General features: G+C 57.6%; 58 protein-coding genes, 2 tRNA genes and 1 pseudogene (1 of these 61 only partly in view). 25 read left to right on the top strand and 36 right to left on the bottom strand.

Features of this window, described 5'->3' with window-relative positions:
* The 4 genes in view from clpS to hemF are tightly spaced (at most 37 nt apart) and all read left to right on the top strand, a layout consistent with a single transcriptional unit that may run on beyond the window.
* A protein-coding gene (gene clpS / locus ACR0LH_RS19670; RefSeq protein WP_170388989.1) for an ATP-dependent Clp protease adapter ClpS crosses the window boundary here: on the top strand, positions 1-9 show its 3' end. 333 nt of this gene lie to the left of the window's left edge; 9 of the gene's 342 nt are visible here — the last part of the coding sequence; its start codon lies beyond the left edge, outside the window; its stop codon occupies positions 7-9.
* Between the two features lie 30 nt (positions 10-39).
* Positions 40-1,005: a class I SAM-dependent methyltransferase gene (locus tag ACR0LH_RS19665; RefSeq protein WP_480722196.1), complete on the top strand. Its 966-nt coding sequence runs from the start codon at positions 40-42 to the stop codon at positions 1,003-1,005.
* Positions 1,006-1,042: 37 nt separating this feature from the next.
* Entirely contained in the window at positions 1,043-1,840 is a 798-nt protein-coding gene (locus ACR0LH_RS19660) for an SDR family oxidoreductase (RefSeq protein WP_170615778.1), read from the top strand.
* Between the two features lie 4 nt (positions 1,841-1,844).
* Positions 1,845-2,729, top strand: coding sequence for an oxygen-dependent coproporphyrinogen oxidase (gene hemF / locus ACR0LH_RS19655; RefSeq protein ID WP_480722195.1), 885 nt, complete (start codon positions 1,845-1,847; stop codon positions 2,727-2,729).
* Positions 2,730-2,736: 7 nt separating this feature from the next.
* On the opposite strand, the gene ACR0LH_RS19650 is transcribed toward hemF, so the two are convergent.
* The 4 genes from ACR0LH_RS19650 to modA all read right to left on the bottom strand — a co-directional run bounded on the left by ACR0LH_RS19650 (position 2,737) and on the right by modA (position 5,817).
* A complete protein-coding gene (locus ACR0LH_RS19650; RefSeq protein WP_480722194.1) occupies positions 2,737-3,138 on the bottom strand; it encodes a hypothetical protein in 402 nt (133 codons plus the stop codon).
* Between the two features lie 109 nt (positions 3,139-3,247).
* Positions 3,248-4,345 carry a molybdenum ABC transporter ATP-binding protein gene (gene modC, locus ACR0LH_RS19645; protein WP_480722193.1) on the bottom strand — a complete coding sequence of 366 codons (1,098 nt, stop codon included), beginning with the start codon at positions 4,343-4,345 and terminating at the stop codon, positions 3,248-3,250.
* Positions 4,342-5,034: a molybdate ABC transporter permease subunit gene (gene modB / locus ACR0LH_RS19640; protein WP_170696375.1), complete on the bottom strand. Its 693-nt coding sequence runs from the start codon at positions 5,032-5,034 to the stop codon at positions 4,342-4,344. The genes modC and modB overlap by 4 nt, the downstream gene beginning before the upstream one ends.
* A gap of 3 nt (positions 5,035-5,037) precedes the next feature.
* Positions 5,038-5,817, bottom strand: a complete 780-nt coding sequence (gene modA, locus ACR0LH_RS19635; protein ID WP_480722192.1) for a molybdate ABC transporter substrate-binding protein — start codon at positions 5,815-5,817, stop codon at positions 5,038-5,040.
* Between the two features lie 225 nt (positions 5,818-6,042).
* Between modA and ACR0LH_RS19630 the strand changes: the two genes are divergently transcribed.
* The 3 genes and pseudogenes from ACR0LH_RS19630 to ACR0LH_RS19620 all read left to right on the top strand — a co-directional run.
* Positions 6,043-7,296, top strand: coding sequence for an aminotransferase class V-fold PLP-dependent enzyme (locus tag ACR0LH_RS19630; protein WP_480722190.1), 1,254 nt, complete (start codon positions 6,043-6,045; stop codon positions 7,294-7,296).
* Between the two features lie 73 nt (positions 7,297-7,369).
* Positions 7,370-7,445, top strand: a tRNA-Val gene (locus ACR0LH_RS19625).
* A gap of 62 nt (positions 7,446-7,507) precedes the next feature.
* Positions 7,508-7,696, top strand: a pseudogene (locus ACR0LH_RS19620) (DUF6538 domain-containing protein); the annotation flags it as partial.
* 244 nt (positions 7,697-7,940) lie between these two features.
* Here the strand turns inward: ACR0LH_RS19620 and ACR0LH_RS19615 are convergent.
* Complete coding sequence (locus ACR0LH_RS19615) at positions 7,941-8,261, bottom strand: hypothetical protein (RefSeq protein ID WP_480722206.1); 321 nt, start codon at positions 8,259-8,261, stop codon at positions 7,941-7,943.
* Positions 8,262-9,104: 843 nt separating this feature from the next.
* On the opposite strand from ACR0LH_RS19615, the gene ACR0LH_RS19610 reads away from it, so the two are divergent.
* On the top strand, positions 9,105-10,103 hold the full coding sequence (locus ACR0LH_RS19610) for a LacI family DNA-binding transcriptional regulator (protein ID WP_170414677.1): 999 nt from the start codon (positions 9,105-9,107) through the stop codon (positions 10,101-10,103).
* Here the strand turns inward: ACR0LH_RS19610 and ACR0LH_RS19605 are convergent, their stop codons facing one another.
* A complete protein-coding gene (locus ACR0LH_RS19605) occupies positions 10,104-11,237 on the bottom strand; it encodes a Gfo/Idh/MocA family protein (RefSeq protein WP_480722188.1) in 1,134 nt (377 codons plus the stop codon).
* Positions 11,238-11,273: 36 nt separating this feature from the next.
* Positions 11,274-12,377 carry a Gfo/Idh/MocA family protein gene (locus ACR0LH_RS19600; protein ID WP_480722187.1) on the bottom strand — a complete coding sequence of 368 codons (1,104 nt, stop codon included), beginning with the start codon at positions 12,375-12,377 and terminating at the stop codon, positions 11,274-11,276.
* A gap of 127 nt (positions 12,378-12,504) precedes the next feature.
* Between ACR0LH_RS19600 and ACR0LH_RS19595 the strand changes: the two genes are divergently transcribed.
* The 3 genes from ACR0LH_RS19595 to ACR0LH_RS19585 are packed head-to-tail and all read left to right on the top strand — an operon-like array spanning position 12,505 to position 15,155.
* Positions 12,505-13,473, top strand: a complete 969-nt coding sequence (locus ACR0LH_RS19595) for a PfkB family carbohydrate kinase (protein WP_480722186.1) — start codon at positions 12,505-12,507, stop codon at positions 13,471-13,473.
* Between the two features lie 9 nt (positions 13,474-13,482).
* Positions 13,483-14,319: a 5-deoxy-glucuronate isomerase gene (locus ACR0LH_RS19590; protein ID WP_480722184.1), complete on the top strand. Its 837-nt coding sequence runs from the start codon at positions 13,483-13,485 to the stop codon at positions 14,317-14,319.
* Positions 14,316-15,155, top strand: coding sequence for a class II fructose-bisphosphate aldolase (locus tag ACR0LH_RS19585; RefSeq protein WP_170555590.1), 840 nt, complete (start codon positions 14,316-14,318; stop codon positions 15,153-15,155). The genes ACR0LH_RS19590 and ACR0LH_RS19585 overlap by 4 nt, the downstream gene beginning before the upstream one ends.
* A 9-nt stretch (positions 15,156-15,164) precedes the next feature.
* Here the strand turns inward: ACR0LH_RS19585 and iolB are convergent, their stop codons facing one another.
* The 8 genes from iolB to iolG all read right to left on the bottom strand — a co-directional run bounded on the left by iolB (position 15,165) and on the right by iolG (position 24,156).
* Positions 15,165-15,971 carry a 5-deoxy-glucuronate isomerase gene (gene iolB / locus ACR0LH_RS19580; RefSeq protein ID WP_480722183.1) on the bottom strand — a complete coding sequence of 269 codons (807 nt, stop codon included), beginning with the start codon at positions 15,969-15,971 and terminating at the stop codon, positions 15,165-15,167.
* Positions 15,972-16,018: 47 nt separating this feature from the next.
* Positions 16,019-17,200, bottom strand: a complete 1,182-nt coding sequence (locus ACR0LH_RS19575; protein WP_480722181.1) for a phytanoyl-CoA dioxygenase family protein — start codon at positions 17,198-17,200, stop codon at positions 16,019-16,021.
* 47 nt (positions 17,201-17,247) lie between these two features.
* A complete protein-coding gene (gene iolE, locus ACR0LH_RS19570) occupies positions 17,248-18,147 on the bottom strand; it encodes a myo-inosose-2 dehydratase (RefSeq protein WP_170804472.1) in 900 nt (299 codons plus the stop codon).
* A complete protein-coding gene (iolD, locus tag ACR0LH_RS19565; RefSeq protein WP_480722180.1) occupies positions 18,144-19,976 on the bottom strand; it encodes a 3D-(3,5/4)-trihydroxycyclohexane-1,2-dione acylhydrolase (decyclizing) in 1,833 nt (610 codons plus the stop codon). The genes iolE and iolD overlap by 4 nt, the downstream gene beginning before the upstream one ends.
* Positions 19,977-20,055: 79 nt before the next feature.
* Positions 20,056-20,874, bottom strand: coding sequence for an ATP-binding cassette domain-containing protein (locus ACR0LH_RS19560; RefSeq protein WP_170388972.1), 819 nt, complete (start codon positions 20,872-20,874; stop codon positions 20,056-20,058).
* Position 20,875: 1 nt separating this feature from the next.
* The gene (locus tag ACR0LH_RS19555; RefSeq protein WP_170414704.1) at positions 20,876-22,000 is read right to left on the bottom strand and encodes an ABC transporter permease; all 1,125 of its coding nucleotides are present in this window, start codon (positions 21,998-22,000) and stop codon (positions 20,876-20,878) included.
* Between the two features lie 80 nt (positions 22,001-22,080).
* A complete protein-coding gene (locus tag ACR0LH_RS19550) occupies positions 22,081-23,022 on the bottom strand; it encodes a sugar ABC transporter substrate-binding protein (protein ID WP_170484926.1) in 942 nt (313 codons plus the stop codon).
* Between the two features lie 120 nt (positions 23,023-23,142).
* A complete protein-coding gene (iolG, locus tag ACR0LH_RS19545; RefSeq protein ID WP_480722178.1) occupies positions 23,143-24,156 on the bottom strand; it encodes an inositol 2-dehydrogenase in 1,014 nt (337 codons plus the stop codon).
* A 105-nt stretch (positions 24,157-24,261) separates the two neighbouring features.
* Between iolG and ACR0LH_RS19540 the strand changes: the two genes are divergently transcribed.
* On the top strand, positions 24,262-24,621 hold the full coding sequence (locus tag ACR0LH_RS19540) for a hypothetical protein (RefSeq protein ID WP_170777577.1): 360 nt from the start codon (positions 24,262-24,264) through the stop codon (positions 24,619-24,621).
* A gap of 110 nt (positions 24,622-24,731) precedes the next feature.
* Here the strand turns inward: ACR0LH_RS19540 and ACR0LH_RS19535 are convergent.
* The 3 genes from ACR0LH_RS19535 to ACR0LH_RS19525 all read right to left on the bottom strand — a co-directional run bounded on the left by ACR0LH_RS19535 (position 24,732) and on the right by ACR0LH_RS19525 (position 25,618).
* Positions 24,732-24,808: transfer RNA gene (locus tag ACR0LH_RS19535), tRNA-Arg, on the bottom strand.
* 21 nt (positions 24,809-24,829) lie between these two features.
* The gene (locus ACR0LH_RS19530; RefSeq protein ID WP_480722176.1) at positions 24,830-25,306 is read right to left on the bottom strand and encodes a GNAT family N-acetyltransferase; all 477 of its coding nucleotides are present in this window, start codon (positions 25,304-25,306) and stop codon (positions 24,830-24,832) included.
* On the bottom strand, positions 25,307-25,618 hold the full coding sequence (locus ACR0LH_RS19525) for an ETC complex I subunit (RefSeq protein ID WP_170484935.1): 312 nt from the start codon (positions 25,616-25,618) through the stop codon (positions 25,307-25,309).
* A gap of 149 nt (positions 25,619-25,767) precedes the next feature.
* Here ACR0LH_RS19525 and uvrB point away from each other — a divergent pair, with 149 nt between their 5' ends.
* Positions 25,768-27,954, top strand: a complete 2,187-nt coding sequence (uvrB, locus tag ACR0LH_RS19520; RefSeq protein ID WP_170696404.1) for an excinuclease ABC subunit UvrB — start codon at positions 25,768-25,770, stop codon at positions 27,952-27,954.
* A 3-nt stretch (positions 27,955-27,957) separates the two neighbouring features.
* Here the strand turns inward: uvrB and ACR0LH_RS19515 are convergent, their stop codons facing one another.
* The 3 genes from ACR0LH_RS19515 to ACR0LH_RS19505 form a co-directional block, all read right to left on the bottom strand.
* Positions 27,958-28,755, bottom strand: coding sequence for a DUF3800 domain-containing protein (locus ACR0LH_RS19515; protein ID WP_480722174.1), 798 nt, complete (start codon positions 28,753-28,755; stop codon positions 27,958-27,960).
* A gap of 242 nt (positions 28,756-28,997) precedes the next feature.
* Positions 28,998-29,351: an MmcQ/YjbR family DNA-binding protein gene (locus ACR0LH_RS19510; protein ID WP_480722172.1), complete on the bottom strand. Its 354-nt coding sequence runs from the start codon at positions 29,349-29,351 to the stop codon at positions 28,998-29,000.
* A gap of 54 nt (positions 29,352-29,405) precedes the next feature.
* Positions 29,406-29,708: an excalibur calcium-binding domain-containing protein gene (locus tag ACR0LH_RS19505; RefSeq protein WP_480722171.1), complete on the bottom strand. Its 303-nt coding sequence runs from the start codon at positions 29,706-29,708 to the stop codon at positions 29,406-29,408.
* A gap of 238 nt (positions 29,709-29,946) precedes the next feature.
* Here ACR0LH_RS19505 and ACR0LH_RS19500 point away from each other — a divergent pair, with 238 nt between their 5' ends.
* A complete protein-coding gene (locus ACR0LH_RS19500; protein ID WP_480722169.1) occupies positions 29,947-30,450 on the top strand; it encodes a HugZ family pyridoxamine 5'-phosphate oxidase in 504 nt (167 codons plus the stop codon).
* Here ACR0LH_RS19500 and ACR0LH_RS19495 read toward each other — a convergent pair.
* A complete protein-coding gene (locus tag ACR0LH_RS19495) occupies positions 30,435-30,842 on the bottom strand; it encodes a universal stress protein (protein WP_170388960.1) in 408 nt (135 codons plus the stop codon). The two genes, ACR0LH_RS19500 and ACR0LH_RS19495, sit on opposite strands and share 16 nt — an antisense overlap.
* Positions 30,843-30,907: 65 nt before the next feature.
* Positions 30,908-31,234: an antibiotic biosynthesis monooxygenase family protein gene (locus ACR0LH_RS19490; protein ID WP_480722168.1), complete on the bottom strand. Its 327-nt coding sequence runs from the start codon at positions 31,232-31,234 to the stop codon at positions 30,908-30,910.
* A 142-nt stretch (positions 31,235-31,376) separates the two neighbouring features.
* Between ACR0LH_RS19490 and ACR0LH_RS19485 the strand changes: the two genes are divergently transcribed.
* Entirely contained in the window at positions 31,377-32,039 is a 663-nt protein-coding gene (locus tag ACR0LH_RS19485) for a hypothetical protein (protein WP_480722167.1), read from the top strand.
* A gap of 41 nt (positions 32,040-32,080) precedes the next feature.
* Here the strand turns inward: ACR0LH_RS19485 and ACR0LH_RS19480 are convergent, their stop codons facing one another.
* The 5 genes from ACR0LH_RS19480 to phhA form a co-directional block, all read right to left on the bottom strand.
* Complete coding sequence (locus ACR0LH_RS19480) at positions 32,081-34,369, bottom strand: glycosyl hydrolase family 28-related protein (RefSeq protein WP_480722166.1); 2,289 nt, start codon at positions 34,367-34,369, stop codon at positions 32,081-32,083.
* A 140-nt stretch (positions 34,370-34,509) separates the two neighbouring features.
* Complete coding sequence (locus tag ACR0LH_RS19475) at positions 34,510-34,911, bottom strand: DUF4864 domain-containing protein (RefSeq protein ID WP_170484949.1); 402 nt, start codon at positions 34,909-34,911, stop codon at positions 34,510-34,512.
* Positions 34,912-34,959: 48 nt separating this feature from the next.
* Complete coding sequence (locus tag ACR0LH_RS19470) at positions 34,960-36,534, bottom strand: lysine--tRNA ligase (protein WP_480722165.1); 1,575 nt, start codon at positions 36,532-36,534, stop codon at positions 34,960-34,962.
* Between the two features lie 134 nt (positions 36,535-36,668).
* Positions 36,669-37,022: a 4a-hydroxytetrahydrobiopterin dehydratase gene (locus ACR0LH_RS19465; protein WP_480722163.1), complete on the bottom strand. Its 354-nt coding sequence runs from the start codon at positions 37,020-37,022 to the stop codon at positions 36,669-36,671.
* A 7-nt stretch (positions 37,023-37,029) separates the two neighbouring features.
* Positions 37,030-37,830: a phenylalanine 4-monooxygenase gene (gene phhA / locus ACR0LH_RS19460; protein WP_170777556.1), complete on the bottom strand. Its 801-nt coding sequence runs from the start codon at positions 37,828-37,830 to the stop codon at positions 37,030-37,032.
* Between the two features lie 108 nt (positions 37,831-37,938).
* Here phhA and ACR0LH_RS19455 point away from each other — a divergent pair, with 108 nt between their 5' ends.
* Positions 37,939-38,406, top strand: a complete 468-nt coding sequence (locus tag ACR0LH_RS19455; RefSeq protein ID WP_170388953.1) for an Lrp/AsnC family transcriptional regulator — start codon at positions 37,939-37,941, stop codon at positions 38,404-38,406.
* Positions 38,407-38,487: 81 nt separating this feature from the next.
* A complete protein-coding gene (locus ACR0LH_RS19450; RefSeq protein WP_170388952.1) occupies positions 38,488-38,910 on the top strand; it encodes a tellurite resistance TerB family protein in 423 nt (140 codons plus the stop codon).
* Positions 38,911-38,912: 2 nt separating this feature from the next.
* On the opposite strand, the gene dacB is transcribed toward ACR0LH_RS19450, so the two are convergent.
* The 3 genes from dacB to ACR0LH_RS19435 all read right to left on the bottom strand — a co-directional run bounded on the left by dacB (position 38,913) and on the right by ACR0LH_RS19435 (position 41,632).
* The gene (gene dacB, locus ACR0LH_RS19445) at positions 38,913-40,391 is read right to left on the bottom strand and encodes a D-alanyl-D-alanine carboxypeptidase/D-alanyl-D-alanine endopeptidase (RefSeq protein WP_480722161.1); all 1,479 of its coding nucleotides are present in this window, start codon (positions 40,389-40,391) and stop codon (positions 38,913-38,915) included.
* 67 nt (positions 40,392-40,458) lie between these two features.
* Positions 40,459-41,079 carry a nicotinate-nucleotide adenylyltransferase gene (locus tag ACR0LH_RS19440; protein ID WP_170804485.1) on the bottom strand — a complete coding sequence of 207 codons (621 nt, stop codon included), beginning with the start codon at positions 41,077-41,079 and terminating at the stop codon, positions 40,459-40,461.
* A 70-nt stretch (positions 41,080-41,149) separates the two neighbouring features.
* Entirely contained in the window at positions 41,150-41,632 is a 483-nt protein-coding gene (locus ACR0LH_RS19435) for an HNH endonuclease (RefSeq protein ID WP_480722160.1), read from the bottom strand.
* Positions 41,633-41,936: 304 nt separating this feature from the next.
* Here ACR0LH_RS19435 and ettA point away from each other — a divergent pair, with 304 nt between their 5' ends.
* From ettA to ACR0LH_RS19415, 4 genes are all read left to right on the top strand, one after another.
* On the top strand, positions 41,937-43,604 hold the full coding sequence (gene ettA, locus ACR0LH_RS19430) for an energy-dependent translational throttle protein EttA (RefSeq protein WP_170414758.1): 1,668 nt from the start codon (positions 41,937-41,939) through the stop codon (positions 43,602-43,604).
* Positions 43,605-44,334: 730 nt separating this feature from the next.
* Positions 44,335-44,517 (top strand): KTSC domain-containing protein, encoded by a 183-nt coding sequence (locus ACR0LH_RS19425; protein ID WP_480722158.1) that lies wholly within the window; start codon positions 44,335-44,337, stop codon positions 44,515-44,517.
* Between the two features lie 184 nt (positions 44,518-44,701).
* Positions 44,702-44,908, top strand: coding sequence for a cold-shock protein (locus ACR0LH_RS19420; protein ID WP_480722156.1), 207 nt, complete (start codon positions 44,702-44,704; stop codon positions 44,906-44,908).
* 179 nt (positions 44,909-45,087) lie between these two features.
* On the top strand, positions 45,088-45,648 hold the full coding sequence (locus ACR0LH_RS19415) for a L,D-transpeptidase (RefSeq protein ID WP_170388946.1): 561 nt from the start codon (positions 45,088-45,090) through the stop codon (positions 45,646-45,648).
* Here the strand turns inward: ACR0LH_RS19415 and ACR0LH_RS19410 are convergent, their stop codons facing one another.
* A complete protein-coding gene (locus tag ACR0LH_RS19410) occupies positions 45,649-46,269 on the bottom strand; it encodes an arylesterase (RefSeq protein WP_480722205.1) in 621 nt (206 codons plus the stop codon).
* A 65-nt stretch (positions 46,270-46,334) separates the two neighbouring features.
* On the opposite strand from ACR0LH_RS19410, the gene ACR0LH_RS19405 reads away from it, so the two are divergent.
* Both ACR0LH_RS19405 and ACR0LH_RS19400 read left to right on the top strand, forming a co-directional pair.
* The gene (locus ACR0LH_RS19405) at positions 46,335-47,030 is read left to right on the top strand and encodes an ABC transporter ATP-binding protein (RefSeq protein WP_480722154.1); all 696 of its coding nucleotides are present in this window, start codon (positions 46,335-46,337) and stop codon (positions 47,028-47,030) included.
* Positions 47,027-49,555, top strand: a complete 2,529-nt coding sequence (locus ACR0LH_RS19400; protein WP_480722152.1) for an ABC transporter permease — start codon at positions 47,027-47,029, stop codon at positions 49,553-49,555. Before ACR0LH_RS19405 ends, ACR0LH_RS19400 begins: the two co-directional genes overlap by 4 nt.
* A gap of 2 nt (positions 49,556-49,557) precedes the next feature.
* On the opposite strand, the gene ACR0LH_RS19395 is transcribed toward ACR0LH_RS19400, so the two are convergent.
* On the bottom strand, positions 49,558-50,004 hold the full coding sequence (locus tag ACR0LH_RS19395) for an Rrf2 family transcriptional regulator (RefSeq protein WP_170388942.1): 447 nt from the start codon (positions 50,002-50,004) through the stop codon (positions 49,558-49,560).
* 95 nt (positions 50,005-50,099) lie between these two features.
* On the opposite strand from ACR0LH_RS19395, the gene ACR0LH_RS19390 reads away from it, so the two are divergent.
* A complete protein-coding gene (locus tag ACR0LH_RS19390; RefSeq protein WP_480722151.1) occupies positions 50,100-50,669 on the top strand; it encodes a gamma-glutamylcyclotransferase family protein in 570 nt (189 codons plus the stop codon).
* Between the two features lie 78 nt (positions 50,670-50,747).
* Here the strand turns inward: ACR0LH_RS19390 and gltX are convergent, their stop codons facing one another.
* Positions 50,748-52,073: a glutamate--tRNA ligase gene (gltX, locus tag ACR0LH_RS19385; RefSeq protein ID WP_480722150.1), complete on the bottom strand. Its 1,326-nt coding sequence runs from the start codon at positions 52,071-52,073 to the stop codon at positions 50,748-50,750.
* Positions 52,074-52,212: 139 nt separating this feature from the next.
* Here gltX and ACR0LH_RS19380 point away from each other — a divergent pair, with 139 nt between their 5' ends.
* The gene (locus ACR0LH_RS19380; RefSeq protein WP_480722149.1) at positions 52,213-53,145 is read left to right on the top strand and encodes an MBL fold metallo-hydrolase; all 933 of its coding nucleotides are present in this window, start codon (positions 52,213-52,215) and stop codon (positions 53,143-53,145) included.
* Between the two features lie 2 nt (positions 53,146-53,147).
* Here the strand turns inward: ACR0LH_RS19380 and ACR0LH_RS19375 are convergent, their stop codons facing one another.
* Together ACR0LH_RS19375 and ACR0LH_RS19370 are read right to left on the bottom strand one after the other, a co-directional pair.
* Positions 53,148-54,476 (bottom strand): NAD(P)/FAD-dependent oxidoreductase, encoded by a 1,329-nt coding sequence (locus ACR0LH_RS19375; RefSeq protein ID WP_480722148.1) that lies wholly within the window; start codon positions 54,474-54,476, stop codon positions 53,148-53,150.
* A gap of 154 nt (positions 54,477-54,630) precedes the next feature.
* The gene (locus ACR0LH_RS19370) at positions 54,631-54,858 is read right to left on the bottom strand and encodes a hypothetical protein (RefSeq protein ID WP_480722147.1); all 228 of its coding nucleotides are present in this window, start codon (positions 54,856-54,858) and stop codon (positions 54,631-54,633) included.
* Between the last annotated feature and the right edge of the window lie 92 nt (positions 54,859-54,950).

Raw genomic sequence — 54,950 nt, 5'->3', positions numbered from 1 at the left:
GAAGAGTGACGCCGCTGGCGGCGCTTACCGGATTTGCCCATGTCCCCTCGCCTTGATCTCGCCCTGCAAAGCGGCCTTGTGCTGTCTCAGCCTCTGACCGTGATTGGGCCAAGCCCTGCAACCGATCTTTCATTGCTGCCGCGCGAGACGCAGGTGGTGCAACCTTTCAAACCCTTTCATGACCATTTTGAGGGCCAGGGGTTCCAGACCACCCCCGCCTCCCAAGACCCATGTCAGGACGCGATCGTGATTCTGCCCCGCGCCAAGGCACTGGCACGCAGCATGGTGCAGCAAGCCTGCCTGCGCGCCAAAGGCATGATCGTGGTGGACGGTGCGAAAACAGACGGCGTTGACAGCCTGCTGAAGGAAATTCGCAAACGTGTGGCCGTGGAAGGGCCGATCTCAAAGGCGCATGGCAAGATTTTCTGGTTCCGGTCCGCTCCCGATTCATTTGCGGACTGGGCTGCACCCGCCGCTCAGACAGTCGACGGTTTTCGGACTGCGCCAGGCGTATTTTCTGCAGACGGGATCGACCCGGCCTCGGCGATGCTGGTAAACGCCCTGCCCGAAAAGATCGGCGCGCGCGTGGCCGATCTGGGTGCCGGATGGGGGTTTCTGTCCGCCCGGCTGCTGCAAAAGGCAGGTCTGCGCAGCCTTCATCTGGTCGAGGCCGACCATATCGCCCTGACCTGCGCGCAGACCAATGTCACAGACGACCGGGCTGCGTTCCATTGGGCGGATGCCGTGACATGGAACGCACCCGAGGCACTGGACATGGTCGTCATGAACCCGCCATTCCATACCTCGCGCAGCGCCGAACCAGAGCTGGGGCAGGGTTTCATCCAATCCGCTGCGCGCAATCTGGCGAAGCACGGCGATCTTTGGATGGTCGCAAACCGCCATCTGCCCTATGAGGCGACGCTGAGCGATAGTTTCGCGCGTGTCGAAGAAGTGTCTGGCGACAATCGTTTCAAGGTGTTCCACGCCTCTCGCCCTCGTCGGTGATCCCGGCTAACCTGCGCTGCAACTCAGGAGTTTACGAATGTCCTTTTCCATCGCTGGTAAAACAGCAATCGTCACCGGTAGCGCCAACGGCGTCGGATTGGCCATCGGTCGGCATTTCGCCGACGCCGGGGCCAATGTCATGTTTGCGGACATGGACGAAAAGCGGCTGACCGAAGAACTGGGTGAGCAGGCCGATGACAGCAACATTCGGTTCTTTGCCGGTGATCTGCGCGAAAAGCTGACGATCGCGAACTTGTTGTCGGCCACCATCGACGCTTTCGATCAGGTGGACATCCTTATCAATGGTGCACGGCAGGTGACGCCGTCCGACCCGCTGGACACCGATGACGACTCGGTGCGGAACCTGCTGAACCAGAACCTAATGCCCGCCTTGAGGCTCAGCCAGGTCGTTGCGCAGCGCATGATCAAACAGGCCGGTGACGACGAAGGCCCGGCCGGGTCCATCATCAACCTGTCCTCGATTGCCGCCCGGCGCACACACCCGGACCTGATGGCCTATTCGGTCTCGACTGCTGCTCTGGATCAGATGACCCGGTCGCTGGCCGTCGCACTGGCCCCGAACCGCATCCGCGTAAATTCGATTGCCCTTGGGTCGGTCATGAGTGCCTCGCTGCAATCGACCCTGAAAGAGAACAGGGACTTTCGGGACGACATTGAAAAGCACACTCCGCTTTCCCGCATCGCGGCCCCGACCGAACTGACGGAAACTGCTCAGTTTCTGGCATCCGATGCCGCGGGCTTTATCACCGGACAAATCCTGACAATTGATGGCGGTCGCACACTGCTGGACCCTGTCGCAGCCCCAGCACACTAAGCCCATGTTCGAGACTGAAAAAACCACCGCTTCCAAATGGTTCCGCCAACTGCGTGACGAAATTGTTGCCGCGTTTGAAGCCCTGGAAGATAGCCATGACACTGGTCCGTTCTCGGACGCGCAACCGGGCCGTTTCGAGGTCAAGCAAACCAAGCGACAGTCCGATGATGGCTCGGACGCGGGTGGTGGCCTGATGTCCGTCATGCGCGGAGGTCGTGTCTTCGAGAAAGTCGGCGTCAATGTCTCGACCGTGTACGGGACGCTTGGCGAGCGTGCGCAGCAGGCGATGGCCGCGCGAAAAGGGATCCCCGGCATGACGGAAGATCCCCGGTTCTGGGCTTCGGGTATTTCATTGGTCGCGCATATGCAGAACCCGCATGTTCCCGCCGTTCATATGAACACCCGCATGTTCTGGACCCCGCACGCGTGGTGGTTCGGCGGCGGGTCGGACCTGAACCCCTGTATCGAATATGACGAGGACACCGACCATTTTCACGCCACGCAAAAGGCGCATCTGGACCCGCACGGACCGGGGCACTACCCGCGCCTGAAAGACTGGGCGGACGAGTATTTCTATATCCCGCACCGCAAACGCGCCCGTGGCGTTGGCGGTATATTCATGGATGACTACTGTACTGGCGACTGGTCATCGGATTTCGCGCTCACTCAGGACATCGGAAAAGCGTTCCTCCCCGCTTTCCTGCCGCTGGTCGAAAAACGCCGGATTCAAGATTTTGACGAGACCGATAAGAACACGCAACTTGTGCACCGTGGCCTCTATGCAGAGTATAACCTTGTGTATGACCGTGGCACCAAGTTCGGGCTGGAAACCGGCCACGACCCCGATGCCGTTCTCATGAGCCTGCCGCCGTTGGCCAAATGGGTCTGATCAGCGATCAGAACCCGAAATCCATGAAGTTGTCATAACAATACCCCTGCGCTGATCCGGCGGACATGTTTTCACCCACACGTTTGACGGTGACCGAGTAGCCCGGAGTGGTATCGACCCCTTCGGGCGGGGTCAGCGAGAATTGCACGGTCCTGGACTGCTTTTCATAGGCTCTGGTTATGTAAATCCGCTGGGATGCCTTGGTTCTAAGGCTGCGAATGGCGAAATCGCCGATACCACACCAATAGGCAACCGGCGCTGAACTCCCGATCGCTGAAACTTCGTATATGCCGTTCTTCATCGGTGTGACCGTGGTTCTAAACGCCGGGTACGCTCCGAAGCCGACCGCCTGCGCAAGACCCGGAAGGGCAATCAACAAGGCCAAGCAGGGTATCGTCCAGAACCGCATGATCAATATCCATGATTAAAAAACATCCGCGTCAAACCATAGCGGACAAACGAATTGAGTAAAGACAGCCGCCTTTCCAAGCCAGCTTCCCATCGGGTCGGTGAGTGGCTCAGTCGCCGCCAAGCCGTCCGCCTACGTCCTGAGGCGCAAGCGCGACGGTTTTGACAACCGCATAGCACGGCCGACCAGGTTCCAACTCCAATGCTTCCACCGAACGACGTGTGATACGTGCAAGAACGGCACCGGCAGGCGTTTTCACGGAAACGATCGCTCCCGGTCCTTCGCCTGAACGGATCGTCTCAACGGTTCCTTCCAGAATATTCAAGGCCGAAAGCCCCACGGGACGCGTCCGCGACAGGATGACTTCCTGAGCGGGGATACGGATACGCAAAGTTTCCCCCACCTGGTGCGGGATATGCGGCAAATGCAGGCTTGTGCCGCCCGCATTCAATTCCGTCAGGCCATCGGCGTGATGCCTGGAAACCTTGACCTGAAGCACCGCACCCACGGCCCGGACACCTGCAGGCGCGACTGACGGATCGGATAAGACCTCAGAAGCTGGGCCGTGGCGGACGGACTTGCCATCCTGCAAAGCCACGACCGACGTCGCCAGACGCGCGACTTCGGCAGCCGAATGCGTGACGTACAGAATAGGCACCGACACTTCGTCTCGGAGCGTCTCGAAGTAAGGAAGGATTTCAGACTTGCGCGCATCGTCCAACGCGGCCAGAGGTTCGTCGGCCAGGATCAGACGCGGGCTAGCCAGCAAAGCGCGACCAATCGCGACACGCTGCTTTTCGCCGCCTGACAGACCGGCGGGCCGACGGTCTAGCAGATGCCCGATGCCCAGCATTTCGACCACTCTATCGGGATTTTCCCGGCGCGCGCCCCGAGGGGCGAACCAACGACCATAGGCAAGATTTTGGCGGACGTTGAGATGCGGAAACAGGCGTCCTTCCTGGAAAATATACCCCAGCCGTCGTTTATGTGGTGGCAGCCACAGACCTTTTTCAGTGTCAAACAGTTCCCACCCGTCAACACTCACCCGTCCGGCTTTGGGGCGCAGAAGACCCGCGACTGCATTCACGACAGTCGTCTTTCCCGATCCCGATCGTCCAAACAGAACAGTCACACCGGGCGGCGCATCAAAGCTGAGGTCCAGCCTGATGTCCGGCAAGTCATGCTGTAGGCGGACAGAGAGGCTCATGACCCAGCCACCCTTGCGGCTACCCGGCGCCCGATAAACTCGGACAACAATAACGCACCCATCGCAATCACGATCGAGATGACAACCAGACGGGTCGCTGCGGACTCGCCACCCGGCACTTGCAGGAATGCGTAGACGGCCGAGGGTAAGGTCTGCGTTTGCCCAGGAATGTTAGACACAAATGTAATGGTCGCTCCGAATTCACCCATTGCCTTGGCAAAGGCCAGGATCGCCCCTGCAACCACTCCCGGCAAGATCATCGGCAAGGTAACCGTGGCAAATACCAGCAAACGAGGCGCACCCAGCGTGGCACCTGCCTGTTCCAGCTTGGGATCAACCGCTTCGATCGACAGGCGGATCGCGCGCACCATCAGCGGAAACGCCATAATTCCAGCCGCCAGCGCCGCGCCGGTCCAGCGAAAGGCCACAACGATCCCAAACTCGGCCAGCAGGCGGCCAAGCGGCCCCTGAATTCCAAAGGTCATCAACAGAAGATACCCCGTGACAACCGGGGGCAGGATAAGCGGAAGGTGCACCAGCCCGTTCAGAATTTGACGGCCGGGAAACCGCCAGCGCGCCAGTGCATAGGCCACGAAAACACCGAAAGGAAGGGTCGCCAACGTCGCCCAGAACGACACCCGGAGCGACAGTTTAAGCGCCTCAAGTTCCTCTGGCCCCAACCACCCCATGCGTTATTCACCCGGCAGGGTGAAACCCTGCTCTAGGAAAACTGCCTGCGCAGCGTCCGATTGGAGGTGAGCAAGAAAAGCCTGCGCCTTGGATGACGTCGGCTCGACAACGGCAGCAGGGTATATGATGGGCGGGTGCAAGTCAGGTGAGAATGTCGCGACAGTCTTGACCCGATTTTCAGCCAGTGCGTCCGAATTGTAGACGACGCCCAAAGGCACTGCCCCCGCCGCAACCAACGCAAGCGCAGCCCGCACGTTGTCAGCCTGAGCAACACGATGTTCTACGCGGCTCCATTGCCCTAGATTCTGCAACGCCGCCTTTCCGTAAATTCCCGCAGGCACGGCGTCCACCAATGCCATAGCCAAATGCCCACCTTCCAATGCAGAACTTAGGTCTGTTTCCGGCCCCATCACCCCGATCTCGGCAACGTCCGGACCACCGATCAAAACAAGACCATTCCCGACAAGATTGACCCGCGATCCTGCGTCGATCAAACCCTGATCCTGCAGAACATCCATCCAGTCCGCATTGGCCGATATGAAAACCTGTGCCGGGGCGCCCTGCTGGATCTGGCGCGCAAGAACGGAAGACGCGGCGTACGAGACGGTGACATTCTGCCCTGTCTGACTCTCGAACGACGGTGCAATCTCGTCCAGCGCTGTTTTGAGACTGGCGGCCGCAAACACCAAAACACCCTCGGCCTCGGCCCGCAGCGGAGCCTGCAGCGAGATTGCCATGGCGAGAACCGCAATCAGTAAGCGGCGAGCACGTGACAGGATCATTTTCTTCCCGTCTGAAAAGTTTCAGTCCCTCCGGGGATATCTGAGGCGACGGGGCACACGCAAGCGCCTTTGCGGAACGCGACCACATATGAGACAGATAATGAACGAAAAAAGCGCAACAGGGCCATTTCCGTCAGTTGGATCTTCGCGGATGTCGCAAACGATATTGATCCCACCCGGCGCCAGATAGATGCTGCGCACAGCGAAAAGAACAGGACGTCCACCATGCTGCACACTACACCCGGTCTGATAGACGCCATTCGTTCACGCTTTGCCCATGTCGACGCCTGCCCCTTTCAGGGCCCTCGCATCTTTTTCGAGAACGCGGGCGGGGCACTGACGCTGAACTCGGTCGTTGAAACCTCGGCTAAGTTTGCCGCAATCCCTGACAATCAGGGGCGGGATAACATAGCCAGCCATACGCTTGTGGACATCATCAATGCGGCCAAGGCCGATTTGTCAGTGTTCATGAATGCCTCGACCGGGCAGTTCTTTGTCGGAGAAAGCGGGACCGAGCTGTTGTTCCGAATGATCCGCACCGCCTGTGTCAACGCACCTAAGGGCAGCAAGGTGATCGGCAGCTCGATCGAACACCCCGCAAGCCGCAGTGCCGCACGACGCTGGGCCGAGATTGCCGGATTGGGCTACGTCAATGTGCAGCATGATGACGAAACGGGCTTGGTCACAGCCGACGACTACCGCGCGGCCATGACACCGGATGTCAGCGTTGCAACGATCGTTCACGCCTCGCCCGTCACAGGTATGGGCATGGACGTGGCGGCCATCGCGCAGGCCATACGCGACGTCTCGCCAGACTGTTGCATTATCGTCGATGGCATTCAGCATGCGGCGCATGGGCAGTTGGATATCGACAGCTATCACGTCGATGGCTATGCGATTTCGCCTTACAAAGTGTTTTCACGCCACGGCTACGGGATTGCCTGGATTTCAGACCGCTTGACCGCCCTGCCCCATGATCAGTTGATCGACGCCCCGTCTGAGGGGTGGGAGTTCGGCACCCGCGACACGGGGTCTTACGCAACGATGTCCGATGTTGTGGCCTATTTTGACTGGCTGGGGGAACAGGTATCGGAGGAAACAGATCGACGCGCCCGGATTGAGGCTGCCGGTCGCGCCATTCACGCATACGAAACCCACCTGACCGATGCGATGATCAACGGCACCGGCAATCTGCCCGGCCTACGCGATATGGATCACATCACGATCCTGGCCGGTGCCGACAACCCCGCACGCGAGGGGCTGGTCTCGATCGTTGTGCGCGACACACCGTCTGCCCAAGTCGTGACACGGCTGAATCAGGAAGGCATCCGTACCCACATCAGAAAGGCCGATCACTATAGCGGCAATGTGCTGACGCCGCTGGGCCTGAGCGACTGCATCCGCATCTCGCTCTGCCACTACAACACCGAACAGGAAGTGGCGCAATTGCTGACCGTTTTGAACGAGATCGCGGACTGATCCGAAATCGAGGAAAGAAATTATGCCAGACCCTCTTGCGCCCGCGCGCTGGCTTGGCTACATGCACCGTCACGGGTGATTAGCTCAGTTGGTAGAGCGCTTCGTTTACACCGAAGATGTCGGGAGTTCGAGTCTCTCATCACCCACCATTCCCAATATTATCAATGGTTTACTCAGGGTCTTGTAACGAGAACTTGGAGACTATTTGAGGATGAATGTACGGGAATCGAAACCTCAAAACCGTGTTGGACTACCAAAAGGATTGTTCCTTAGAGGTAAAGGGTACGCTCTCAGGGTGGCTGTACCAATTGAATACCAAGACATCGTTGGCAAACGAGAGATCGTCCGAGGGTTAGGAACTCAGGACCTAGCCGAAGCTTTGAAGCGTCGTTCAAGAGTCCTTGAGGAAATCCTTGAAGCGATCACCGAAGGACAAACGCCGTCTCAAACAATTCGCCCAAACATTCCGAAACAAAAGAATACTGTAAGACATACCGCCGACAGGTGGTTAGCTGAATCGGACGGGATTAATAGCAGCACAAAGGTTAGGTATCGCCAACACCTTAGGACATTTGAGGCATACTCTGGAAACATACAGGTCACAGACATTAACCGCTCTCTGGCACTGAGCTTCATTGAGCACCTTAAGGCCACTCCCTCAGAACGAACTGGGCTACCACTATCGGGCCGCTCTCGCTCTCACCTGTTTCTAACCAGTGACGCGACCCATCGGTTTGATAGGTCAGAGTGCCGGTTGCCAGAAAATGCCCTCCGAGGGTGCCCTTGTTGTTTTGCCGCATCACAGTATCGCCCGGAGACGTGACCGGGATCGTGCCAGCGGCATCTTGAAACAGCGTGGACAGGTCGGAGGGATCGCGCAAAAGAGGTGCTTTAAGGCGAGCGATGGGATTGCCCGGCCTCCGCCGAACGGCCAGGGACGTGATTGATAAGCCAACTCCGATCATTGCGGGCGATCTCCTTGCGCACTTTGCTTTTCAGTTCGGCAAGAAGTACTTGGGCCGGGCGTAAAATTACGGAAACGCTAAGTTCGCTCTGTTTACGCATTCAAGGATCGGGTTGGCTTACTGGGTGGGGATCCGTGTGTTTTCCAAACCTTCACTCGCCTGACGATCTGAAAAACTACCCCAAGATTTAACTGAACATGGGACCAGTAAGTAGGTGCCTTTTCCGGATCAGACTCGAGCAAGCTGGCAACAATCAACGGTGTCCCTCGTTAGGCGTTCCAGATTGACACAATCACGGGCCTAGATCTGTGACGGCGATAGAGTGGCAAGTGGTCCGCATTCCTAGAGACCAGCACATGCGCCAGCAGCCCCGGTCCCGGCCGCCCACTCTCGATAGGACGTGAGGGCGGCGGAGATTGCGCTCACATCTCACACTCCGAACAAACTTGACGGGCGCGCGCATTAAACCACTGGCCCGCCTGTCGAGAAAGTGAACCTGATCTTCGCGGGGGAACCACCTGCGCGCAGAGGATCAGGTTCCTGATAAAATGTCGCGCCCAGCGTCAGAATAAGGAACAGTTGGATGCCCATTCTTGCGTTTGTTTGTTTGGGCCATTCCAAAGTCGTTTGCACGGATACAAAGCACCAAATAAACCATTGGCTTCTAAAGCTTTGCCGAGAGATCGAGACTCTCATCCCCAACCATTCACGCCAATCGCAAATTGTGGACCCAGCGTCAGGGACACTTAGGCCTTGCAACCGATTGCAACTTCGCGGCGATGCTGCGTAGTATTCAGCCATGAAGTCGCATGTCAGTTTTACCCGTTGCCGCAGGTGCCCGTTTTGAGTGTAACCCTAAAAGACGTCGCCGCTCTTGCTGGCGTGTCGCGCTCGGCCGTTTCGCGTACGTTTACCGAAGGGGCTTCTGTTTCGGCCAAGACCCGAAGCAAGGTTGAGAAAGCCGCAGCGGAACTGGGATACAGCCCGAATGCGCTGGCTTCATCGCTAACGACAGGGCGGACCAAGCTGATCGGGCTGATCTCGAACAACTTTCACAATCCTATCTTCCTTGAGGTCTTCGACCAATTTACCCGAGCGTTGCAGGAACGCGGTCTGCGGCCGTTGATTGTGAACCTGACTGATGAAACTGAACCGGCCAATTCAGTGAGAATGCTGCGCCAATACTCGGTGGATGCAGCAATCGTGGCGTCCTCGACCCTCCCACCCAGTTTCGCCAAGGCGTTCCACGACGCGGGCGTTCCTGTCGTGCACACATTCGGACGGTCGGCAACCTCGCCCGAGGTCCATGTCGTGGGAATTGACAACGTTGAATGCGGTCGGATGGCCGCGCGTGAGCTGTTGGCCCGCGGTTATCGTCGCGTCGGCTATCTGGGCGGACCGAAGGATGCAACTTCGGCGATGGATCGCTATCGCGGCTTCATGGAAGAAGTCGAAAAGCACCCCGAGCTGGAGGTTTCTCACTCATTTGCAGGGGCCTATTCCTTTGAAGCAGGACGGGCCGAGATGCTGCGTCTGCTAGAACAGGCACCGGCCGATGGCTATTTCTGCGGTGATGACATTCTGTCAATCGGCGCGCTGTCGGCTTTGTCCGATCATGGGTTGGAGCCGGGTAAGGACGTCGGGATTATCGGCCTGAACGATATGGAGATGTCGCGCTGGCAAAGCGTGAACCTGACGACGATTCACCAACCAATCAAGCAGATCATCACATCATCCGTCGACTTGGTCGAGGAGATGCTGAAAGACCCCGAACGATATCCCGAGGCCCGCATTTTCCCTTGCCGGGTGATCGAGCGGGGCACCTTGCGACCCCGCCCCTGATTAACGGAACATCGGCGGACGTGCATCTGTCCACGCGCCGTCATTTTTGGACGAGGCAACCGCTGCGTGAACCGCAGCAATCGACCGAACACCATCAGCCGGGGTCGGCAACCCATCGCGGGCTTCGCCCCTGATCGCATCCGCCAGATCACAATAGATATTGGCTACGGCCAGCGGGAACCCCTCGGGGTGGGCAATCGCCACGCGGGACAGGCGTTGCGCGTCGTCGTGCAGACCGCCTTCGCCTTTTTCGATAATCTGCGTGCGGCCTCCGACCGGGGTATAGACCAGTTGATTGGGTTGCTCGGACGCCCAGCGCAACCCACCGGTTTCGCCAAAGACCTGAATATCGAACCCGTGCTGACGTCCTATGGCGACGGATGAGGTCCAAAGCCGACCCACCGCGCCACCTTCGGTTCGGAAGTTGACCATCGCATCATCCTCGAGCTCTCGGCTGGAAATGGTCGAGGCCATGTCCGCCGAAAGCACCTTGACCTCATCATCACTGATGAAGCTCGCCATATGCAGCGCGTGGATACCGCAATCTGCGAATTGCCCGGATACTCCTGCCATTGCCGGGTCATACCGCCAGCGCACGCGGGGGTTATCGGCATCGGTTGCGTCACCGTGGTGGCCGTGGCTGAAATTCGTCACAACCAGACGCACCTTGCCGATATCGCCTGCCCGCACCATCGCACGGGCCTGCCGCACCATCGGATAGGCCGAGTAACAGTAGTTCACAGCACAGATTTTGCCCGAAGCATCGGCAACGCGGACGATTTCTTCACCTTCTTCCACGGTCATGGTCATCGGCTTTTCACACAGCACATTGAATCCGGCCTCCAGAAAGGCTTTCGCAATCTCAAAATGGGTCGAATTTGGCGTTGCGATGGTGACCAGATCGATCCGGTCGGCGCGCTCCGCTTCGCCAGCCAGCATTTCTTGCCAGTCGCCATAGGCGCGGTCCTGGGCCACACCTAAACGTTGCGCGTATTCGCGCCCCACATCGGGACGATGGTCCAGCGCCCCCGCAGTGAATTCAAACCTCCCGTCGGCCAGCGCCCCTAGCCGGTGGGCAGGTCCGATCTGACTGCCTTCGCCGCCACCAATCATGCCCCATTTCAATTTTGCCATGATCTTAGTCTCTCTGTTGTCTTGTTGTTTGCGCGGTCAGAAATCGCTGACCGCTTGCCATTGCCGCTGATCCGAGGAGGCACGCACCGCCGCCAGAACGCGGTTCACCTCATGCCCATCCCGGAACGTCGGCCAGATGTTCTGGCCGGAATGGATCGCGTGCAGGAAGTCCTTGGCCTCGATTATAATCTGGTCCTGGTACCCTGTCCCATGCCCCGGCCCCTGACAGAAGGGTTCATAATCCGGGTGCGCCGGGCCGGTCAGGATCTTGGTGAACCCCCGCGACGCCTCGGGTCCTTCGCGGCGGTAGAGCCACAGGGCGTTCTGGTCCTCTTGATCGAACCGTATCGCACCTTTTGTGCCTGAAATCTCATAGGCATAGCCCATCTTCCGCCCCGTTGCGACACGGCTGAAATACAGGTTGCCCATGACGCCGTTCTCAAAACGGCACATCACCTGCGCATGATCGTCATTCGTGACCTCTCCGCCCGGTCGCTGGCTGTGGACGGTCTCTACATCGGCCATCACCTGCGCAATCGGCCCGATCAGAGCCATCGCACCAATGACCATATGAGGGGCCAGATCGCCGATGGTTCCATTGGCCGTGCCAGTTGTGCGCCAAGTCGCCGGAGCCTGCGGGTCTGCATAGAAATCTTCGGTGTGCTCACCGCGGAACCAGGTGACGTCACCAATCTCACCATCTGCGATTAACTTGCGGGCGAATTGGCTGGCCGGAGTGCGGATATAGTTAAATCCAACCATGTTGATCGCACCCGCAGCCTCGGCTGCGGCCACCATTGCCCGGCTATCATCAATCGACGCGCCCAGAGGTTTCTCGCACAGCACCGGCTTGCCCAGCGCAAACGCAGCCTCGGCGATCTCACGGTGCGTGGATTGAGGTGACGCGATCACGATCGCCTCGACCCGCCCGTCGCCAACGAGCGTGCGCCAGTCATGTGTCGCGCGGGCAAATCCATAGGCCGCGCGATACCGTTCGGCGCTGTCTGCGGTCGAAGCACAAATCACTTCAAGCCGCGGTCGCAGCGATGTGTTGAACACGGCACCCACCGCCGCCATCGCTACGGAATGGGCCTTGCCCATATAGCCCCCGCCAACGATTCCAATTCCGATTTCAGACATTTGCAACGGCCCCGAACATTGTATTTGCAACCGGTTGCAAAATCAGTATCGTGTGAATCGATTCAACGCAAGGAACAACAGTCCCTGCAAACCCATTCTCGCCGGAGGAAAAGCTGTGGCCACTTTGATGGACGGTATCAAAGGAAACCGGTTTGCTGTCTTTGGGCGTGCGGGCATGGACATGTTTGCCGACCCAGTTGGCGTGAAAAGCGAAGACGCGGATACGTTCCGCGCTGATCTGGGTGGGTCGTCCGCCAATATTTGCGCGGGATTGGTCAAGCTGGGCAGTCGGGCGTCACTGATCACTTCGGTTTCGGACGATGCGGTGGGGCGGTTCTGCCTGAACCGTCTGGCCCACTATGGCGTGGACACGTCCTATATCCGTGTTCTGGGAGGAGAATACCGCGTTTCGCTGGCCGTTTACGAAAGCCGAATTGAAAACTTCCAGAACGTCATCTACCGCAATGGTGCCGTTGATTTTCAAGTCACAAAAGAAGACATGGACCGGATCGACTATGGAAAGTTCACGGCGGCGATTTCGGCCGGAACGGTATTTGCGTCGGAACCTTCACGCAGCGCCACATTCCGCGCCTTTGAGAATGCCCGAAACGCCGGGCTACCGATCATTTTTGACATCGACTACCGCCCCTATAGCTGGCCCTCAGCCGAAGTAGCCGCCGATGTGTTGTCCCGCGCAGGCGAGGCCAGCGACATGATCGTTGGCAATGACGAAGAGTTCGGATTCATGGCTGGAGGCATGGAACGTGGCTTTGCAAAGGCGAAGGAACTGGCTGAAAAGCCGGGGCGCATTGTCATCTTCAAGAAAGGCGAAGAAGGTGCGGTCACTTTGTTCAACGGGCAGGAAATCGAGACCGGGATTTATCCTGTCAAAGCCGTAAAGCCAAACGGCGCGGGCGACAGTTTCATGGCGGGGCTGCTGGCTTCAATCGCGGCAGGATACGGGTTGGAAGACGCGGTCATGCGCGGTTCGGCCTGCGCCTCGATCGTCGTATCCCAGCCCGGATGCGCCCCGGCGATGCCCACCACACAAGAACTGGATGCGTTCCTTGCGTCTCATCACGGCCCCACGACATAGGAGAGTCCCATGCATATCGCGCCCTATGACAACCAGAACAAGCCCATCGTCGATGCCGACGATCCGACGGTGCCCCTGAACTATTTCAACATCGTCAAGTTGAAGAAAGACGAGGCGTTCGCATACCAGGTGCCCGGCTATGAAACCTGTATCGTACCAGCCGCCGGCAGCGTCGATGTCGAAATCGAGAGCATGCAATTTCCCGCGCTGGGAAACCGGGGTGAGGATGTCTGGGATGGCGAACCCGAGGGGGCATATGTTCCGGTGGGTGCCAAAGCGCAGATGGTCTGTGTATCGGACACCGCCGAGGTCTTCGTCGCCGGTGCCAAATACGACAAGGTGCTGGAACCTTTCGATGTGCGTGAACATGACCTTGTTCAATACGGCAGCGACGACACCAAGACCCATCGCAAGATCAAACACATCCTGGGCCAAAAACAGCATGACAAGGTCGGCCGCCTACTGGTGAGCGAACTGTTTACCGTTGGTCAGGGCGGTTGGTCAGGTTTCCCCAGCCACAAGCATGACACCAATCGCCTGCCCGACGAGACGCGCCATGACGAGACGTACAACTTCCGCTTCAAACCCAACTGGGGCTCGGGCCTGCAAATGCTACAACGCGAGGATAACAAGCCGGGCGACGCATATCACATCGTCGATGGCTCAACGATCTGTATCGACAAAGGGTATCACCCCTGCTGCGTTCTTCCGGGATATGAGATGTATTATTTCACCATTCTCGGCGGCCTGACACAGCGCTCGTTGGTACAGTATTTCCAACCCACCCATGCCTATCAGGTCGAAACCATACCGGGCATCAAAGACATGATTGCCAAGTTCAAATGACTCTTGCCACACTGAAGGATGTGCTGACCCCTGCCCATGAACAAGGGTATGCCGTCGGCGGGTTGGTCACACTGGGCTGGGAGGATATGCGCGCTTACGTAGCTGCCGCCGAAGCTGAAAACGCGCCTGTCATCCTTCAAGCCGGGCCAAGTTGCCGCGCGCACACGCCATTGCCAATTCTGGGCAAGATGTTTCGGTACCTGGCCGAGAACGCCTCGGTCCCGGTCGTGGCCCATCTTGACCACGGCTATACGTTCGAGGAGTGCAAAATTGCTCTGGACAGCGGCTTCACTTCGCTGATGTTCGACGGATCGCGAAAGCCCCTGCAGCAGAATATCGACGAAACTGCCGCCATTGCAGACATGGCCCACGCCGCTGGAATTTCCTGCGAGGGTGAGATCGGCTTCGTGGGCTATTCCGGCGGCGAAGGATCAAACGGCACCGACCCGGAAGAAGCAGCCCTGTTCGCACGTCAAAGCGGCGTCGATGCGATGGCCATCTCGGTCGGCAATGTCCACCTGCAACAGGACAAAGAAGGTAAGCTGAACGAGGCCCGTATCACCGAAATCGATGCTGTTACTGATGTACCGCTGGTGATCCACGGCGGATCGGGCGTGCCAGTGGAACAACGCAGCCGTTTGGCGCGCAACACATCAATCTGCAAGTTCAACATCGGGACCGAGCTGCGCATGGCCTTTGGCCAAGCCCTTCGCGAAGCGGTGAATCGCGATGCAGACCGTTTTGACCGCGTAACCATTCTGAAAGAGACCCATGATCCCGTCGAAGCCGCTGCCCGCATCGTGATCCGGGCTTTCGGCGCGCCTCCGCAAAGGTAGGCGCAGACGTTACCCGTCGCGCTCCACAACCCACTCGACTTCGGGGGCCGGAACAAAGCGCCATTTGCGCAGCGGACCCGCCATGACGTTCAGATAGTACATCTCGAACCCATAAGGGGCACCGCAAGGGTGATGACCGCGCGGGACGGTCACAACGTCACCATCTGATACAGCCATGGTCTCATCCAATTGGCCGTCATCTGTATAAACCCGTTGAATGCCAAACCCGTTCGCGGGATTGAGGCGATGATAGTAGGTTTCTTCCAGGTAGGTGATCCTTGGAAAGTCATCCTCGTCATGGCGATGGCTGGGATAAGACGACCAATGGCCGTTCGGAGTGAAGACTTCGGTCACCAAAAGGCTGTCGGCATAGTCTTCGTTTTCCATCGCGATGTTGTTGATATAGCGGGTGTTCACCCCCTTACCGCGTTCGGTCAAGGTGATGCCATCCGGCCCAATCCGCCGCGCAGGGTGCCCCCCTTTTCCCGGCGCTGAACAAACGGCGAGAACACAATCGGTTTCGGCAATGGCCCGCCACTCGACCCCATTGGGCAGATAGAGGCAATGCGGCGGCGTCTTCTCAAACACATTCATCCGGTCGCCCAGCACACCCCAGTCGCGATCTGCTCCGCTGATCTGCGCTTTGCCTTCGACCATGACCAGAATGACCTCTTGGTCCCCGGTCACCTCGGACGCGACATCGCCCGCCCGCAGGTGATAGAGGCCAAAGCCAACATACCACCAGCCCGCATTGGCCGGAGTAATATCATGCACCTTGCCGCGTGTGCCGAACGGTTTCCTGAGCAAGTCTGCCATGGCGTCGTCTCCTTGATGGGTGGGTCAGAACCCAACCGAATGATGTTTCACGCGGCTTGCCGTGTGAGTAAGGCCGAAAGCGCGTCGGCCAATTGCGACTCTGACCAACCTTCGGCGACCGCGCGGCGTAGAATGTCCGCCTGACTTTCCGGCGCATTGCCCCCGATCGGCGGGTCCGTGTCCAGATTGGTAGGGAATGGATACCCTTCGGCCGTGGCCGCGACTGCAGCATTCAGCTCCAAGGCGTCCAGATCGCCTCGCTGTTTCAATGCGATCAGGGACGGCAAAATTGCTTGCGACATGGCTTGTCGATCCACGGCCTCCATCGCGCGCCCAAAGGCGGACGAGATTTGCAGCAAGTTCGCCATTCGATTGATATCCGAACTTCGGTTTTCGCCGGCAGCGTGGAACAGCGCCGGATTGAAGAACACCGCATCACCCTTGGACAGAGGCAACTGGATATACGCGTCTTCAAAATGATCCCCATGAGCAGGATCGTGGAAAGCCAGATAACCGGGCGCGTAGAGCTGTGAAAAAGGCAACAACTTGGTCGGCCCGCTTTCGATCGGCATGTCACAATGGGCCACCGCGCCCTGCAGGGTCAGCGCGGCGGTCAGGTGATGGGCATGGGCCGGGTAGCGTTCCGCATTTTCTGCGCTTTGAAACCCAAGATGATAGTCGCGATGCGCCTGCTGCGCCTGACCACCGGGTCGCACCTGATTGACTTGCGCAGTGACCTGATAGTTCGGACCCAGCCACGCCTCGCATGCCGCCGCAATCGACGTGTTTCCAAAATACAGTGCGAACCCTTCGGGGTCTCGCAGGCATTGCTTTTGCGCCGCGTTCCAAATCCGATCATTGGCGCCTGAGGCTGCAAAGTGATCGCCCTCTCCCGCTCCGCTTTGGCGCTCTTCGGCAATGATCTGGGTAAACGCGTCCGTGGCCCGGTCGATCACTGATGTATCCGAATAGGCCCCTTTCAACGCAATCACGCCAGCGGATTTGTTCAGAACCCAACCCCATTCCGACAACAGGGCCAACCGGTCCTCGGGCTTCCTCAGCGCAGGTTGCAACGCCTGCATGTCATAGACAGGCACATTGCGTTCAACCGTTGCAGCAAATGGCACCGCATCCGCCGAAAGATTCTGAGAGGTCAACACCTTGAATTCATCCAGATCACAGGATTCCCGGTCAAAATACCCGACATACCCAAGTTCTTGATGCACCATGATTTTCTCCTTTCTCATGGCTTTGGTGTTGTGACGTGTTCGCCCTGTCAGTTCGCGATAGACAACCCCGCCTTTCCGCACACCTCAAGGATGTGGTCGTAGCCCATTTTGGAGTATTCGCAGGGCGGCGCCTTGGCCGGATCCTGTTCGGCTTCGACAACGATCCAACCGCTGTAGTCCAGTGCCTTCAGCGTGTTCGCGACGGCCTGAAAGTCGATGCAGCCATCGCCGGGCACGGTGAAGGCTCCGGCAATTACGGCATCCAGAAAGCTGCGATTGTTCTCGCGCGTGTCCTGCACGACCTGCGGGCGGATATCCTTGAAGTGCACGTGATGCACCCGGTCGCCCCAACGGTTCAGAGTCGCCAGAACGTCGCCGCCCCCGAACAGCAGATGGCCGGTGTCAAAGCACAGCTTCACCTCGGGGCCAGACCCTTCCATCAACCAGTTCACATCATCTTCGCTTTCGATGATCGTGCCCATGTGATGGTGATAAGCCATCGGCATCCCCTGATCCGCCATCCACTTGGCCAGTTCGGTGATCTTGGCGGCATAGGCCAAAACTTCATCTCTGGACAGGTTCGGACGGTCATTGACCGGCGTTGCGATCTGGCCCTGCACGGTGTTGGAACATTCCGCATAGACGATACAAGGACTGTTCAACGCCACGAATTGCGCGACCTGTTCGCGCACGGCCTCACGCTCGGTTGCGAAGTCGTTCACCAGCGACGCCCCGGAACACCAGCCACCGCAAAGCGCGATGTCATTCGCATCAAGATAGGCGCGCAGACCCTCGGTATCGCCGGGCATGCGCTGACCGCGTTCGACACCAGTATAGCCAATCTCGCGGGCTTCCTTCAGCGCCTGTTCCATTGTGTAGGCGGCGGTCAGATCCGGCAGATCATCATTCTGCCACGCGATCGGAGAGATTCCGATTTTCACGCTCATTTGGTGTTTCTTTCCTTGATCGCCAGCTCATAGGCCGCGCGTTTTTCGTTCACTTCGGGGCGGATGCTGACCTCGGGCACCGCCACTTCCCACCACGTGCCGCCATATTCGGTCGAGGGGTAGGGATCAGTATCAATGACAACCACATACGGCCCCTTGATTTCGGCGCGTTTGGCCAGCGCGTCCTCCAACTCGGCAATGGAACCAACCTTGACCGAAGTCGCGCCCATCGCTGCGGCATGGGCCGCGAAGTCGATAGCAGACGGGTTTTCATGAACGGCGTGATCCAGCAGGTTGTTAAACTCGGCCCCGCCGGTGCCCATCTGCAACCGGTTGATACAGCCAAAGCCCCGGTTGTCGGTGATCACCACCGTGAACGACACACCCATCATCGCGGCTGAGGCCATCTCGGAATTGGCCATCATATAGGTGCCGTCGCCAGTAAAGCAGATCACATCACGCTCGGGCTCGGCCATCTTGATGCCCATTGCGCCGGCAATCTCATAGCCCATGCAGCTGAACCCGTATTCCATGTGATAGGCACCGGGGCGCGGGGCTTTCCACAGCTTGTGCAACTCTCCCGGCATCGTACCTGCCGCACACATCACAACTGTATCGTTATGCGAGGCACGCTGAACCGCACCCACAACCTGCATGTCCGTCGGCAGAGCATTCCCATCGCCGGGCGCATCGGTCAGCTTGTCGACCTTGCCATACCAGTCGGCCTTAAGCGTGTCCGAGACCGGATCGGCGCGATAGCCTTGCAGGGCCGTCCCCAGTTCCTCCAACCCGACACGGGCGTCGGATTGCAACGGCATCGCGCCGTGTTTCTCGGCGTCATAGGCGTTGGTGTTCAGGCACACCATCTCGCGCTCCGGGTTCGAGAACAGACCCCATGACCCGGTGGTGAAATCCTGCAACCGTGTACCAACGGCCAGTACCAGATCGGCCTCGGCACACACGTCATTGGCAGGCTCTCCGCCCGTTACACCAACCGGCCCAAGGTTCAACGGATGATCCCAGGCCAACGCGGACTTGCCCGCCTGTGTTTCCGTGATCGGAATATTGTGCGTCTCGGCAAAGCTCTGCAATGCGTCGGTCGCGCCCGAGTAATGCACTCCACCCCCGGCAATGATCACCGGGCGTTTGGCAGCCTTGATCGTAGCCGCCGCTCGAGCCAGTTCGCCCTCGTCCGGGCGAATACGGCGCTGATACCAGACGCGAGGCTCAAAAAAGCTTTCGGGATAGTCATACGCCTCGGCCTGCACGTCCTGACAGAAAGCCAGCGTAACCGGACCGCAATCAGCCGGGTCGGTCATCGTGCGAAAGGCGCGCGGCAACGCGGTCAGCAGGTGCTCAGGCCGGGTGATCCGGTCGAAGTAACGGCTGACCGGGCGGAAACAGTCATTGGCGCTGACAGTTCCGTCGTTGAAATCCTCGGGCTGTTGCAGAACCGGGTCAGGACCACGCGTCGCAAACACGTCACCGGGCAACAGCAACACCGGCAGGCGGTTCACATAAGCCAGCGCTGCCGCCGTCACCATATTCGTGGCCCCCGGCCCGATCGAGGACGTTACCGCCATCGCCTGCGTCCGGCGCTTTTGCTTGGCATATGCAATCGCGCAATGAGCCATAGTCTGCTCATTGTGGCCGCGATAGGTGGGCAGACTGTCCTTCACGGCGTGCAGCGCCTCGCCCAGCCCGGCCACGTTGCCATGGCCGAAAATGGCCCAAACACCGGCGATGAAGGGTTCTCCGGCCTCGTTCATCTGCGCGCCCAGATAGCGCACCAGAGCCTGAGCCGCGGTCAATCTGATTGTCTTGCTCATTCGTGTTTCCTTTCAACACGCGGACCCCACGGGCGATCCGTTGAATTCCTGTACTGACTGGTTTTGTGACGGTGGTTCGTCAGACAGTTCCGCCCAACGACCCCTCAAGTTCGGCCAATTCCTGCCCGCCCGCCATCAGATCCTGCAATTCTTCAGGAGAGATTTCACCACGTTTGGCGGTACCCAGCGTCTGACCCCTGTTCAATACGGTAAAGCGATCCCCAACCGCCAAGGCGTGACGCACATTGTGGCTGATAAAAACGACGCCTACGCCCTGACTGCGCACCTTGTCGATTGTCGCCAGAACATTCGAGGTCTGCCGCACCCCAAGCGCCGAAGTCGGCTCGTCCAAAATCAGGATCTTCGCTCCGAAATGCACCGCCCGGGCAATTGCTACCGTCTGACGTTCACCCCCAGACAATGTGCCAACGGCCTGATCCGGACCACGCAGGTTGATGCCCATCTTGCGCATCTCTTCCATGGTAATCTCATCCGCCATTTTCTTGTCGAAAAAGTTGATGCCCGCGACTTTCTTTGTCGGCTCATTACCCATGAAAAAATTCCGGCTAACGCTCATCAGCGGGATCATGGCCAGATGTTGGTGAACCGTGGCAATCCCTGCGGCGATCGCGTCACGAGGGTCTTCGAAATGCATTGGCTTGTCTTCAAAGAAGATCTCACCAGCGGTCGGCTTGTGCACGCCCGACATCGTCTTGATGAATGTGGACTTGCCCGCGCCATTGTCACCCAGCAGACAATGACACTCACCCGGCTTCAGATCAAAACTGACCCCGGCCAGAGCGATCACCGAGCCAAAGTGTTTCTGGATATTGACCATGCGGATGATCGGCTTGCGATCCTCTGCGTCGCCATGATGGAACTTGGTATCTTCGGTCATCTCAGCGCTCTCCTGTGATGATGCGGCGGATATAGGTGTTCAGGATCACCGCTCCCAACAGGATCACACCCAAGAACACCCGGAAAAGAGAGCTTTCGACCCCAGCAAAGAAAAGCCCCTGCTGTACCACGCCAAAGATCAGCGCACCCAGTGCCGCCCCCAGAACCGAGCCGTATCCGCCAGTCAGCAGCGCGCCTCCGATAACCACGGCGATGATCGCCTCAAATTCCTTCAGCAGACCGCGGTCGGCACCGGCCGAGCCAAACTCCATCACCTGACATGTGGCGAAAACAGTGGCGCAGAAGGCCGTGAACATGAACATCAGAATCTTGACCCGGCTCACCGGCACACCCGAGTTTCGCGCGGCCTCGGCATCGCCACCAGCGGCAAAAATCCAGTTGCCGAACTTCGTTTTGGTCAGCAGCACATGGCCAAATATGATGATGCCTATGGCCCAGATGATCAGCATTGGAATGCCGTCCACCACGGGCTGGCCCGCCCGTGTTCCGCGCTCGAAAGTTTCGATGATACCGTTGTCGCCCAGCCAGACAAAAAGACCCTGTCCGATTTTGCCGCCAAAGACCGAGGCCAGCCAGTCGCCTTCGGCCACGTCGCGAATTCCGCCGATGATGGTTTTCCGCTCGATGGTTTGCGGCAGGTAAATCGTGAACCCACGCAGGATGAACAGAAACGCCAATGTCACGATAAAGCTGGGTAGACCGGTGCGGACGACGATATATCCATTCACCGCCCCGATAGAGACACACAACGCGAAGGTCACAATGATCGCCATCCAGACCGGCCAGCTTAGGGTGACCGAAAAAATCGCGATCATCATACCCGCAAACCCGATCATCGAGCCGACGGAAAGGTCGAACTCTCCTGCGATCATCAACAGGCAGGCGCCCACGGCGATAATCATGAACTGGGCCGAAACGATCGACCAGTTCATCACGCCCTGCGCATTGAACATGCCGCTGTCAAAGGCGAACAGCAGGAAAAAGGTGAATACGGCAACAGTCCCGACCATGCCGCCCAGCTCAGGACGGATCAGAGCCCGTCGCAGCGGCGATATCTCTTTGATCCGTTCGTCGCCGCCGGTTGCGGATTGCGCTGAATCAGCCATGGGTGCCTCCCCTCGCGCTTCAAAGTGCATAGAATTTCAAGGGTGCGGACACACTTTCGGCATCCGCACCAATGTGAAGATCAGCGGTATTCGCCCGCGAATTCTTCGATCTTTTCCAACCCGTCCGCGGTTACAAAACCGGGGCCGGAATTGATGTTATTGCCAGGCAGAACGCCATAGCGATGATAGTTGGCCATAACCACAACCGGCAGGTAAGCCTGCAAGAACGGTTGCTGGTCAATGCCCCATTGGATCACGCCGCTCTTGATGCCTTTGACGATCTCGCCACCCAGATCGAACGTGCCGAAATAGATGTCACCCGCCATGCCATTTTCTTCCAGCGCCAGAATGGTCGGGTCAGCCGACGTCGGGCCCAGCGTCAATACGGCTTCGGTGTCGGGATTGGCCGACAGGTAAGCAAGAACGCGGTTCTTGATCTCGGCCGGGTCCTGACCGGCGTCGATCATCTGCTCGCCAAGCTCGATACCCAGGCCGTCAGCGAAGCCCTGGCACCGCTCCTGACTGGAAGGCTGCACGATGTAGTGGTTCACACACAGGAACGAACCGATGCCATCATCCTTGGCACGCTGGCCTGCGGCAAATCCGGCGTCATACTCAGGCTGGCCCACATACATAAGAGCACCCACTTCGCGCGCTTTCTCGGGCGTGCCGGTGTTCATAATGATCACGTCGATACCGGAATCCACGGCTGCCTTGATCGGACCTTCCAGAATATCCGGATCGGCCAGAGTCGTGATGATCCCGTTCGGTCCCGATGCCGCCGCCTGATCGATGATCCGAGCCATGTCAGCGAGGTCTCCGGTCGGCGGGTTGCGGTATTCGACCTCAACGCCCATCTGTTCGCCTGCCAGGGCGATCCCGTTTTTGATGGTGTTCCACCAGCTGTCGCTGTCAGGGGCGTGACTGACCAAAATGTATTTCTCACCTTCTGCCGCGGCACCGGTAGCACCGGCAAACGCGACGGCGCTGGCCAACAAGACGCCTTTTACGAACATTTTCATTTCCATTCCTCCCAATAGAACAGTCAATCTTCGTGCCGGGTCCGTCCCGGCCATTCGGCTAAACCGAATCTCCTCTGCCCCGATCAGCGTCAGAGCTTCCCTCAGTTTCCGGATATAGAATTATTTTGCAACCGGTTTCAAAACTTCCTCCATTGTAACAGGCCGCCCGGACTGAGCTGATCGAGTTGCGGCTTCGGCCATCGCAAGGGCGGCAACGCCATCCTCAAGCGTCACAGGCATCGCCGCACCGGTCTGCACCGCAGTGGCGAACGCATCCCATTCGGCGCGATATGCAGACATGTAACGCTCGAGAAAGAAGTAGCTGGGTCTTGCCCCAACCACGCCCGTCTCAGTTGACTTCACGACCGAGTTTTCAAGGATGTTATGGGCCTGCAGCAACCCGCCCGAGCCAAGTATTTCAACCCGTTGGTCATACCCATAGACCGCCCGCCGCGAGTTTTTGATCACCGCAATTCGACCATCTGAATAGGTCATCGTGACGACCGCTGTATCTACATCCCCGGCCAATCCGATCTCTGGATCTACAACCGAAGATCCAACAGCAGAAATTGCTACAGGCGCATCACCCATGAGGTAGTTCGCCATGTCGAAATCGTGGATCATCATGTCCCGAAACAGGCCACCCGACACTTTGATATAGCTGACCGGAGGCGGCGCGGGGTCAAAAGATGTGATCGACAGCAGCTCGGCCTTGCCGATTTCTCCAGCGTCAAGCGCGGCCTTCAACGTGGAAAAATTCGGGTCAAAACGGCGATTGAAGCCAATCATGACCGGCCGACCATTTGCCGAAGTCGAACGCTGGCAAGCCAATGCGCGCTCAAGATCAAGATCAACCGGCTTCTCGCACAACACGGCCTTTCCCGCCAATGTTGCTGCTTCGATCAGGTCGGAATGAGTATCGGTCGGCGTGGCGATCAGAACGGCATCTATTGCAGGCGTTCGGATAATCTCATCAGACCCCAGGACTTCGGCCCCGTATTCTGCGGCAAGGTTTTCCGCGGCGTCCAAAGACGCGTCTGCAACCGCGACCAGCTTGCTCTGAGAGTGCCCGGCGATGGTATTCGCATGCACGCGACCGATGCGTCCGGCCCCCAGCAATCCGATCTTGAGCATGCGGTTCTCCCGAATCCAATTTCGCGTGCCACAATGTTTCGCTTTGCAACCGGTTGCAAGAATTATTTCTCAATACCCGAAAAATTGTGACCCGCCACGAATGAAATGGGGCAAGAACGGTGTCGCGCCCAAGGAAAAAACATTTGCGCAAAGGGCAACCCAACCCGAACAAAGCCAAGGCTGATCCGCGCGCTGGACCAGCGTTATTTTCAGGTGGAAAACTACCCCGAGATTTTCTGCATGTTTTGTGCAATAATATCTGGAAGTGTTTTTTTAAAAGGTGTTGTAACGATGATTGAGTATGGAGTCGCTACAGGTAGCGTTACCAAAGCTTTTTTCGGCGTGCCCGCCTACGGTGCGTCCAAAGTTCCTGAGTGGGTAAATTTTTTCGACGACAATCCCGAACTGCTTATTGTTAGCATCATCGGCATTCTCCTTGTCGCACGGTATTTGCTGGCCAGATGAAAACACCAACTAGAAGGCATGCGGGTTCGGGGGGGCTAAACCGCGAATACCAGCGATACGACTGCCAAGTACTTTGTGCTGGTCGGTTTCCAAATAGATCAAATAGATAGTGGCGATCCCGGAAGGACTCGAACCCTCAACCTGCTGATTAGAAGTCAGCTGCTCTATCCAGTTGAGCTACGGGACCGCTGCGCCCTTCTTGCGGTTTTTATGGGCGGGGTTCAAGACCCAAGCGCATGAAGGCGCTGTTTGGATCGTCTTCGTAGCCGAAGATCGGGCCGCAATAGGAATAGCCCAACGACTCATAGAGTTTACGCGCTGCATCATACTCGGGCAGGTTCTCGGCTCCGGTTTCCAAAACCAATGCCGCGATCCCTTCATGCTTTGCTATTTCGGCCAAACGCGTCATCATCGCACGCGCAATTCCGCGCCCACGCGCAGAGGCGATCACATGAACGGATTTTACCTCGGCCGTCCCATCCGGCAGCGCCTTTAGCGCACCACACCCTATTGCCTGCCCATCTTCGTACATTGCCCAGAACCGGATGCCCGGACCGGCCAGCCCTTCGGCATCCATTGTGTGATTGCTTTCGACGGGACCAGCAGTTTCGCTATGCGCGAAATGAGCCTCAACAACCGGGCGCAAAGCGTCCGAAGTCGGGTCGGCCTCTTGGATTTCGATCATTCAGTGGGTCCAGGGCGCACGACGGTCGGTGGCAAAATTCTCACCATAACCACGAGAGCGCAAGTTGGGCTTACGTTTGTGCGGCTCACTGACTTGCGCGTCGATGCCGTTGTCCTTCGCGTAGTCCAACGCCTCTTCCTTGGTGTCGAATTTCAAACGCACTTGCGACTGCGTGTCGTTCGACGAAGTCCAGCCCATCAACGGGTCGACTTCGCGCGTAGATGCAGGGGCGTATTCCAGAATCCACTTGCGGGTCTTGGCCATCCCTGAAGTCATCGCATTCCGTGCAGGCTGGTAAATCCGTGCGCGCATGTCGCCTCTCCGTACTCACTTGGCTGAGGGTGTTTATGCGTCACGCTGGCCCCGCGAACAAGTCCGGAATTGTCGCAACATTCCGTTTTCAATTGCCCCTTGAACAAGAACAAAAACAGATCAAAATCAGGCGCGAAAGGAATCCCCCGATGGCCTACGCTCATTCCGACAAGACGCAACTGACCGCCGAAGATGTCCGCGCCCGCCTCAAGCTGGAAGGCGGCAAGCAGTTCGTCATGCATACTGAGTTCAATCCGGCAGGAGATCAGCCGACAGCGATCAAGGAACTGACCGAGGGCGTTAACGGCGGCGAGCGCGATCAGGTTCTGCTGGGCGCGACTGGCACGGGTAAGACATTCACCATGGCCAAGGTGATCGAGGAAACCCAGCGCCCCGCCATCATCCTTGCGCCGAATAAGACGCTGGCCGCGCAGTTATATGGCGAGTTCAAGGGCTTCTTCCCGGAAAACTCGGTCGAGTATTTCGTCTCTTACTACGACTACTACCAGCCCGAAGCCTATGTGCCGCGTTCGGACACCTACATAGAAAAAGAATCTCAGATCAACGAACAGATCGACCGGATGCGCCATTCGGCCACCCGCGCTCTGCTGGAGCGGGACGACGTAATCATCGTGGCCTCGGTATCCTGCATCTACGGTATCGGCTCGGTCGAGACCTACGGGGCGATGACGCAGGACCTGAAGGTAGGCAGCGACTATGACCAGCGGCAGGTGATGGCCGATCTGGTCGCCCAGCAATACCGCCGCAACGATCAGGCCTTTCAGCGCGGCTCGTTCCGGGTGCGGGGCGATTCATTGGAAATCTGGCCCGCCCACCTTGAAGACCGCGCGTGGAAGCTGTCCTTCTTCGGCGAAGAACTGGAACAGATCACCGAATTCGATCCGCTGACTGGTGAGAAAACCGACACGATGGAGCACATCCGGGTCTACGCAAACTCCCACTACGTCACGCCCAAGCCCACGATGCAGCAGGCGATCATCGGCATCAAAAAGGAGCTGCGCATCCGGCTGGACCAACTGGTTGGCGAAGGCAAGTTGCTGGAAGCGCAGCGCCTGGAGCAACGCACCAATTTCGATCTTGAGATGCTCGAGGCCACCGGCGTCTGCAACGGGATCGAGAATTACTCGCGCTATCTGACCGGTCGCGCGCCCGGTGAACCACCCCCAACCCTGTTCGAGTTCATCCCAGACAACGCCATCGTCTTCGCCGACGAATCCCACGTCTCGGTCCCGCAGATCGGTGGTATGTACCGGGGCGACTACAGGCGCAAATTCACGCTGGCCGAACACGGGTTCCGCCTGCCGTCCTGCATGGACAACCGCCCCCTGAAGTTCGAGGAATGGGACGCCATGCGCCCGCAATCCGTCTTCGTCTCGGCCACGCCCGCCGGGTGGGAGCTGGACCAATCCGGCGGTGTCTTTACCGAACAGGTGATCCGTCCCACGGGCCTCTTGGACCCCGAGGTCGAAATCCGGCCCGTGTCGATGCAGGTGGACGATCTGCTGGACGAGGTGCGCAAGGTCGCCGCGGATGGCTATCGCACGCTGGTCACGACGCTGACCAAACGCATGGCCGAAGACCTGACCGAATACCTGCACGAACAAGGCATCAAAGTGCGCTACATGCACTCGGATATCGACACGATCGAGCGGATCGAAATCCTGCGCGACCTGCGTCTGGGGGCCTTCGACGTGCTGGTCGGCATCAACCTGCTGCGTGAAGGGTTGGACATCCCCGAATGTGGGCTGGTCGCCATTCTGGACGCGGACAAAGAAGGGTTCCTGCGCTCGGAAACCTCGCTGATCCAGACCATCGGCCGCGCCGCGCGGAACGCCGATGGCCGCGTGATCATGTATGCCGACAAGATCACCGGCAGCATGGAGCGCGCCTTGGGCGAGACCAACCGCCGCCGCGCCAAACAGATCGCCTATAACGAAGAACACGGCATCACGCCCGAGACGGTAAAGAAAAACGTCGAGGACGTTCTGGCCGGTCTCTATGAAGGCGACGTCGACATGAACCGCGTCACCGCCACCATCGACAAACCGATGCATGGCGCGAATCTTGAGGCTCACTTGGACGGGTTGCGCGAGCAAATGCGCAAAGCTGCCGAGAACCTTGAATTTGAAGAGGCCGCCAATATCCGCGATGAGATCAAACGTCTAGAAGCCGTCGACCTCGCCGTCGCCGACGACCCCATGGCGCGCCAATGGGCGGTCGAGAAAGCCTCCGAGGACGCGGTCAAATCGCGCGGACGATCAACGGCTGGACGGCCGGGGCAGAGAGGTGGGAATGTGAAGCGGAGAAAAAGGTGATCCTTACCGTCGCATCGGAGCTGCTTTTATCGAACGAAAAAGACTCTCAATATCTGTGTCGAGGTTTAGTTGTTCGAGAGTATGTATTGTCTTGATACCATTCCCCAATATCTTTCCCGATTGATCAGCGCCAAACTTCTTGCTGAGTTCAACAAAATATCTTGGCTCTGGAATATAAAAGTTCTTTGGGGTCTTGTTTGCACATTGGTATACTGCGTAGGAAGCCAAGTCTGCATACCTCAAAAGTGAATCTTCTTCTTTCGATCTCGTAGTTATTGCGAAAGGGTTAACCATCCGAAGGTACTTAGCATCTGAGTGCATCGGACTATCTTTTATCTTGCCGATATAACGTCGCATCGCGTCGTAATCGTGGTTTCTTGTCTCAAAAACTACTGTCGGCGGCTCATTTGCATATCCACGATTAAAAAGATATTTTCCAACCCGTTCTAACAAGTAGACTGCGCATTTGTTGTAAAACTTTTGCGGGTCTTTTTGTATTCGTTCAGAATACGCGCCCAACGTAGCTTTGTTGGAAATTACCGCGAAATACCTTAAGTTAACGTCGACACTTCTGCGCGCCCAATAAACAGTTTGGCTGTGCGACAGGTCAGTTGCATGACTCCATTTCTTCCCTAAGTCAGAGTTCACTGCATCCAACACACGTTTTGCGTTTATCGCAACCGCTCTGGGCATGACTGCGGCAGCGAGTACAAAGTATGGAGAAGACCCTCCTTGCCTACCTTCGCGAATTTTGGCGATTCCAGACTCACCACTCTCATCTATGTAAACTAGGCAACTCAATCAACTTACCCTCAACTAGCAAACACTTGATTTTAAATACGAACTCATTCACTTTATCGAATATTAACAACCGTTTGTCACCAAAAAATTGGTGCAAGAGGCTTTCAACCTAACCCCCACACTCCAATCCTGCAGCTCAGCGCTCGCCCAAACACAAAGGCAATCACAAGTTGTGCTTCCAAACAGCTGCCACAACGAACACCCCACCAAACTCACCCAAGGCCCAAAGCACCAACCGCCCCCTAAACCCCCAACTCCGCCCTCACCTTCTTGGTCAGTTTCGCCACCACCAGATCATACGAGGTCACGATATGATCACGCAGGGAGGTGTCGCTCATCCCGCGCGCCTCGTAGACTTGTAGCCACTTCATCCCGCGGGAGGCCAGATAGGGCGCTGGGCGGATGCCGGGTTGGTCGCTTAGCACCTCAAAGGCCAGATCGGTGGCTTTGAAGGTGAAGGCGTCGCGCCCCTCGTTCCAGCCGCAGATCGCAAAGACCTTGCCGCCCACTTTCCACACATCCGCGTTGCCCCATTGCACAACGTGAGTGGTCGCCTTGAGACTGGCGCAGAATTCGTTGAAGTCGTCGCGGGTCATTGTGAAGTTTTGGCGGTGCGCGCGACGCTAGGCAAGTCAGAATGAACCGCCAACTCAGGGCCGGACGAATTTGGCGGTTCCCACCGCGTGGACGGTCGCGGCCTTGGGCGGCTCATTCGTCGTGGACGCGGCAGTTTGAGAGGCATTGCCACATGCGGCTCCGTCGCCATCGGGGTCGTTGCGTCGATGATATCCCGGCTCTCCTATGAAATACGGCCCCGGAAGAATGACTTCGGATGTCGAGCACCCTCCCAACGCGATGAGATGAAAGATCGCTTCTTCCTGCTCGAACTTGGACGTCCGCAAGTAAACGCTAAGCGCGATTGCTGCGGTCGTTACCGGAAGCAAGAGAACCATGATCAGGATTCGCACAGGCGAAAGCGCCCGCCGTCGCAACGATTCCGCACGCCTGCGGCGCGCTGGCGTGTTCGGATTGGTAAAAAATTGTCGCGGCACAGGGGATTGGGGCAGCATATGTTTATCATACACTATTTTCGTGACGAATCCGAGGGTTAATCACCCGCAATTGCCCCTGACAAAACGCTTTGCTGACGTCTACACTTGGGCTGCAAACTCCCCTACCCTGCGGTGCGACATGACAAGTTCGACCCCTTTCCGAGACGTAGATGACACGGCCCGCAAACTGGCAAAAGACCTGCTCGCCAGCGCCACCTATGGCGCACTGGCCGTTCTGCGCCCGGATACACCCGCTCCGTCTGTGTCTCGCATCGCCTTGGCCCTGGACCCGGCCGGATCGCCGGTCACCTTGATTTCAACGCTGGCGGACCACACACGCGCCCTAAGCGTCAACCCGGTCTGCGCGCTTTTGATCGGAGAGCCGGGCAATTCCGGCGCCCCATTGACCCATCCGCGCCTAACCCTGCACGCAAGCGCCACCTTCATCGCCAGAAGGACCGAAGAACACGAAAAGCTGCGCGTCCACTTTCTGAGCCAGCGGCCCAAAGCGAAACTATACGCAGATTTCACCGACTTTGGGTTTGTCCGGTTTGAGATTTCCGAAGGTCTGCTGAATGGCGGTTTCGGCAAGGCTTGGCGCCTTGCCCAAGGGGATTTACTGCCCGATCAACGCACCACATGAACCGCGCAGGCCGCGTGTCGCACCACGTGGTTCGTCGTCGAGCCCAGAAGCAGATCCTGCATCCCCGGCCGATGCGAGGCCATGATGATCAAATCGGGTTTATGTTCTTCCGCCCAGTCAAGGATCGTTCGCCCCGAATGCCCTTCGACCACAACCCCTGTCGCGTTGGGTAGCTTCGCAGCCAGATTGTCCAATTCTGTCTGAAGCGCCGTGCGCGCTTCGGCCAGGTACTCGGGCGGCATGTAAGAGATTGCATAGCTTGGAATATGCTCGACCACATGCAGCAATGTCACTTGCGCACCCGGCGTGGCCAAAACTTCGGCCAGCTTCAGGGGGCCGGAAATATCTCGTTCGGCATCAAAGGAAATAGGGACCAGAATATTGTGATACATGACGCGCACCTCCGTTCAATTTAGGACAAGATGCGGCAATTCGTGTATCAGAGCTTTGATTTAGGTCACGAACTGCCGAATGTTTCGGCAACATCATACATGACTGGCTCAAAACTTTTGCACAGCTCGTTGATCTTCCGATTCCGGGTGCGCATCTCTGGGGTGCGCAGCATCGCAAGAAAATCCTCGCGGCGCTCCCACTGTGAATAATTGGCAATTCGGGTCTGCGCATCATTCACATGCAGGCCAGCCGCAACGAAGCCCGGCTGTTTAGATATGAATTCCGCATAGGCATCGGTTAAAGCCTCAAGCAGGTCGTGACAGGTGCCCGGCGTCATTTCAAAGGTGGTGATGACGGTTTGGACGCTTGCGTTCTTAGCAATTATCGGCATCTGGAATCTCCCTTGTTCACTTTGAACTTAACATAGGTTTTGAAAACGTCGCGGGTTTCCTTTGAACGCCAATCACGACCTGGGTTCTCAGAAATCAACAAATCCTAACGATCCGTTAACCATGCTGCCGGATGCTGCGCGCATGCGCCGGATTGTCTACCTTCTTCTGCTACTAACTATCGCCTCGCCTGCGTTATCTGGTGCGTGGCTAAGAGAAAAAGACGCAGCCTTCACCGCTGCTTCTGCGACCGTTTTCAAAGAACAGCACCACGGTTTTGACTATAAATCGTCTCTCTATGCAGAATGGGGGGCCAGGGACAACTTGACCGTAGGCTTCGACTTTGAAGAAAACCGAGACCTATACGGCCACGCGACGATATTTGCCCGGATACCTGTATTGGACCTGCGACACAGAGGACGGCTTGCCGCAGAACTTGGCATCGGTACGCATCACCGGCACACAGGGGCTTGGGCCTTGTACAAAGCAACGCTTTCCTACGGCAAAGGCTTCCAGACTGGCTGGGGAAACGGCTGGATCGCGCTGGATGCAACTCTGGAATACCGAACGCACGACGCCTTGATCCGAAAACTGGATTTGACCGCTGGCCTGTCGTCGCAGCGATGGGTGAACCCTTTGCTGCAAGTCGAAACCGCTTATCGTTCCAGTGCCCCCCTGTTTTGGAAAGTTCGGCCTTCCGTCATGGTTCGCAAACCGGACAGCTCAACCACGTGGGTTCTGGGACTGGAACGCGATGATGCCCGCAGGAATACGGGCATCAAAGTGGCTATATGGGGAGAGTTTTAGGGTTCGACGGAGCGTCTCGCCTGAACTAGAAACAGGCCGGTTTAGTATTCCATTCTCATGGTCACCGATACTTGCCCACGGACGCCTTGAGACCACCGCAGTTGGATTTGATCACCGTTGGTCCCCTTCTCAAGATCGACATACGGGGTCGTGTAGACCGTCGAGCCGAATGTGCTTTTCAATTCACCCAGAACCACGACGGCGTCACAGCTTCGCGCGCGCCCGCCAAAAGGCAAACGCCCCTGTGCCCCGATCGTCCAGACCTGCGACGCAGAATTCTGTGAAAAGCGTAGTCTAAGGGGGTTTTCGACTTTTGCCGTTACGCCATGGAAAGTATTGTCCTGAAATTTGACGTTCAGATGCGCTTGCCGGTTCAGGTCGGCAAAGGTCGTGTCCACCCTTTCTGCACGGTCGATACTTCCGTTGGTCGAACGGAACTTGATACCTGTTACCACGACGCCGTTCAGGAAATGCCCTCCTCCGTGCGGGCGGATGACGATTGGGCTGAACCAGGGTGCAACCTCGCTCGAGTAGAAGATATTGTCAGATATGGTCATCGAACTGAAAGAGAACCCTCCGGTATAGACCGGGTTGGAATCCCTCTCATTCGTCCATTGTACAAAACAGTTATCGACGTAATTTTCCGAGATTGTCGAACTATTGTAGGTTCCGATCATCACCAGTCCGGCACTGCGGACACCCTGAGGGATACTGTCCCCCTGAAAGAAGTGATTGCCCAGAACAAGGTTGTTCGTCCCGCCCAAAATGGCGAAATGCAAAAACCGCACCGCTCGGTTGTGGCTCAGCTTGATGTCATTCGCCGTCGCGTTCAACGCAATGGACTCGCGATCCGAAACGATGAAAGATTCCTCGGAGGAAAGGAACTGGCAATTATCAACGAGCATCCCTTGGCAGCCGGTTCCGATCGACGTGATACCCCGATCTTTGGGGCGGCTGACGAAACAATTCGTAATCGCGAAGGTGCTACCCGAAGGCGCAAGCCGGATCGCGCTGCAGCGGCCATTGCACTGGAATTCAATCTCCTCCATTCCGAACTTGCGCAGAGTGCTGAAGCCACTGAAATCCAGTAAGTATTTGAACGCCACAAACGTAAAGGTCTGCGTACCCGCTGCATCATAGATCGGGGCGTTAAGGGTGATCTCTCCCGCACCTTCATTTTTGGAACGAACATATATTTCGCGACCAACCCCGCTGCCTTGAACCAGCGCACCCACCGGGATGTTCGCGACATTGGCCACGTTGGTCAGACGGGTCGGATCCGAGGTGTTGTAAGTCGCCACCGAGGTGAACGTTTCGGTATCCCACGCCGAATTGCTTTTGACATCAAACTGGCCGTTACGGATTACACGTCGTGTTGAAAACCCGGTCTGCTTGTTCGGCACCGCCGCTGCCATATCGATCGGCGCATTGATCGCGATCTTTCGCCCTCCCATGTCCAGCGATTCATGGTCCGAGTTGTTCAAAAGCGCTTGGAAAGCCTTTTTGAAGGCGATTTCTTCATCGCCGAATGCCGCTATGTAGGCAGGCAGGTCAAAGTTTTTGGTCAACAGCAACATCTTGTCGTCGGGCATGGAAACCGTGCCCTCGAATTCAACTTCTGACGACAGTGTCGTGTTCTGCGCCAGAAGATAGGTCCCCTTGGACACAAAAACCCGTCGCCCCGCGGCGGCTTGATCGGCCGCTTGAAATGCAGCGGTATCATCAACTACGCCATCACCAACGGCACCAAAGTCCCGTACATCGACCAGGCTGATCATTTCCCGAAGGAAAACGCTTGTAACATCCGAAATCTCGATGTCGTCGACCCGGATCACCGCTCCGTTTGCACCGTCGATGTCCAGACCGAAATGCCCGTAAAGCGCCTGAACGCCCCAAGGCATGTCAACGCCAGCGCGCTGTCCGGTGCCAACGATAGCCGTGATCTCGTGCACCGTACCGTAGCCAGACAATTGTGTTGCCGCGCCGCGATCCGCCACATCGGACACGCGCACATCTCCGGCACCGCCTGCCCACGCCGCGATACGCACTTCGAGCAGTGGGCCACTGATTGCCTTAACTCTTGCCTTGATCTGCAAATAACATCCAGGCAGCAGCGGGGTCTGGCCCATATACCGCAACTGCTGGGTCGGATTGACCTTCAATATCTCCAGACAGCCGCCAAAATCGGCATCCGCTGGGACAAATGCCCCTGTTCCAGAACCATCGTAGGTCGGCGAACCGGGCGTTCCATCGCCGCTGGACCAAACATTTAGGCCGTTTGCAAAAGCAGGCGGCATGAACACGATACCGTCGGTGATTGCCTTGTTCATAGAAATCCCTTTCCCAGTTGCGCTGCGGTAGGTCGCCGTGCGCATAAACCCAGTGCCCGAGGAACAAGCCCCAAGCGCGAAATTCTGAGTATCGAAAAGGGATTAATCGCCCATCACGTCACCGTAACGGAGGCGTTGCATCACGCGGCCGGGTCGGAATTTCCAAGCAACTGGACGCCGTTGATCTTCCACCCGCTTTCAAGCTGGATCATTTGATAGTCAAGGATATGGGCACGCCCGTCCCCATCCACGATCATCACCTTCTGCCACAAAGCCCCGGCCACTTCGCGCAGCTCCAGAAACCTTACTTCGGATGGCCGCCAGACCATCGGATAGCCATTTCTCACCATCGCCCCGAAATTCTCGGGCGTGCGAAATATGTTCTGGATGTTCGGGCTGGCAAAGGTAAAGGCGGTGACGAAATCATCCGCTTTGAACGCCTGAATCTGGGCGGCGATATTGGCCTCGATCTCGGCATCCTGAGCGGCACCGCTCGTGACCAGTCCGACACTGAAGGCTACGGCAAGAATAATACGGCGCATGGGGCCACCTCCTGATCGAAGGGTAGCCCCATCAGGTATCAGGTCAAATCAGACCAGCTCTCCGGCCAGCGCCTTGTCGATCAACGCGATCGTTTCCGGCACGCCATACAGCGCAATAAACCCACCGAAACGCGGCCCTTGAGACGCACCCAAAAGCACTTCGTACAGAGCGGTGAACCATCCCCGCAGCGGATCGAACCGATCCCGTCCGATGGCATAGACCACGGATTGCAACGCCTCATCCTCGATCGGACCGTCATAGTCCGCAAGCGCGGCTTTGAGCGCTTCCAGCGCCTCGCGCTCTTGATCCGTAGGTGCGCGATGTTGGCGGGTTGGTTTGACGAAATCGTTGAAGTAACGCACAGCAAAGCCTGCTGCCTGATCAAGATCGGGATGTGTTTCGGCCGTAGCCTCAGGCGCATACCGGCGGATAAAGCCCCACAACGCCTCTTTGTCCTCGGCCCCGGAAACCGACGCAAGGTTCAACAGCATTGCAAACGGCACCATCAGCGTTGATTCAGGAACGTCGCCGCCGTGGATGTGCCAGACGGGGTTGTTCAACTGAGCCTTCAGCTCTTGCCCCGGATAGGCGCGCAACTGCTGGTGATACTCATCCACTGCTTTGGGGATGACATCGAAATACAGACGCTTGGCCGTCTTGGGCTTTTGATACATGAAAAACGAAAGGCTCTCGGGCGCGGCGTAGGTCAGCCACTCCTCCATCGACAAACCATTGCCTTTCGATTTCGAGATTTTCTGCCCCTGCTCATCATTGAACAACTCATAGCTCAGCGACTCGGGCGGTTGCTTGCCCAGCGCCCGGCAGATTTTCGACGACTGCGTGACCGAGTCGATCAGGTCCTTGCCCGACATCTCATAGTCCACACCCAGCGCAGCCCAGCGCATTGCCCAATCCGGCTTCCACTGCATCTTGACGTTGCCGCCGGTGACCGGGATTTCGACCTTTTCGCCGTCGGGTTCCTGATAAACGATCGTCCCCTTGGCCACATTGCGCTCCAGCGTTGGAACTTGCAACACGTGGCCGGTTTTCGGGCTGATCGGCAGAAAGCAGGAGTATGTCTCACGCCGCTCTGCCCCCAGGGTCGGCAGCATGATTTCCTGTATTTTCTCGAACCGATCCAAGGCGGTCAGCAGCATCTCATCAAACTTGCCGCTGGTATAGTATTCAGTGGCCGAGGCGAATTCGTACTGAAACCCGAAGCTATCCAGAAAGTCACACAGCATCGCATTGTTGTGCTGCGCAAAACCTTCATGCGTGCCAAACGGATCGCGCACTTTGGTCAGCGGCAGGTGCAGGTCTTCCTTCAACGCGTCCTGCATCGGTACGTTGGTCGGCACTTTGCGAAAGCCGTCCATATCGTCCGAGAAACAAATCAGCTTGGTTGGGATGTCGCTGATCTGCTCGAAAGCGTGACGTACCATAGACGTCCGGGCAACCTCGCCAAATGTTCCGATATGCGGCAGGCCCGACGGTCCATACCCTGTCTGAAACAGCACGTACCCCTTTTCAGGAGCGCCCTTCTGATAGCGTTTGAGCACCCGGCGCGCCTCTTCAAAAGGCCAAGCCTTGGACGACATCGCGGTTTCACGCAGTTCAGACATTATTCGACAAGCTCCATCGGGAAAAACAGTGCCGGTCACCGCATGCAACCGACCGGCCCCTCCTATTGTGCCGGTGCAGCATGAGTCAATAAAGCCTAGGGGTTTTCCTGACTGGAAAGCCTAGAAACGCGGGATCACGAGGTCAATTGATCCAGTTTGGCCGCCCAGATGAAATCATTCTCGCTGAGGCCGCCAATTTCGTGGGTCGTCAATTTGACATCCACATAGCCCCAGCCAAACGCGATATCCGGGTGGTGGCCCTGTTGGTCAGCAAGCCACGCGCAAAGATTGGCCAGATAGGTTGCCTTGGCAAACCCTTTGAACGTGTAGTGGCGGCTCAGCGTTTTCGCCTCCGCGTCCAGTTTCCAGTCAGAGGTAAGCTCGGCCATATGCGTATTGGCCTCATCAGCCGTCAAAGGGGGAATTCCGCCGGAACAGGGCACACAGGTCCGGTCCGACAGGCTGCAGGTCTCTCCAGATAGGGTCATTTTTGGTTCACTCCGCCGCAGTTGCTTTTTCCGGAAACTTGTTTGGCAGCAGCCCAAGGGTCTGCGCCCGTCGTACATCCGCCAACAAATCTCGGTCGGCGGCCTCAAACAGGTCTTCGGGCGACTCTAACACGAAATAGCCCATTTGATGCATGTCGATCCGATAAGGCGTGCGTAGGATCGTAAGAACGTCGAACGGATCCCTGTCGGGAATGTCGCTTTCAACGGCGTAAACCAATTCGGTGGGAGAAGATGCCAGACCCGACCCCAGCGCCTTTATCTCTCCGTCCTGCCGACGCAACCCGAATTCGATCGTGAACCAATAAAGGCGGATCAACCACGAATAATCTCGATCTTCGGCCGCAACGCCCGCTTGCCCGATCGCCTGACTGAAGGTTGCAAATCGCGGATCGCTCAGCAGCGGTGTATGACCGAAGATTTCGTGGAAGATGTCCGGTTCTTCGATATAGTCAAAATCTTCGCGCGACCGGATGAACGATGCAGCGGGAAACACCCGATCTGCCAACATTCCAAAGAAGGTTTTGAACCCGATCAACGCCGGCACTGGCTGAACCCGCCAACCTGTCAGATCCAACAATCGGTCAGAGATGTCCTTGCACGACGGGACAGATGTCTTTGGCAAGTCCAACCGCTCCAGCCCTTCAAGGTATTCGCGCGCCATGTACCGACGAATATTGCCTTGCTGCGCGGCATAGAGATCAGCCCAAACGGCATCCTCCTCGGCGGTATAGGCAATATTGCCCTGCGCATCTGCGACCTTGGCAACGTAATTTGTCGATTTAGGCATGGCGACTCCTCCTGAAGAAAAGTTTATACCTTTGCGGCGACAGAATTAGTTTTGATGGCGTCGCGTTTTGCCCTATTTTGAATGAAACATTCCGAGAATGATCAAAATATGACCCAAATTCTTCAACCCGCTGATATTGCCATTCTCAAAGAACTCCAATCGGACGGGCGTCTGTCCATGCAAGACCTGGCTGATCGCACCGGTTTGTCCGCGTCACAATGCTGGCGCCGGGTTCGTGATCTTGAGGCTGCTGGTATTGTGTCCGGCTACGCAGCTCAGGTGAAAGCCAAATCTGTCGGGCTGAACGCGATTGCCTATGTCCATGTTGCACTGCGCGATCATCAGGAAGACAATATCGCCTCTTTCCTGCGCCTTGTGGAAACCGAACCACAGATTGTCGAATGCGCTTCAATCACAGGGGATCATGATTTCATTCTGAAGGTCTATGCGAAAACGCCAGAGGAGCTTGAGCACTTCATCATGCAGCGTTTGCTGAAGTCCGGCTTGGTCCGTGACACACGCAGCAATTTTGTTCTGCGGCAGACCAAAACTCGCGGACCGCTGCCTATTCTATGAGTGCCGGGGGCAAAACTCATTGAACCTCAACTCGACCCCTCCTATCGTGCCCGCTCAGAACAGCTTAATCAGGACGACAGCATGACCGATCAAGTTCCTCACCCGATGTCCCCTCAGGATTGCCTTGTTGCGATCATGGTCGCGGTCTCGGCATCGGATGAAACCATCCGCACAGCCGAACTGGTCAAGATCGAAGGTGCGGTGAATATGCTACCGGTCTTTGCCGAATACGACATCGACCGGACACGGCGTGTTTCGCAAACCGTATTTGACTTATTTGAACAAGAAGACGGGCTGGATGCGCTTTTCGGTCTAATCCGGGACAACTTGCCCGAACGCCTGCACGAAACGGCCTATGCGCTTGCGTGCGACGTCGCCGCAGCGGATGGATCTCTTGCTGAAACCGAACTGCGCCTGCTGGAAGAAATTCGGTATGAGCTGAACATCGACAGGCTGCACGCAGCCGCTATCGAACGCGGCGCACGGGCGCGTCACACCACCTGAATTTAACTGCCGTTCAGGGTCCCCCAACGCTCGATCAAGGCGCGCTGCAGCTTGCGCGAACGACTGTTCCAGCTGCGCGCTCCTTGCGGGCGCTCGCGCTGGGCACGGGGGATCGTGGCCCGGTGGTTAACGTCTGCGGTGAAGATGGCGAACGCCAGCTCGGACCCGTCCGGCGTCGTGATGAACCCGCCTAAACCGGATACAAAATTCAATGTCCCGGTTTTGGCATCCACCTTGATCGGATGATTTTTAACTGGCCGTCCCTGGCTGTCTGCCAATGTGAACTTTTTCAACAATGGCCGTAGGGCTCCAGCCTTTTGTGCCTCGATCAGAGCCTTGACCAGATCCCCCGGAGCGACCCGAGACGCGTCTCCTAACCCGGAATGGTCGACCATCGCGATGCCATTGACGCCATAAGTCTCGGCCGCCCATCTGTTCATTTCCGCCGCAGAGTCGGTCAGGGATTGCAACTCTGCCCCACGCGCCTTCGACGCCGCCATACCAACCATTTCGGCCGTCAGGTTGGTCGAGTATTTCAGCATCCCGCGCAGGATACTGTCCAACGGGTCGCTTCTATGTACGACCAACACGGCACCTTGGGGCGCTTCGCGGGTCACATGCACACGTTCCAGGACAATTCCATTCGACCGGGCCAGCGTACGGAACACATCACCCGCATACAGCGCCGGTTTTCTTACTGGCAACCAGCGCGCGCCTCCGTTGCCCAATGCGCCTCGCGCGACCGACCAACGATCCTGACGCGCGCTCGGCTCATAGGTATAGATCGGTGCTTTTCGAGCATCGACCCGCATCGTGGCCATATCGACCGCCGGATTGAAACGCGCACTACGCGCGTCCATCGTAACGCTGTAATCGGCACCCTCGCGTTTCCACTCGAAATGCACACGATTGAAATTCAAGGAGATTCCACTGATTGCCGGGCTGTAGCCAAGATGGTCTGGTTGACCTGCGTCGATACTGAACACATAGGGCAAAGCACCGTCATATACTTTGAAATCGCCGCGCACCTCAATGACCCCGGCCTCGCGCAAATTGGCGGCCATCGTCGCCAGCGCGTCCGTATCCAACAGGGGATCACCTCCGCCCACCAGGATCAAATCCCCCTTGAGGATGCCGCCCTCTATCGGCCCTCCCGCCACCAGTTTGGTTTCAAACTGGTGTTCCGGCCCAAGTACGTCCAGCGCATAAAGCGCGGTCAAGGCTTTTGCGACACTGGCCGGCGGCAACCCCACGTCGCCAGCAACGGCCTCCAACTCGGCCCCTGTTTCTACATCCGCCACCGCGAACGCGACCTCTCCTTTTAACCCGGCCGCCCGGATCAGTCGCTGGGCTCCACTTGGCTGCACACCGCGCAGTTGAGGCCGCAGTGATACCGAAGGCGCATCAGCCAAGACCGCAGCGGGGATCAAGGCCGCGCCAAGGCTTCCGAGAAATCTACGTCGTGAAAAACGATCAGCCATGGGTCAATTACAATCCCAGAGATCACTGGCAAACAACCGGTCACTGATGATTATGCTCTTGCAGGGGCTATTCCGGCAACACCCCATTCGCCCAAACGCCACGATTTCGGAGTTCCGTCGAACTGACGTCAACCATCGGCATATTCACGAAACACCAGGCCGGAGCCTCGGCCTTACCCAGCAGATGGCGCGCCTGTCCGTCGATCCTGTACTTGGAATAAACCCGCGCTGCCGGGGACATCCGGGCCGAAATCCGATCCCCCGGTCGCGCGACGACGCCAACTGGCACGCTATCCATAATCAATCGCCAATCCTTCCAGCGATGAAATTGCGCAAGATTGTCGGCACCCATCAACCACACAAACCGGACCTGCGGATACAAGCATTGCAACGCTGCCAGAGTATCCGCTGTTGCTCGCGTGCCTGTATGCGCTTCGATATCCGTCACTGTAACGCGAGGGTGCTGCATGACCGCTTTGGCCGCTTCGACCCGACGCTCCAACGGGGCTGGGCCTTTCTCCTTCAACGGATTGCCCGGTGTTACCAACCACCATACCCGGTCCAGCCCAAAGGCTTTCATCGCTTCGCGTGTCACATGCACGTGGCCCCGATGCGGAGGGTCAAAAGACCCTCCGAACAGGCCGATAACCTGACCCGGCCGCGCAAATGGTATGGTGTTTCGCTCCATCCCTTGCTGATGTTCAGAACTGAGCCGCCTTGTCAATCAACAGGTTGCACCGCGTCCACCCGAACAACCGTCAGTCAATTGGTTCGGAGACAGCCGATGGGCAATCATCAAGATCACTCTGCAAACCGTACATTCGATCAAGGCCAAAATGTTCGCGCCGGTGACAGTTCGGGCATAGCGCAATCATATTTGATGGCTCGTCACGACCGCCTTCCGACAACCAAGTCTTATGATGAACTTCAAGAAACCATTCACCAAAACTATTTTGGAAAGTACGTCCCCCACAGCACTCACACGTTCCGTTTGCACGAGACTTAACGAGACGTACAAAATCCGAATTGCGAACAAACCGAGTTGTCGCCGTCGAGACACGCTTTGGCTGATCTTGATCCACTTTTGGCTCTGCCGGGGCTGCAAAGGCATTTCTTTCTTCAGCCCCGTTTGCCCATTTGACAATATGAGCGCTTTGCAATTCGGACAGGTCACAACCCAACACACCAAGGTTCCTCTGCCGTCGATCATCAAACTTTAGGATATCGAAACCAAGCTGCATCAAGTCGCCCTCAAACGTCTGCGTAACCCATTCTCTGGGCTTCACCCCAACAGGGACGCCTTCCAAAACACGGTCCACTACAATCTTCAGGTCCCAAAGTGTCCTTTCAACCGGACACAGAAGGTACGTGTTCTGCGACGGAGCGCGACCCACTGGCAATTCCAACAGCGACTTTGTCCACTCTATGGCCCTTTGAACGTGTGATCGATCAATCCCCATCTTCTCAAATGACATCTGCCGATTGCTCCTCAAAGTCTTCCAATATATTACCGCCTTCAAACTTGGATTCCATCGGAGCAGATCAATGGCCGCCTATCAATATGTCTACCACATGCAGGGTGTCTCAAAGACCTATCCCGGTGGCAAGAAGTGTTTTGAAAACATCCACCTGAGCTTTCTGCCCGGCGTGAAAATCGGTGTCGTCGGCGTCAACGGCGCGGGTAAATCGACGCTGATGAAGATTATGGCCGGTCTCGACACCGACTTCACCGGCGAGGCTTGGGCCGCCGAAGGTGCCAAGGTCGGTTATCTGCCGCAGGAACCGCAGCTAGATGAATCGCTGACCGTTCGCGAAAATGTCATGCTAGGCGTGGCCGCGAAAAAAGCCAAAGTCGACCGTTTCAACGAGATCGCCATGGAGATCGCCGAGAACTATTCGGACGAGCTGATGGAAGAAATGACCACCCTGCAAGACGCGATTGATGCCGAGAACCTCTGGGATCTCGACAGCCAGATCGACGTCTCGATGGAGGCGCTGCGCTGCCCGCCGGATGACGCCAACATCGCCAACCTCTCAGGCGGTGAGAAACGCCGCGTGGCGCTCTGCAAACTGCTGCTGGAAGCGCCCGACATGCTGCTGTTGGACGAACCGACCAACCACCTGGACGCCGAGACCATCGCCTGGCTGCAACAGCACCTGATCGACTACAAGGGGACCATCCTGATCGTCACCCACGACCGTTACTTCCTGGATGACATCACTGGCTGGATTCTTGAGCTCGACCGTGGCCGCGGCATTCCTTACGAAGGCAACTATTCCTCGTGGCTGGAACAAAAGGCCAAACGGCTGGAGCAGGAAGCGCGCGAAGACAAGTCCAAGCAAAAAACCCTGCAGCGCGAATTGGAATGGATGCGTCAGGGCCAGAAGGCGCGTCAGGCCAAATCCAAGGCCCGGATCAACGCCTATAACGAGCTGGCCGAACAGTCCGAGCGCGAAAAGCTGACCCGCGCCCAGATCGTCATCCCCAACGGCCAGCGTCTTGGCGGCAAGGTGATCGAGGTCGAAGGTCTGTCGAAACATATGGGCGACAAGCAACTGATCGAAGGGCTGGACTTCGCCCTGCCCCCCGGCGGCATCGTCGGCGTCATCGGCCCCAACGGTGCCGGTAAATCGACCCTGTTCAAGATGCTCACCGGTCAGGAACAACCCGACAGCGGCTCCATCTCGCTGGGCGACACGGTCGAGCTGTCTTATGTCGACCAGTCCCGCGATGACCTCAAGGACAACGACACCGTGTGGGAGGCGATCACCGGCGGCGCCGAGATCATCCAACTGGGTGACGCACAGGTCAATTCGCGCGCCTATTGCTCGTCCTTCAATTTCAAGGGTGGCGACCAGCAGAAAAAGGTCTCGCTGCTGTCAGGCGGTGAGCGCAACCGCGTCCACATGGCACGCCTGCTGAAAGAAGGCGGCAACGTCCTGCTGCTCGACGAACCGACCAACGATCTGGACGTTGAAACCCTGCGCGCACTGGAGGACGCACTGGTCGATTTCGCCGGCTGCGCCGTGGTCATCTCGCACGACCGTTTCTTCCTCGACCGGATTTGCACGCATATTCTGGCGTTCGAGGGCGACGCCCATGTGGAGTGGTTCGAGGGCAACTTCGAGGATTACGAAGAGGACAAAAAGCGCCGTCTGGGACCAGATGCGTTGGAACCTAAGCGGTTGAAGCATAAGAAGTTTGCGCGGTAATTGAATTTGCCCACCAAGAAAATCCAAGCTTTATCCACGCGCCCCCATCCGCTTCGCGGGCCTGTGGATAAAGTCGGCGTGGCATATATGAATCAAACTGGCCGCTCTGTCTAAGGCATTGTTTTTTTGTATCCCAGCATGCTGAAAGCACAATATGTTGTGGATAAACACGCATTGTGACATTATTGACGCTTGAATACAGAGTTTTTCTGAGGCAAACATTATCCACACCACATTCGAGGCACGCTGTGTCTTGAACGAAAGGCCCTCGCTTCGGCGAGGGTTTTTTTGTGGATAACTTTGGGGAGGAGTGTGCAAAATCTATGGGCAAATACTTCAGATAGTTGCCCCGAGGGCTTCAGGCCCAAAATATAGTTGACAGTTAACTTCAATCGAGTCAGGCTTGAAGATGGTGAGGGCGTGCCTCGAATGTGGTGTTCAATCGCGTCCTTGCTAAAATGAAACCAGTAAGGAACGTGAACAATGTTTACACAAACACGGGCTCGTGCTCCCATCGGCACAACGGCGCGCACCGGGCAAAAATGCCCAGAGAGCGGAGTTTGGAAAGTGGTTGGATCTCCATCCACCACAGCACCAATTGCCAAAAACAACATCATGCCACCCTATGCCGGCAAGGCGGTTATTTGGAAATTGATCCAGCACGCATAGCGTGAGAAGGGCCGGTATTGCGCCGGCCCCTTTTTATTTTATCAGAAATCGAGTTTCTTTCATGCCTTATGTAAACTCTCGCGCAATCAGCCAAATCGAATGGAATAGCGGCACGCTCTCCGTATGGTTTCGGGGAAGTGGCAGGTATGACTACTACGGCGTTCCTGAGCACGTCTACGAAGCGTTTCTGTCCGCTTCATCAAAAGGACGATTTTACAACGATTGCATTAAGGATCGTTACTAGCTGAAGAGCAATCAAAACCAAACTCCACCCTTGCCACACGCCCACCCCGATGCCATATCCAAGGTGCTAACGTTTTTCTATTTCGACCTACTGTCTCCTTCTACGGCGCTCAGTCTCTCGATCCAGACCGACGACGCCAGGCTGCCGCAACCACGTGGGCAGCACCAAACAGGAGACAACGGATATGCCAGCAGGCACCGTAAAATGGTTCAACACCACCAAAGGCTACGGCTTCATCGCACCCGAAGATGGCGGCAAAGACATCTTCGTACACATCTCGGCCGTCGAACGCTCGGGCCTGACCGGCCTGGCCGACAACCAGAAAGTCATGTACGAGCTGCGCTCGGGTCGTGACGGTCGCGAAAGCGCAGACAATATCGAGCTGGCGTAAGCCGTTCCAAGGGCAGGGATAATCCCCTGCCCTTTTTCTTTTTCGACCGGCGACACCACGGCGATACTGTGTCCGCAGGAATACATCACATTTCGGTTACTCTGCCCCGGTGATTGACCGGATCGGATATCATTCAACATTATCGTTATGATTTCCGTGTTGTTTTGAAGAGAACCACCATGTTCACACGTCGCACATTCGTTACCGCAGCCGCCGCCACCTGTTTGATACCGGGAATGGCCACGGCAAAGAAAAAAGCCGTCGAATACGATCCCACGCCTCAATACGTGAGAATCAAGAAAGAGTTTCTGCCGGGCCAGTTACTGGTGGTGCCGCGCTCTTTCTACCTCTACTTCGTGACCGAGCCGCGCAAAGCCATCCGCTATGGCTGCGGCGTCGGCAAAGCCGGGCTGGAATTCACCGGAACCGCCACGATCGACGTCAAGAAAGAATGGCCCACCTGGAGGCCAACCGAAGAAATGATCGAACGGGAACCAAGGACATATGCCCGCTTCAAGGACAACGACTATGTCCAACCGGGCGGAGGCGACAATCCACTGGGCGCGCGCGCCCTTTACCTGTTCCAAAACGGCGTTGATACATATTTCCGGATACATGGCACAACGCAGCCACAAACGATCGGAACAGCGGCCTCTAACGGGTGTATCCGGATGTTGAACGCACATGTCATAGATTTGTATGCGCGCGTGCCGATCGGTACTGTTGTGACTGTGGTTTGACTAGTTGTCGATCCGCGCGACCAATTCCAGAACATAGGGACCAAGCGCCTGAACGATTAGGGAAACCCCTTCGGCATTAGGATGTATGCCATCCGTTTGCATGAAAGTCTGGGCGGCATTGGGATCACCCTCCGCCGTCAACCCGGTGAAAAAGCTGGGGGCATAGCCGGTCTGATATTGCCCGGCCAGATCGGGGTATATCGCATCGAACTCGGACTTGTAGTCTGCCCCGTAGTTCCCCGGCGCCTGCATACCGACCAACAGAACCGGAACACTGGCTGTATCGGCGGCCTGTATGATCGTTTCAAGGTTGGCGCGCGATACTGCGGGATCGATCCCTCTCAACAGGTCGTTCCCACCCAAAGCAACGATTATTCCGTCTACATCCGGTGTCAGTGTCCACTCGACACGAGACGCCCCGCCTGCTGTTGTGTCCCCGGATACTCCGGCATTGATCAAGCGAACATCGCCTCCCTGTGCCTGCAACCACCGAACCAATTGAGGTACAAAACCATCCTGTTCCGGCAAACCGTACCCTTGGGTCAGCGAGTCCCCCAGAGCCGCGATCACGACGGTCTCGGCTGTGGCCGCAAAGCCGCAGCAAACAAACGCGCCTGACATCAAAGCCTTGCGCAAAATCCCAACCGCTCCATATCCCAATTGACCACCTCCGCTTGGATTGACCTATGACATCACCAGTTCTTTCGCTTCAAAATGCCGCTTTGTCGCTGGATGGCAATGCCGGTCGGGTGGATATTCTGCACGACATCAATTTATCGGTAAACAAGGGCGAAACACTGGGTCTGGTTGGTCCGTCCGGGTCTGGAAAGTCGTCATTGCTGATGCTGATGGGCGGGTTGGAGCAGGCAACAAGCGGCAGGATCACTGCGCTGGGTCACGATCTAACCGGTATGGATGAAGACGCACTTGCCCGTTTCAGACGCAACGCGATGGGCGTTGTTTTCCAGAATTTTCATCTCATCCCGTCGATGACAGCCTTAGAGAACGTCGCCACGCCGTTGGAACTGGCAGGACATCGTGATGCCTTCTCGCGGGCAGAAACTGAGCTGGAGGCCGTCGGACTGGCGCATCGCCGAGATCACTATCCGGCGCAGCTATCTGGGGGAGAGCAACAGCGCGTTGCCCTTGCACGCGCCGTCGCGCCGCGCCCTCAGATATTGCTGGCCGACGAGCCCACCGGGAATTTGGACGAAGCCAACGGCACCGCCATTGTCGACCTGTTGTTTGACCTCCGGGATCGACATGGTGCTACCCTCATACTGGTCACGCATAGCCAGAGCCTGGCCCAAAAATGTGACCGGGTGGTCCGGTTGCGCGACGGGCGCATAACCGAAGACACACAGCAAGAGGCCGCAGAATGAGCCTGCGCCTTGCCGCGCGTTTGGCGCGTCGCGAACTGCGCGGTGGGCTGCGGGGGTTTCAGGTGTTCCTCGCCTGTCTGGCGCTTGGGGTCGCGGCAATCGCCGCGGTTGGGTCCGTTCGCCACGCCATCCAAACCGGATTGTCCGAAGAAGGCGCGGCCCTTTTGGGCGGAGACGCGCAGTTGGAGTTCACCTATCGCTTTGCAAGTGACGATGAACGCGCCTGGATGCAGCAGACGGCACAAGCCCTGTCCGAGGTCGTTGATTTTCGCTCGATGGCCGTTGTCCAGTTGAACGGCGAAACCCAACGCGCCCTGACACAGGTGAAATCGGTTGATGACGCCTATCCCCTTTTGGGGTCGCCGGTCCTGGAGCCCGAAATGCCGCTCTCGGTCGCGTTGGACGGACAAGGGTCGCTGCCCGGCGCCGTCATGGATCCGCTGCTGATCGACCGGTTGGGTTTGGTGATAGGTGACCGGGTTTCGCTTGGAACTCACGACTTTGTAGTGATGGCAGCCCTCGTGCATGAGCCGGACGGGGCCGCAGACGGGTTCGGGTTGGGACCGCGAACGATGGTCCGTACAAAGGACCTTCAAGCGTCTGGACTGCTTGCGCCGGGAACGCTGTTTTCAACAAAATACAGGCTGGACCTGCCGCAAGACACTGATCTCGGAACACTATCAGCAAAGGCGCAGGCGTTCTTTGATGGAACTGGCATGCGCTGGACCGATGCCCGAAACGGCGCGCCCGGAATTTCCGAATTTGTCGCCCGGCTAAGCGCCTTTCTGGTTTTGGTCGGTTTGTCCGGTCTGGCAGTAGGTGGCATCGGCGTCTCTGCCGCAGTGCGCGCTTATCTCGCCCAGAAAACCGAAACCATCGCAACCCTGCGGACATTGGGCGCAGACAAGGCAACCATCTTTCAAACCTACATGATTCAGATCGGTATCTTATCCGGCATAGGCATCGTGCTGGGCCTGATATTGGGCGGGGTTGCGCCTCTGGTCTTGGCACCTCTGATCGAGGCCCGTCTGCCTGTACCGGCAGTGTTTTCACTCTACCCGCAGCCCTTGGCAGAGGCCGCGCTCTACGGGCTTCTCACCGCCTTTTTGTTCACGCTCTGGCCGCTAGCCCGGACAGAAGACGTCCGCGCCGCGACCTTGTTTCGCGATGCCCTGACCTCGGCAAAGGTTCTACCGCGCACCGTGTATGTGATTGCCACAGGTATAGGTCTGGCGCTGCTGATTTCGGCGGCTGCATGGTTCAGCGGGTCTGCGCGCCTGACGCTTTGGACCAGCGGAGGGCTGATCGCCGCACTGCTCCTCTTGTCGCTATCTGCGCTGGGTATCCGCAGGCTTTCACGCCTTGCGGCAAGACCGGCCCGAGGTCGCCCGGCCCTACGCTGGGCGCTGGCGGCCATTTCCAACCCGCGCGAAGGCGCAGCTTCGGTCGTGTTGTCCTTGGGATTGGGCCTTTCGGTACTGGCAGCGGTCGGACAAATCGACGGGACATTGCGCAACGCAATCTCAGGAAACCTGCCCGACGTGGCACCATCCTACTTTTTCGTCGACATCCAGAAAGACCAGATGCCCGGGTTTTCGGATCGTCTGGCAAAGGATCCAGCCGTCAGCCGGGTAGAGAGCGCACCGATGCTGCGGGGCATCATCACCCAGATCAACGGACGCCCAGCGCGGGACGTTGCTGGCGATCATTGGGTTCTGGACGGTGATCGCGGCGTGACCTATTCGGCGCTGCCCCCTAAAAATGCCCGGATCACCGCAGGCAAATGGTGGCCCGAAGATTACTCAGACAGCCCCCAAGTCAGCTTTGCGGCCGAAGAAGCCGAGGAAATGGGCCTCAAACTCGGCGATGAATTGACGGTCAACATTCTCGGACGTGATATTACGGCCGAACTGACATCATTGCGTGAAGTAGATTTCTCGACCGCAGGGATGGGTTTCGTCATGTCCATGAACCCGTCAGCCCTTGCCGGTGCGCCGCACAGTTTCATCGCCACGGTCTACGCCGAAGAACAGGCCGAAGCCGCCATTCTGCGCGATCTGGCCGGGCAGTTTCCAAACATCACTGCGATCCGCGTGCGCGACGCGATCGACCGGGTGTCTGGCCTGTTGGCAGGTCTGGCGGCGGCGACGTCCTACGGGGCGGGCGTTTCACTTCTGACAGGCTTTTTGGTCTTGATCGGCGCTGCTGCCGCAGGCGAACCCGCCCGCAGGTACGAAGCCGCAATCCTTAAAACACTGGGCGCCGACAGACGCCGCATTCTGCTGAGCTTTGCCCTCCGCGCGGTGCTTTTGGGGGCTGCGGCTGGGTCTGTCGCATTGCTGGCGGGTATTCTCGGCGGATGGGCCGTGGCGACATTCATCTTTGACACGGATTTTGCCGTCATTTGGCCTTCGGCCATTGGCATCGTGCTGGCTGGTATCTTCGTAACTCTGGGCGCGGGCCTAGTCTTTGCCCTGCGCCCTCTTGCGGTACGCCCGGCCCGCATCCTGCGGGCCAGCGATTGAACCTATCTTACGCAGGCCACCGGCTGTAGAATTTTCAACAACTGATCGTTGTCGCACACCAGCGCGTCCAAAGTGATCTCATCCAGTGAGGCATAGAAAACTTCGGCCGCATCCTGCAGCGCCAGTCGCAACCGGCAGGCTTCTGTCAAAGGACAGGTATTGTCGGCATCCGCAAAACACTCTGCCAGCGGCAAGTTGCCCTCCACATGGCGGAAAACCGACCCGATGCGGATCTGTTCGGCCGAACGAGCAAGGGTCATGCCGCCGTTCCGCCCGCGTTGCGTACTGAGATAATTGAGCTGACTCAGTTGATTGATCACCTGCGCCAGATGGTTTTCCGAGATATTGCAGGCTTCGGCGATCTCGGACTTGGTCACCAATCTGTCCTGATGCGCCGCACAATACATCAACAGGCGCACTGCTATGTTCGTCCTTTTGGTGATGCGCATGATGGCCTCCCAAATTTCAAGATGGGATCTTATTGCATGTCCGGCAAAAAAGCGGTTTGACATACATCAATCGGCACAACCGGACGCAGAGGCACATGGCAGACCCTTATTTCTTTGGCTATGGCAGCCTCGTGAACCTCGCCACCCACGACTTTCCCGATCCTCGCCCCGCCCGGCTAAAAGGTTGGCGACGAGCCTGGAAGCACACAGACCTGCGACCCGTCGCCTTCCTGACAGCCGTGCCGGACCCTGGCTCGGAGATCGAAGGGATGATCGCCCATGTTCCCAAAAACGATTGGGCCGCGCTGGATGAACGGGAATGGGCCTATGACCGCGTGCCTGCGACGCATTCCATCACGCATCCTCTGGCGCACGATGTTGAGATCGCCGTATATGCCGTTCCTCATCAACGGCACAGCGAGCCGACGGACCAACACCCGCTACTGCTCAGCTATATTGACGTGGTCGTCCAAGGGTATCTGCGCGCCTTTGGCGAGGAAGGAGCCGAGCGTTTCTTCACAACAACCGACGGGTGGGACGCGCCGATCCTGAACGATCGGGCCGAACCACGGTACCCGCGCCATCAACAGCTCAAACCCGACGAGACGCGATTTGTCGATGACCGCCTGCAGTATCTCTCTGCAACCATCATCAACACCCAATAAAAAGGCCGAGGTCAAACCCCGGCCCTTCTTCTGTTCAAAAATACTTCCGCCGGAGGCACGCGCCGCAAGGCGCGTTCGTCACCCCCGCGCGCGGATCACTTGCAGCAAGGGCAACAGGGTCGCCATCTCAGGTCCCCGTTCCATACCCGTCAACGCCTTGCGCAAGGGCATGAACAAGCCTTTGCCCTTCCGACCCGTCGCCTCTTTTACGGCGCTCGTCCATTTGCCCCAGGTCTCCCCATCGAACGGTCCTTCGGGCAGCAGTGCAACAGCCTCGGCGATAAATTCACGGTCTTCGTCAGCGATCAAAGGCTCGGCCCCATCGCGGCACAACTCCCACCAGCCTTTCAGATCGGCCAGCGTGGTGATGTTCTCGCGCGCCATGGCCCAGAAAGGCTCGGCCAGATCAGCGGGAACACCAGCGTCCGCGACGGCATCGGCAACATCAGCCAAAGGCAACGATTGCAAGTGCTTCGCGGTCAGCGGGAACAGGTCCTGCACGTCGAACTTGGTCGGCGCGGCCCCAAATCGGCTGACGTCAAAGCCTTCGATCAACTCGGCCATATCCGATCGCAGTTCGACCGGATCGGACGAGCCCAGACGTGCCATCAGGCTTAACAGAGCCATCGGCTGCACACCCTGTTCGCGCAGATCGCGCAGGGCCAGCGTCCCCAGTCGTTTCGACAGCGCCTCACCCTGAGGGCCGGTCAGCAGTGAATGGTGCGCAAAACGCGGGCAGGTGCCGCCCAGCGCCTCAATGATCTGAATCTGCGTTGCGGTGTTAGTTACGTGGTCTGAGCCGCGCACAACATCCGTGACACCCATCTCGGTGTCATCCACGACCGACGCAATCGTATAAAGAACCTGCCCGTCGCCCCGGATCAGCACCGGATCAGATACCGATGCCGCATCAATCGAGATGTCGCCGAGAATGCCGTCATTCCACTCGATCCGCTCGTGATCCAGCTTGAACCGCCAGACGCCATTGCCACGTTCGGCACGCAGGGCATCTTTCTCAGCATCGCTGAGGTTCAGCGCGGCGCGGTCGTAGACCGGCGGCTTGCCCATGTTCAGTTGCTTCTTGCGCTTCAGGTCCAGCTCGGTCGGTGTCTCGAACGCCTCATAGAACCGGCCCATCTCGCGCAGTTTGTCGGCAGCCTCGGCATAGCGGTCCAGACGGTCGGACTGACGCTCGACCCGGTCCCAGTGCAGGCCCAGCCATTCCATGTCCTGCTTGATCGCGTCGACATATTCTTCCTTCGACCGCTCGGGGTCGGTGTCGTCGATACGCAAGATGAACGTACCGCCAGCTTTGCGGGCAATCAGATAGTTCATCAGGGCGGTGCGCAGGTTGCCCACATGGATGTAACCGGTGGGCGACGGGGCGAAACGGGTGGTTGTCATAGGTGTCTCCTGTTGGCGCGGCTCTTGTCACAGGATGGGCGTTTTGTCCAGCCACCGGGCCTGTTCACGGTATCGTCAAGTGGCAAGTTGATATCTGCGACCTATCTTTCATCTGCTGGCACACACAGGGAGATCAAAAATGACCGTTAAACTGACCCGCCGGGCCGCTTTGGGCGCAGCGGCGGCTTTGCCGTTTGCATCGGCAGCGACACCGCTTCTGGCGGCAGGGGCTGAAACAAAGGCCAACTCGACCATCGCCAAGTCCTTTCACTTGGGTGATTTTACCGTAACGACCCTGCTTGATGGCAGCCTGCCCCGCGATGGCGCCAAAGATATCTTCGGCGGCGGTGCCTCGGATGAGGATTTCGCCAAGGTCTCGGCCGATAACTTCATCTCGCCTGAGGTGGCGCAATTTTTCTTTACTCCTACGCTGGTCAATACAAGTTCTGAACTGGTTCTGTTTGACACTGGCTTGGGTCAGGGCGGTATTCAGTCCGCGCTGGCGGATGCAGGCGTCACCCCTGACCAGATCGACGTCGTTGTCATCACCCACATGCACCCCGACCATATCGGCGGCATGACGACTGATGACACGCCGACCTTTGCAAACGCGCGTTATGTTACCGCCTCGCCCGAGTATGATTTCTGGGCAGCTCAGGATGCGGGAAACCGCGTTGGCGATCTGGTTGCCGCCAAGGTGACTCCTCTGGCCGAGAAAATGACCTTTGTCGAAGACGGCGGAGAAGTCGCGTCAGGCATTACTGCCGTGGCTGCCTACGGCCACACTCCCGGCCACACGGTCTATCACCTGGAAAGCAATGGGCAACGGCTGGTTCTGACGGCTGATCTGGCAAATCACTATGTCTGGTCCTTCGCGCATCCAGAATGGGAGGTCCGCTTTGACATGGACAAAGCGGCCGCGACGGCATCCCGGCGCAATGTGCTGGGCATGCTGGCCGCCGACAAGGTGCCGATGATCGGGTATCACATGCCCTTCCCGGCGGCGGGGTTTGTCGAAACCCGCGGAGAGGGCTTCCGCTTTGTCCCCGTCAGCTATCAGATGATGGGCTAGGCTTAAAATCCGGGGTCCGGCCGCACTTTTGAGCCATCCGTAAATCGGGAAAGGCGAAAGGCGGCCGGATCCACGCACGGCTCGACACCGGTGACAAGGTCCGCCATCAACCGCCCCGCGCCCGGGCCGATCCCGAACCCGTGCCCTGAAAACCCGGTAGCAATGAACATCCCCTGCAGGTCGTCGACCTCGGAAATCACTGGGACCGCATCAGGGGTGACATCAATCATCCCTCCCCAGCTTTGAACGATCTCGGCCTGTTTCAATGCCGGAACACCTTTGCAGGCACGCGCCCAAGCCTGCCTCAGCACTCTGGTCGAGGGCTCGGGATCCAGCGTGCGGCAGCGCTCGAACGGAGTAACGTCGGTCGGAAGCCACCGTCGGTCCTGTTGCGCCTCAGCCGCCCAACGCTTGGAAACCCGAAACCGCAGCGAACGCCATTCTTGTCTGTAGGCGGGAAGGAAACGCCGGGCCAGACGAAAACTGTCGGGCACGATATCGACCGTATTTTCGTGCCCTGACGCAATCGTATAGCCCCCATCAGCCCGTTTCCGCATGGCAAAGTCATCTGACCACAAAGCCGTCTCTGGCCCTTCGACCTGCGAGGTGCGCAGCACCGTGTTCAGCACCTTTAACTGCGGAAGGTCGATCCCCGCATTCCCAGCAAACAGTCGCGACCAGGCACCACCCGCCAGCACGACCTGCTTACAAGACACACGCCCCCTTTCGGTGAAAACTCCAGCAACCAGACCGGACTGCACATCGACACTACGCACGGCGCAATTTGTCATCAAAACCGCGCCACGGTCACGGGCAGCTTCGGCAATGGCAGGGGCTGCCCATTGCGGCTCGGCACGGCCGTCCTGCGGCATGTGCAAAGCATATTGCAGCCCGGTCGCGCATCCGGGCAACAACGCCTGCAAATCCGCCCCCGACACCATTCTCGCGCCCGCCTGCAACCCATCTATGTGACGCATCCATCGTTCCAGATTGTCGCGGTCTCTGGTGCCGGATGCTCCAAACAGAATCCCGGATTGGGTGAAACCTGTCTTGCGGCCGATCTTTCGATCGAGATCAGCCCAGATACGCTGCGCCTCGACCATCAGCGGGATTTCGCGCGGGTCGCGCATACCCAATCGCACCCAGCCCCAGTTCCGAGAGCTTTGCTCGCCCGCGATTTGACCTTTTTCGCACAGCAAAACGGACAGGCCGCGCTCGGACAGCTCCAGCGCGGTCGCGGAACCGATAATTCCTCCTCCGATGATGACCACGTCCACACTCTTGGGCAGGCACAGATCAGGCTCGACTGGGGTTGGTTTTGGGCCGGGCATTTACCGCTCTTTTGTCATTGCTCTGGCAGCAGAGAATGCCCGACACGGAAACCGAGGCAATACGACCGAAGTCGTGTTTTGAACTATTTTGGAGACATGTGGCACCGGCGCAAGGGTCCGGTGTTGCGGTAGTTTCGATCTGCGTACGGACGCGTCAGGCCGTGCCGACCAGTTCCGCCCATTTCTGACGCAGCGAGGTTGTGAACCCGATATCAGTTGCCGGCGGTTCTTCGGCCGGGGTGTCTTTGACCTCCGGCTCAGCCACCTGTTTCTGCTGCGCAATTTTCGACCCGATCTCACGGAGACCGGCATCTTCGTTCAGGACATTCGCAATGGCGTTATCAAGCTCGCCCTCATCCAAAACCCGCCCTTTGGATTGCATTGATTTCCAAGGCAACGGCGAGTGGAGAGGTTTGTCGTATTGCTCACGCATAATCGTACCAAATCATCAAATCCAACACCCCGGGGCGCGGC

Source organism: Ruegeria sp. CL6 (genome assembly GCF_056536465.1).
The sequence above is the reverse complement of the archived record's forward strand: the minus strand, read 5'-3'. Positions and strand labels throughout refer to the sequence as shown.

What these genes read in the sequence shown, in the direction of transcription:
- ACR0LH_RS19665 (WP_480722196.1), top strand. Translation starts at nt 40, where the DNA reads ATGTCCCCTCGCCTTGATCTCGCCCTGCAAAGCGGCCTTGTGCTGTCT.
- ACR0LH_RS19660 (WP_170615778.1), top strand. Translation starts at nt 1,043, where the DNA reads ATGTCCTTTTCCATCGCTGGTAAAACAGCAATCGTCACCGGTAGCGCC.
- hemF (WP_480722195.1), top strand. Translation starts at nt 1,845, where the DNA reads ATGTTCGAGACTGAAAAAACCACCGCTTCCAAATGGTTCCGCCAACTG.
- ACR0LH_RS19650 (WP_480722194.1), bottom strand. Translation starts at nt 3,138, where the DNA reads ATGCGGTTCTGGACGATACCCTGCTTGGCCTTGTTGATTGCCCTTCCG.
- modC (WP_480722193.1), bottom strand. Translation starts at nt 4,345, where the DNA reads ATGAGCCTCTCTGTCCGCCTACAGCATGACTTGCCGGACATCAGGCTG.
- modB (WP_170696375.1), bottom strand. Translation starts at nt 5,034, where the DNA reads ATGGGGTGGTTGGGGCCAGAGGAACTTGAGGCGCTTAAACTGTCGCTC.
- modA (WP_480722192.1), bottom strand. Translation starts at nt 5,817, where the DNA reads ATGATCCTGTCACGTGCTCGCCGCTTACTGATTGCGGTTCTCGCCATG.
- ACR0LH_RS19630 (WP_480722190.1), top strand. Translation starts at nt 6,043, where the DNA reads ATGCTGCACACTACACCCGGTCTGATAGACGCCATTCGTTCACGCTTT.
- ACR0LH_RS19615 (WP_480722206.1), bottom strand. Translation starts at nt 8,261, where the DNA reads ATGATCGGAGTTGGCTTATCAATCACGTCCCTGGCCGTTCGGCGGAGG.
- ACR0LH_RS19605 (WP_480722188.1), bottom strand. Translation starts at nt 11,237, where the DNA reads ATGGCAAAATTGAAATGGGGCATGATTGGTGGCGGCGAAGGCAGTCAG.
- ACR0LH_RS19600 (WP_480722187.1), bottom strand. Translation starts at nt 12,377, where the DNA reads ATGTCTGAAATCGGAATTGGAATCGTTGGCGGGGGCTATATGGGCAAG.
- ACR0LH_RS19595 (WP_480722186.1), top strand. Translation starts at nt 12,505, where the DNA reads ATGGACGGTATCAAAGGAAACCGGTTTGCTGTCTTTGGGCGTGCGGGC.
- ACR0LH_RS19590 (WP_480722184.1), top strand. Translation starts at nt 13,483, where the DNA reads ATGCATATCGCGCCCTATGACAACCAGAACAAGCCCATCGTCGATGCC.
- ACR0LH_RS19585 (WP_170555590.1), top strand. Translation starts at nt 14,316, where the DNA reads ATGACTCTTGCCACACTGAAGGATGTGCTGACCCCTGCCCATGAACAA.
- iolB (WP_480722183.1), bottom strand. Translation starts at nt 15,971, where the DNA reads ATGGCAGACTTGCTCAGGAAACCGTTCGGCACACGCGGCAAGGTGCAT.
- ACR0LH_RS19575 (WP_480722181.1), bottom strand. Translation starts at nt 17,200, where the DNA reads ATGGTGCATCAAGAACTTGGGTATGTCGGGTATTTTGACCGGGAATCC.
- iolE (WP_170804472.1), bottom strand. Translation starts at nt 18,147, where the DNA reads ATGAGCGTGAAAATCGGAATCTCTCCGATCGCGTGGCAGAATGATGAT.
- iolD (WP_480722180.1), bottom strand. Translation starts at nt 19,976, where the DNA reads ATGAGCAAGACAATCAGATTGACCGCGGCTCAGGCTCTGGTGCGCTAT.
- ACR0LH_RS19560 (WP_170388972.1), bottom strand. Translation starts at nt 20,874, where the DNA reads ATGACCGAAGATACCAAGTTCCATCATGGCGACGCAGAGGATCGCAAG.
- ACR0LH_RS19555 (WP_170414704.1), bottom strand. Translation starts at nt 22,000, where the DNA reads ATGGCTGATTCAGCGCAATCCGCAACCGGCGGCGACGAACGGATCAAA.
- ACR0LH_RS19550 (WP_170484926.1), bottom strand. Translation starts at nt 23,022, where the DNA reads ATGAAAATGTTCGTAAAAGGCGTCTTGTTGGCCAGCGCCGTCGCGTTT.
- iolG (WP_480722178.1), bottom strand. Translation starts at nt 24,156, where the DNA reads ATGCTCAAGATCGGATTGCTGGGGGCCGGACGCATCGGTCGCGTGCAT.
- ACR0LH_RS19540 (WP_170777577.1), top strand. Translation starts at nt 24,262, where the DNA reads ATGGGGCAAGAACGGTGTCGCGCCCAAGGAAAAAACATTTGCGCAAAG.
- ACR0LH_RS19530 (WP_480722176.1), bottom strand. Translation starts at nt 25,306, where the DNA reads ATGATCGAAATCCAAGAGGCCGACCCGACTTCGGACGCTTTGCGCCCG.
- ACR0LH_RS19525 (WP_170484935.1), bottom strand. Translation starts at nt 25,618, where the DNA reads ATGCGCGCACGGATTTACCAGCCTGCACGGAATGCGATGACTTCAGGG.
- uvrB (WP_170696404.1), top strand. Translation starts at nt 25,768, where the DNA reads ATGGCCTACGCTCATTCCGACAAGACGCAACTGACCGCCGAAGATGTC.
- ACR0LH_RS19510 (WP_480722172.1), bottom strand. Translation starts at nt 29,351, where the DNA reads ATGACCCGCGACGACTTCAACGAATTCTGCGCCAGTCTCAAGGCGACC.
- ACR0LH_RS19505 (WP_480722171.1), bottom strand. Translation starts at nt 29,708, where the DNA reads ATGGTTCTCTTGCTTCCGGTAACGACCGCAGCAATCGCGCTTAGCGTT.
- ACR0LH_RS19500 (WP_480722169.1), top strand. Translation starts at nt 29,947, where the DNA reads ATGACAAGTTCGACCCCTTTCCGAGACGTAGATGACACGGCCCGCAAA.
- ACR0LH_RS19495 (WP_170388960.1), bottom strand. Translation starts at nt 30,842, where the DNA reads ATGTATCACAATATTCTGGTCCCTATTTCCTTTGATGCCGAACGAGAT.
- ACR0LH_RS19490 (WP_480722168.1), bottom strand. Translation starts at nt 31,234, where the DNA reads ATGCCGATAATTGCTAAGAACGCAAGCGTCCAAACCGTCATCACCACC.
- ACR0LH_RS19485 (WP_480722167.1), top strand. Translation starts at nt 31,377, where the DNA reads ATGCGCCGGATTGTCTACCTTCTTCTGCTACTAACTATCGCCTCGCCT.
- ACR0LH_RS19480 (WP_480722166.1), bottom strand. Translation starts at nt 34,369, where the DNA reads ATGAACAAGGCAATCACCGACGGTATCGTGTTCATGCCGCCTGCTTTT.
- ACR0LH_RS19475 (WP_170484949.1), bottom strand. Translation starts at nt 34,911, where the DNA reads ATGCGCCGTATTATTCTTGCCGTAGCCTTCAGTGTCGGACTGGTCACG.
- ACR0LH_RS19470 (WP_480722165.1), bottom strand. Translation starts at nt 36,534, where the DNA reads ATGTCTGAACTGCGTGAAACCGCGATGTCGTCCAAGGCTTGGCCTTTT.
- ACR0LH_RS19465 (WP_480722163.1), bottom strand. Translation starts at nt 37,022, where the DNA reads ATGACCCTATCTGGAGAGACCTGCAGCCTGTCGGACCGGACCTGTGTG.
- phhA (WP_170777556.1), bottom strand. Translation starts at nt 37,830, where the DNA reads ATGCCTAAATCGACAAATTACGTTGCCAAGGTCGCAGATGCGCAGGGC.
- ACR0LH_RS19455 (WP_170388953.1), top strand. Translation starts at nt 37,939, where the DNA reads ATGACCCAAATTCTTCAACCCGCTGATATTGCCATTCTCAAAGAACTC.
- ACR0LH_RS19450 (WP_170388952.1), top strand. Translation starts at nt 38,488, where the DNA reads ATGACCGATCAAGTTCCTCACCCGATGTCCCCTCAGGATTGCCTTGTT.
- dacB (WP_480722161.1), bottom strand. Translation starts at nt 40,391, where the DNA reads ATGGCTGATCGTTTTTCACGACGTAGATTTCTCGGAAGCCTTGGCGCG.
- ACR0LH_RS19440 (WP_170804485.1), bottom strand. Translation starts at nt 41,079, where the DNA reads ATGGAGCGAAACACCATACCATTTGCGCGGCCGGGTCAGGTTATCGGC.
- ACR0LH_RS19435 (WP_480722160.1), bottom strand. Translation starts at nt 41,632, where the DNA reads ATGCAGCTTGGTTTCGATATCCTAAAGTTTGATGATCGACGGCAGAGG.
- ettA (WP_170414758.1), top strand. Translation starts at nt 41,937, where the DNA reads ATGGCCGCCTATCAATATGTCTACCACATGCAGGGTGTCTCAAAGACC.
- ACR0LH_RS19425 (WP_480722158.1), top strand. Translation starts at nt 44,335, where the DNA reads ATGCCTTATGTAAACTCTCGCGCAATCAGCCAAATCGAATGGAATAGC.
- ACR0LH_RS19420 (WP_480722156.1), top strand. Translation starts at nt 44,702, where the DNA reads ATGCCAGCAGGCACCGTAAAATGGTTCAACACCACCAAAGGCTACGGC.
- ACR0LH_RS19415 (WP_170388946.1), top strand. Translation starts at nt 45,088, where the DNA reads ATGTTCACACGTCGCACATTCGTTACCGCAGCCGCCGCCACCTGTTTG.
- ACR0LH_RS19410 (WP_480722205.1), bottom strand. Translation starts at nt 46,269, where the DNA reads ATGTCAGGCGCGTTTGTTTGCTGCGGCTTTGCGGCCACAGCCGAGACC.
- ACR0LH_RS19405 (WP_480722154.1), top strand. Translation starts at nt 46,335, where the DNA reads ATGACATCACCAGTTCTTTCGCTTCAAAATGCCGCTTTGTCGCTGGAT.
- ACR0LH_RS19400 (WP_480722152.1), top strand. Translation starts at nt 47,027, where the DNA reads ATGAGCCTGCGCCTTGCCGCGCGTTTGGCGCGTCGCGAACTGCGCGGT.
- ACR0LH_RS19395 (WP_170388942.1), bottom strand. Translation starts at nt 50,004, where the DNA reads ATGCGCATCACCAAAAGGACGAACATAGCAGTGCGCCTGTTGATGTAT.
- ACR0LH_RS19390 (WP_480722151.1), top strand. Translation starts at nt 50,100, where the DNA reads ATGGCAGACCCTTATTTCTTTGGCTATGGCAGCCTCGTGAACCTCGCC.
- gltX (WP_480722150.1), bottom strand. Translation starts at nt 52,073, where the DNA reads ATGACAACCACCCGTTTCGCCCCGTCGCCCACCGGTTACATCCATGTG.
- ACR0LH_RS19380 (WP_480722149.1), top strand. Translation starts at nt 52,213, where the DNA reads ATGACCGTTAAACTGACCCGCCGGGCCGCTTTGGGCGCAGCGGCGGCT.
- ACR0LH_RS19375 (WP_480722148.1), bottom strand. Translation starts at nt 54,476, where the DNA reads ATGCCCGGCCCAAAACCAACCCCAGTCGAGCCTGATCTGTGCCTGCCC.
- ACR0LH_RS19370 (WP_480722147.1), bottom strand. Translation starts at nt 54,858, where the DNA reads ATGCAATCCAAAGGGCGGGTTTTGGATGAGGGCGAGCTTGATAACGCC.